This is a genomic window from Hoeflea marina, assembly GCF_003182275.1.
In the GTDB taxonomy this organism is placed as follows: Bacteria; Pseudomonadota; Alphaproteobacteria; order Rhizobiales; family Rhizobiaceae; genus Hoeflea; species Hoeflea marina.
Genome location: NZ_QGTR01000002.1, coordinates 836676 through 892551 on the forward strand (window position 1 = coordinate 836676; position 55876 = coordinate 892551).

General features: G+C 64.5%; 55 protein-coding genes (2 of these 55 only partly in view). 27 read left to right on the plus strand and 28 right to left on the minus strand.

Annotated elements, in window-relative coordinates:
- Positions 1 to 322: the start of a phosphoadenylyl-sulfate reductase gene (locus DFR52_RS10350; protein WP_110031836.1), read on the minus strand. It extends 458 nt beyond the left edge of the window; 322 of the gene's 780 nt are visible here — the first part of the coding sequence; its start codon is at positions 320 to 322; its stop codon lies beyond the left edge, outside the window.
- Positions 323 to 525: 203 nt separating this feature from the next.
- Here DFR52_RS10350 and cysQ point away from each other — a divergent pair, with 203 nt between their 5' ends.
- Positions 526 to 1350, plus strand: coding sequence for a 3'(2'),5'-bisphosphate nucleotidase CysQ (cysQ, locus tag DFR52_RS10355; protein ID WP_245415278.1), 825 nt, complete (start codon positions 526 to 528; stop codon positions 1348 to 1350).
- Positions 1351 to 1389: 39 nt separating this feature from the next.
- Here the strand turns inward: cysQ and betA are convergent, their stop codons facing one another.
- Positions 1390 to 3060, minus strand: coding sequence for a choline dehydrogenase (gene betA, locus DFR52_RS10360; protein WP_110032068.1), 1671 nt, complete (start codon positions 3058 to 3060; stop codon positions 1390 to 1392).
- A gap of 42 nt (positions 3061 to 3102) precedes the next feature.
- On the opposite strand from betA, the gene DFR52_RS10365 reads away from it, so the two are divergent.
- Positions 3103 to 3393 (plus strand): type II toxin-antitoxin system RelE family toxin, encoded by a 291-nt coding sequence (locus DFR52_RS10365; RefSeq protein ID WP_245415279.1) that lies wholly within the window; start codon positions 3103 to 3105, stop codon positions 3391 to 3393.
- 6 nt (positions 3394 to 3399) lie between these two features.
- On the plus strand, positions 3400 to 3750 hold the full coding sequence (locus tag DFR52_RS10370) for a helix-turn-helix domain-containing protein (protein WP_110031838.1): 351 nt from the start codon (positions 3400 to 3402) through the stop codon (positions 3748 to 3750).
- Positions 3751 to 3769: 19 nt separating this feature from the next.
- Here the strand turns inward: DFR52_RS10370 and betB are convergent, their stop codons facing one another.
- Genes betB through betI form a run of 4 tightly spaced genes read right to left on the minus strand, consistent with a single transcriptional unit; the run spans position 3770 to position 7998 of the window.
- Positions 3770 to 5233 (minus strand): betaine-aldehyde dehydrogenase, encoded by a 1464-nt coding sequence (gene betB, locus DFR52_RS10375; protein WP_110031839.1) that lies wholly within the window; start codon positions 5231 to 5233, stop codon positions 3770 to 3772.
- Positions 5230 to 5871 carry a glutathione S-transferase family protein gene (locus DFR52_RS10380; RefSeq protein WP_110031840.1) on the minus strand — a complete coding sequence of 214 codons (642 nt, stop codon included), beginning with the start codon at positions 5869 to 5871 and terminating at the stop codon, positions 5230 to 5232. The genes betB and DFR52_RS10380 overlap by 4 nt, the downstream gene beginning before the upstream one ends.
- A 1-nt stretch (position 5872) precedes the next feature.
- A complete protein-coding gene (betC, locus tag DFR52_RS10385; RefSeq protein ID WP_110031841.1) occupies positions 5873 to 7408 on the minus strand; it encodes a choline-sulfatase in 1536 nt (511 codons plus the stop codon).
- Positions 7405 to 7998, minus strand: a complete 594-nt coding sequence (gene betI, locus DFR52_RS10390) for a transcriptional regulator BetI (RefSeq protein WP_110031842.1) — start codon at positions 7996 to 7998, stop codon at positions 7405 to 7407. The genes betC and betI overlap by 4 nt, the downstream gene beginning before the upstream one ends.
- 371 nt (positions 7999 to 8369) lie before the next feature.
- Between betI and DFR52_RS10395 the strand changes: the two genes are divergently transcribed.
- The 3 genes from DFR52_RS10395 (at position 8370) to DFR52_RS10405 (ending at position 10199) form a co-directional block, all read left to right on the plus strand.
- Entirely contained in the window at positions 8370 to 8816 is a 447-nt protein-coding gene (locus DFR52_RS10395) for a hypothetical protein (RefSeq protein ID WP_146215584.1), read from the plus strand.
- Positions 8817 to 9014: 198 nt separating this feature from the next.
- Positions 9015 to 9431, plus strand: a complete 417-nt coding sequence (locus tag DFR52_RS10400) for a hypothetical protein (protein WP_146215585.1) — start codon at positions 9015 to 9017, stop codon at positions 9429 to 9431.
- A gap of 159 nt (positions 9432 to 9590) precedes the next feature.
- Positions 9591 to 10199, plus strand: a complete 609-nt coding sequence (locus DFR52_RS10405) for a glutathione S-transferase family protein (RefSeq protein ID WP_110031845.1) — start codon at positions 9591 to 9593, stop codon at positions 10197 to 10199.
- A gap of 81 nt (positions 10200 to 10280) precedes the next feature.
- Here the strand turns inward: DFR52_RS10405 and DFR52_RS10410 are convergent, their stop codons facing one another.
- Both DFR52_RS10410 and DFR52_RS10415 read right to left on the minus strand, forming a co-directional pair.
- The gene (locus DFR52_RS10410; protein WP_110031846.1) at positions 10281 to 10973 is read right to left on the minus strand and encodes a L,D-transpeptidase; all 693 of its coding nucleotides are present in this window, start codon (positions 10971 to 10973) and stop codon (positions 10281 to 10283) included.
- Between the two features lie 59 nt (positions 10974 to 11032).
- Positions 11033 to 11368 (minus strand): hypothetical protein, encoded by a 336-nt coding sequence (locus DFR52_RS10415; protein WP_110031847.1) that lies wholly within the window; start codon positions 11366 to 11368, stop codon positions 11033 to 11035.
- Positions 11369 to 11568: 200 nt separating this feature from the next.
- Here DFR52_RS10415 and DFR52_RS10420 point away from each other — a divergent pair, with 200 nt between their 5' ends.
- Complete coding sequence (locus tag DFR52_RS10420; RefSeq protein WP_110032069.1) at positions 11569 to 12735, plus strand: acetyl-CoA acetyltransferase; 1167 nt, start codon at positions 11569 to 11571, stop codon at positions 12733 to 12735.
- Positions 12732 to 13493: an SDR family NAD(P)-dependent oxidoreductase gene (locus DFR52_RS10425; protein WP_170132246.1), complete on the plus strand. Its 762-nt coding sequence runs from the start codon at positions 12732 to 12734 to the stop codon at positions 13491 to 13493. Before DFR52_RS10420 ends, DFR52_RS10425 begins: the two co-directional genes overlap by 4 nt.
- Before the next feature lie 138 nt (positions 13494 to 13631).
- On the opposite strand, the gene DFR52_RS10430 is transcribed toward DFR52_RS10425, so the two are convergent.
- On the minus strand, positions 13632 to 14474 hold the full coding sequence (locus DFR52_RS10430) for an EamA family transporter (RefSeq protein ID WP_110031848.1): 843 nt from the start codon (positions 14472 to 14474) through the stop codon (positions 13632 to 13634).
- Between the two features lie 536 nt (positions 14475 to 15010).
- Entirely contained in the window at positions 15011 to 15844 is an 834-nt protein-coding gene (locus DFR52_RS10435) for an N-acetylmuramoyl-L-alanine amidase (protein WP_158284928.1), read from the minus strand.
- A gap of 150 nt (positions 15845 to 15994) precedes the next feature.
- On the opposite strand from DFR52_RS10435, the gene DFR52_RS10440 reads away from it, so the two are divergent.
- From DFR52_RS10440 to DFR52_RS10450, 3 genes are all read left to right on the plus strand, one after another.
- Positions 15995 to 17002, plus strand: coding sequence for an asparaginase (locus DFR52_RS10440; RefSeq protein WP_110031849.1), 1008 nt, complete (start codon positions 15995 to 15997; stop codon positions 17000 to 17002).
- A 147-nt stretch (positions 17003 to 17149) separates the two neighbouring features.
- The gene (locus DFR52_RS10445) at positions 17150 to 17629 is read left to right on the plus strand and encodes a cupin domain-containing protein (protein ID WP_110031850.1); all 480 of its coding nucleotides are present in this window, start codon (positions 17150 to 17152) and stop codon (positions 17627 to 17629) included.
- A 298-nt stretch (positions 17630 to 17927) separates the two neighbouring features.
- Positions 17928 to 19022 (plus strand): acyltransferase family protein, encoded by a 1095-nt coding sequence (locus DFR52_RS10450; RefSeq protein WP_110031851.1) that lies wholly within the window; start codon positions 17928 to 17930, stop codon positions 19020 to 19022.
- A gap of 68 nt (positions 19023 to 19090) precedes the next feature.
- Here DFR52_RS10450 and DFR52_RS10455 read toward each other — a convergent pair whose 3' ends face one another.
- The 7 genes from DFR52_RS10455 to DFR52_RS10485 all read right to left on the minus strand — a co-directional run bounded on the left by DFR52_RS10455 (position 19091) and on the right by DFR52_RS10485 (position 25667).
- Complete coding sequence (locus DFR52_RS10455) at positions 19091 to 20122, minus strand: extracellular solute-binding protein (RefSeq protein ID WP_110031852.1); 1032 nt, start codon at positions 20120 to 20122, stop codon at positions 19091 to 19093.
- A gap of 31 nt (positions 20123 to 20153) precedes the next feature.
- On the minus strand, positions 20154 to 20975 hold the full coding sequence (locus tag DFR52_RS10460; RefSeq protein WP_110031853.1) for an ABC transporter permease: 822 nt from the start codon (positions 20973 to 20975) through the stop codon (positions 20154 to 20156).
- Entirely contained in the window at positions 20968 to 21918 is a 951-nt protein-coding gene (locus DFR52_RS10465; RefSeq protein ID WP_425351159.1) for an ABC transporter permease, read from the minus strand. The genes DFR52_RS10460 and DFR52_RS10465 overlap by 8 nt, the downstream gene beginning before the upstream one ends.
- Before the next feature lie 2 nt (positions 21919 to 21920).
- Positions 21921 to 23009: an ABC transporter ATP-binding protein gene (locus DFR52_RS10470; RefSeq protein WP_110031854.1), complete on the minus strand. Its 1089-nt coding sequence runs from the start codon at positions 23007 to 23009 to the stop codon at positions 21921 to 21923.
- Positions 23006 to 23239, minus strand: coding sequence for a hypothetical protein (locus DFR52_RS10475; protein ID WP_110031855.1), 234 nt, complete (start codon positions 23237 to 23239; stop codon positions 23006 to 23008). Before DFR52_RS10475 ends, DFR52_RS10470 begins: the two co-directional genes overlap by 4 nt.
- Before the next feature lie 309 nt (positions 23240 to 23548).
- Positions 23549 to 24874, minus strand: a complete 1326-nt coding sequence (locus tag DFR52_RS10480) for a serine hydroxymethyltransferase (RefSeq protein WP_110031856.1) — start codon at positions 24872 to 24874, stop codon at positions 23549 to 23551.
- Between the two features lie 109 nt (positions 24875 to 24983).
- Positions 24984 to 25667, minus strand: a complete 684-nt coding sequence (locus tag DFR52_RS10485; protein ID WP_110031857.1) for a cation efflux transmembrane domain-containing protein — start codon at positions 25665 to 25667, stop codon at positions 24984 to 24986.
- A 72-nt stretch (positions 25668 to 25739) separates the two neighbouring features.
- On the opposite strand from DFR52_RS10485, the gene DFR52_RS10490 reads away from it, so the two are divergent.
- The 3 genes from DFR52_RS10490 to DFR52_RS10500 all read left to right on the plus strand — a co-directional run bounded on the left by DFR52_RS10490 (position 25740) and on the right by DFR52_RS10500 (position 28260).
- Complete coding sequence (locus DFR52_RS10490) at positions 25740 to 26186, plus strand: MerR family transcriptional regulator (RefSeq protein ID WP_110031858.1); 447 nt, start codon at positions 25740 to 25742, stop codon at positions 26184 to 26186.
- 91 nt (positions 26187 to 26277) lie between these two features.
- Complete coding sequence (locus DFR52_RS10495) at positions 26278 to 26622, plus strand: nuclear transport factor 2 family protein (protein ID WP_110031859.1); 345 nt, start codon at positions 26278 to 26280, stop codon at positions 26620 to 26622.
- 249 nt (positions 26623 to 26871) lie between these two features.
- Complete coding sequence (locus DFR52_RS10500) at positions 26872 to 28260, plus strand: diguanylate cyclase (RefSeq protein ID WP_110031860.1); 1389 nt, start codon at positions 26872 to 26874, stop codon at positions 28258 to 28260.
- Between the two features lie 27 nt (positions 28261 to 28287).
- Here the strand turns inward: DFR52_RS10500 and DFR52_RS10505 are convergent, their stop codons facing one another.
- Positions 28288 to 29679 (minus strand): TIGR03808 family TAT-translocated repetitive protein, encoded by a 1392-nt coding sequence (locus tag DFR52_RS10505; protein ID WP_110031861.1) that lies wholly within the window; start codon positions 29677 to 29679, stop codon positions 28288 to 28290.
- Between the two features lie 259 nt (positions 29680 to 29938).
- Here DFR52_RS10505 and DFR52_RS25035 point away from each other — a divergent pair, with 259 nt between their 5' ends.
- Together DFR52_RS25035 and DFR52_RS10515 are read left to right on the plus strand one after the other, a co-directional pair.
- A complete protein-coding gene (locus DFR52_RS25035) occupies positions 29939 to 30133 on the plus strand; it encodes a hypothetical protein (RefSeq protein WP_245415280.1) in 195 nt (64 codons plus the stop codon).
- 199 nt (positions 30134 to 30332) lie between these two features.
- The gene (locus tag DFR52_RS10515) at positions 30333 to 31850 is read left to right on the plus strand and encodes a diguanylate cyclase domain-containing protein (protein ID WP_110031863.1); all 1518 of its coding nucleotides are present in this window, start codon (positions 30333 to 30335) and stop codon (positions 31848 to 31850) included.
- A 134-nt stretch (positions 31851 to 31984) separates the two neighbouring features.
- Here DFR52_RS10515 and DFR52_RS10520 read toward each other — a convergent pair whose 3' ends face one another.
- Complete coding sequence (locus DFR52_RS10520) at positions 31985 to 32356, minus strand: DUF2780 domain-containing protein (RefSeq protein ID WP_110031864.1); 372 nt, start codon at positions 32354 to 32356, stop codon at positions 31985 to 31987.
- 166 nt (positions 32357 to 32522) lie between these two features.
- On the opposite strand from DFR52_RS10520, the gene DFR52_RS24990 reads away from it, so the two are divergent.
- Genes DFR52_RS24990 through DFR52_RS10525 form a run of 3 tightly spaced genes read left to right on the plus strand, consistent with a single transcriptional unit; the run spans position 32523 to position 34544 of the window.
- Positions 32523 to 32654 carry a hypothetical protein gene (locus tag DFR52_RS24990; protein WP_280954187.1) on the plus strand — a complete coding sequence of 44 codons (132 nt, stop codon included), beginning with the start codon at positions 32523 to 32525 and terminating at the stop codon, positions 32652 to 32654.
- A 37-nt stretch (positions 32655 to 32691) separates the two neighbouring features.
- Positions 32692 to 32901 carry a hypothetical protein gene (locus tag DFR52_RS24255; RefSeq protein WP_146215587.1) on the plus strand — a complete coding sequence of 70 codons (210 nt, stop codon included), beginning with the start codon at positions 32692 to 32694 and terminating at the stop codon, positions 32899 to 32901.
- Between the two features lie 56 nt (positions 32902 to 32957).
- Positions 32958 to 34544 (plus strand): helicase HerA-like C-terminal domain-containing protein, encoded by a 1587-nt coding sequence (locus DFR52_RS10525; protein ID WP_110031865.1) that lies wholly within the window; start codon positions 32958 to 32960, stop codon positions 34542 to 34544.
- Between the two features lie 417 nt (positions 34545 to 34961).
- Here DFR52_RS10525 and DFR52_RS10530 read toward each other — a convergent pair whose 3' ends face one another.
- From DFR52_RS10530 to DFR52_RS10545, 4 genes are all read right to left on the minus strand, one after another.
- Complete coding sequence (locus DFR52_RS10530) at positions 34962 to 35519, minus strand: M23 family metallopeptidase (RefSeq protein WP_158284929.1); 558 nt, start codon at positions 35517 to 35519, stop codon at positions 34962 to 34964.
- Positions 35520 to 35765: 246 nt separating this feature from the next.
- A complete protein-coding gene (locus DFR52_RS10535) occupies positions 35766 to 38903 on the minus strand; it encodes a peptidoglycan-binding domain-containing protein (protein ID WP_146215588.1) in 3138 nt (1045 codons plus the stop codon).
- 186 nt (positions 38904 to 39089) lie between these two features.
- A complete protein-coding gene (locus DFR52_RS10540) occupies positions 39090 to 40622 on the minus strand; it encodes a DHA2 family efflux MFS transporter permease subunit (protein WP_245415305.1) in 1533 nt (510 codons plus the stop codon).
- Positions 40623 to 40716: 94 nt separating this feature from the next.
- On the minus strand, positions 40717 to 41967 hold the full coding sequence (locus DFR52_RS10545; protein WP_245415281.1) for an HlyD family secretion protein: 1251 nt from the start codon (positions 41965 to 41967) through the stop codon (positions 40717 to 40719).
- A 175-nt stretch (positions 41968 to 42142) separates the two neighbouring features.
- Here DFR52_RS10545 and DFR52_RS10550 point away from each other — a divergent pair, with 175 nt between their 5' ends.
- From DFR52_RS10550 to DFR52_RS10560, 3 genes are all read left to right on the plus strand, one after another.
- Positions 42143 to 42829 (plus strand): TetR/AcrR family transcriptional regulator, encoded by a 687-nt coding sequence (locus DFR52_RS10550; protein ID WP_158284930.1) that lies wholly within the window; start codon positions 42143 to 42145, stop codon positions 42827 to 42829.
- A gap of 137 nt (positions 42830 to 42966) precedes the next feature.
- Positions 42967 to 45273, plus strand: a complete 2307-nt coding sequence (locus DFR52_RS10555; RefSeq protein WP_110031870.1) for a sensor histidine kinase — start codon at positions 42967 to 42969, stop codon at positions 45271 to 45273.
- A gap of 2 nt (positions 45274 to 45275) precedes the next feature.
- On the plus strand, positions 45276 to 45659 hold the full coding sequence (locus DFR52_RS10560) for a response regulator (protein ID WP_110031871.1): 384 nt from the start codon (positions 45276 to 45278) through the stop codon (positions 45657 to 45659).
- Between the two features lie 3 nt (positions 45660 to 45662).
- Here DFR52_RS10560 and DFR52_RS10565 read toward each other — a convergent pair whose 3' ends face one another.
- The 4 genes from DFR52_RS10565 to DFR52_RS10580 all read right to left on the minus strand — a co-directional run bounded on the left by DFR52_RS10565 (position 45663) and on the right by DFR52_RS10580 (position 50331).
- The gene (locus DFR52_RS10565) at positions 45663 to 46424 is read right to left on the minus strand and encodes a L,D-transpeptidase family protein (protein ID WP_245415282.1); all 762 of its coding nucleotides are present in this window, start codon (positions 46422 to 46424) and stop codon (positions 45663 to 45665) included.
- A gap of 204 nt (positions 46425 to 46628) precedes the next feature.
- Positions 46629 to 48047, minus strand: coding sequence for an alpha,alpha-trehalose-phosphate synthase (UDP-forming) (locus tag DFR52_RS10570; RefSeq protein WP_245415283.1), 1419 nt, complete (start codon positions 48045 to 48047; stop codon positions 46629 to 46631).
- Positions 48044 to 48973, minus strand: a complete 930-nt coding sequence (otsB, locus tag DFR52_RS10575) for a trehalose-phosphatase (RefSeq protein ID WP_146215589.1) — start codon at positions 48971 to 48973, stop codon at positions 48044 to 48046. Before otsB ends, DFR52_RS10570 begins: the two co-directional genes overlap by 4 nt.
- A 704-nt stretch (positions 48974 to 49677) precedes the next feature.
- A complete protein-coding gene (locus tag DFR52_RS10580; RefSeq protein WP_110031873.1) occupies positions 49678 to 50331 on the minus strand; it encodes a haloacid dehalogenase type II in 654 nt (217 codons plus the stop codon).
- Positions 50332 to 50562: 231 nt separating this feature from the next.
- Here DFR52_RS10580 and DFR52_RS10585 point away from each other — a divergent pair, with 231 nt between their 5' ends.
- The 5 genes from DFR52_RS10585 to DFR52_RS10605 all read left to right on the plus strand — a co-directional run bounded on the left by DFR52_RS10585 (position 50563) and on the right by DFR52_RS10605 (position 54735).
- The gene (locus tag DFR52_RS10585) at positions 50563 to 51432 is read left to right on the plus strand and encodes a branched-chain amino acid aminotransferase (protein WP_110031874.1); all 870 of its coding nucleotides are present in this window, start codon (positions 50563 to 50565) and stop codon (positions 51430 to 51432) included.
- Between the two features lie 184 nt (positions 51433 to 51616).
- Positions 51617 to 52309, plus strand: coding sequence for a DUF4336 domain-containing protein (locus DFR52_RS10590; RefSeq protein ID WP_425351161.1), 693 nt, complete (start codon positions 51617 to 51619; stop codon positions 52307 to 52309).
- Positions 52310 to 52523: 214 nt separating this feature from the next.
- The gene (locus tag DFR52_RS10595; RefSeq protein WP_110031875.1) at positions 52524 to 53126 is read left to right on the plus strand and encodes a superoxide dismutase; all 603 of its coding nucleotides are present in this window, start codon (positions 52524 to 52526) and stop codon (positions 53124 to 53126) included.
- Positions 53127 to 53318: 192 nt separating this feature from the next.
- Complete coding sequence (locus DFR52_RS10600; protein ID WP_110031876.1) at positions 53319 to 53765, plus strand: c-type cytochrome; 447 nt, start codon at positions 53319 to 53321, stop codon at positions 53763 to 53765.
- A 37-nt stretch (positions 53766 to 53802) separates the two neighbouring features.
- Positions 53803 to 54735, plus strand: coding sequence for a cytochrome c (locus DFR52_RS10605; RefSeq protein WP_110031877.1), 933 nt, complete (start codon positions 53803 to 53805; stop codon positions 54733 to 54735).
- Positions 54736 to 54752: 17 nt separating this feature from the next.
- On the opposite strand, the gene DFR52_RS10610 is transcribed toward DFR52_RS10605, so the two are convergent.
- Positions 54753 to 55876, minus strand: the 3' portion of a protein-coding gene (locus DFR52_RS10610; protein WP_110031878.1) for a vWA domain-containing protein. 4 nt of this gene lie beyond the right edge of the window; only the last 1124 of its 1128 coding nucleotides appear in the window; its start codon lies off the right edge, out of view; it ends in the stop codon at positions 54753 to 54755.

Below are 55876 nucleotides of genomic sequence, written 5' to 3' on the forward strand. Positions count from 1 at the left end.
GCTTGAGCGCCTCGATGGCAATGCCGTAGCGGCCGCGCGTGGCTTCGAGCAGCTCCAGCGTCTCGGCGAACAGCCGCCCGGTTTCGAGTGTGACGACGCTGATATCCGCGCCGGTGTCGGCTATGACGGCGGTCAGCACCTGGTCCTCGAGACCCAGACTGGTGGTGAACACGGCCCGGCCGAGGCTGGCCGCCTTGAGCAGGCGGCCAGGCAGCGGCAGTCGCGCCAGCTCCGCGTTCAGTGCGGCAATCTCGTCCTGCACCGCCGAAGGCCGGGGAGCATAGTCGATGGGCTGTCTGTTGGCTGCGTGCAGAGGGGCCATGGGCGTCTTCCTTTTGTGGCCCGCATGATCCCCCGGAGGGTCGCGTCAAACAAGGAACCACAACCCTATTGCGCCGCGGCAAGCGGTCTCAATTTCTAGCATTCCCGTCACGGGCGGAAAAAACGCGCGGCCCGCCGCCGCCGCCTCGCATGCCGGCATTGACCGGGACGTGCGGCGGTGGCACTGCAGGGTTGGCGACCAACATGCTGGACGGGACCATGATCGACTCCGCCTTTCTGGATTTTCTCGAACGCACCGCGATTGCCGCCGGTGCGGAGATCCTGCTGGTTCGCCAGTCAGGGGCGGTGGTCAGCTACAAGTCCGACGCCACCCCGGTCACCGGCGCCGACGAGCGCGCCGAGGCGCTGATCCTGGCGGCGCTGGCCGAACGCTACCCCGACATTCCGGTGGTGGCCGAGGAGCAGACGAGCGCCGGCCATTGCCCCGATTGCGGCGCAGGACGCTTCTTTCTCGTGGATGCGCTGGATGGCACCAAGGATTTCATCCAGGGCCGCGACGAATTCACGGTCAACATCGCGCTCATTGATGGCGAGGTCCCGGTCGCCGGCGTGGTTCACGCTCCGGCGATGCGCCGGACCTGGCGCGGCGGGCCGGATGGCGCCGATACGGCAGAGATCGGGCCCGACGGCTCCATCATCGGCCGCGTGCGCATTCGCACCCGGCCGATGCCGGCGCGGCCGACGGCGGTCAAGAGCTTCAGCCACAGTGAAACCGACACCGAGACCTTTCTGGCAGGCATTCCGGAGCACGACACCGCCGTCATCGGCTCGTCGCTGAAGTTCTGCATTGTCGCCGAGGGCAAGGCCGACATCTATCCGCGCCTTGTCAACCTGATGCAGTGGGACACGGCGGCCGGCGACGCGGTGCTGCGGGCGGCCGGTGGCGTCACGCTCACACCCGAAGGCGGGCCCGTCCTCTACGGTCAGCGCGACGGCAGCTACGCCAATTCCCGCTTCGTCAGCCTCGGATGCTCCGAAGTGCCCGACTGGATGCCCTCTGGCCGCTGACCCGTCGCGCCTGCGAAGTCCGTCGCGACTGTAGCCCGATCAGGCCAGCCGGTCGGTGGTGGCCCAGGCCGGGTTCATCCACGGCTCCAGATTGGACGGCGCCAGCGGCGTCCTGCCGAGGATGTGGTCGGCAGCCTTCTCGCCGGTCATGATCGACGGGCCGTTGAGATTGCCGTTGGTCACGCGCGGGAAGATCGAGGAATCGGCCACCCGCAGGCCATCGACACCGATGACGCGGGTTTCCGGATCAACGACGGCGCTCAGATCATCGGCGCGGCCCATGCGGCATGTGCCGCAGGGATGGTAGGCGCTCTCGGCATGATCGCGGATGAAGGCGTCCATCTCGGCGTCCGACTGCACCTGCGCGCCCGGTGAGATTTCCGCACCGCGATAGGGATCGAAGGCCGCCTGCCCGAAGATCTCGCGCGTCAGCCTCACGGCATGGCGGAAGTCGCGCCAGTCCTCCTCGTGGCTCATATAGTTGAAGCGGATCTCGGGTGCCGCCTTGGCATCCGCCGAGCGCAGCTTGACGGTGCCGCGCGAGGGCGAGCGCATCGGCCCGACATGGGCCTGGAAGCCATGGCCCTTGGCCGCCGCCTTGCCGTCGTAGCGGATGGCGCCGGGCAGGAAATGGAACTGGATGTCCGGGTAGGGCACGCCCGCCGCCGAGCGCACGAAGGCGGCGGCCTCGAACTGGTTCGAGGTGCCGAGCCCCTTGCGCAGGAAAAGCCACTGCGCCCCGATCCAGGCCTTCCAGAACAGGTTGAGCTTGGAGTTGAGCGTGATCGGCTGGGTGCTCGCCTGCTGCACATAGACCTCGAGATGGTCCTGCAGGTTGGCGCCGACGCCCGGCCGGTCCGCAACCACGTCGATGCCGTGGGCTGCCAGATCGGCGCCAGGGCCGATGCCCGAGAGCAGCAGCAGCTTGGGGGAGTTGAAGGCCGAGGCGGCAATGACGACTTCACGCCGTGCTTGAACCACCTGAATCGATCCGTTGGCTTCGATCTCGACGCCGGTGGCGCGATGATTCTCGATGACAATCCTTCTCGCCAGGCCCTTGACCAGACTGAGATTCGGTCGCTTCAGCGCCGGCTTGAGATAGGCCTCGGCGGTCGACCAGCGCTGGCCGTTGTGGATGGTCTGCTCCATCAGGCCGAAGCCCTCCTGGCGCGAACCGTTGTAGTCGGGCGTCACCCCGAATCCGGCCTGCCGGCCCGCCTCGATGAAGGCGGAGAACAGCGGATTGGCGGCCTTTCCTCGCTGGACGTGCAGCGGCCCGTCGGTGCCGCGCCAGCCCGGCTCGCCGCCGATGTGGCCGTTCTGGTGCGAGGTTTCCATGCGCTTGAAATAGGGCAGCACGTCGGCGAACGACCAGCCCTGCGCGCCCTGTTCGGCCCAATGATTATAGTCCTCGGCATGGCCGCGGACATAGACCATGCCGTTGATCGACGACGAGCCGCCGATGACCTTGCCGCGGGGTGCCGCCAGCCGCCGGTTGCCGAGATGCGGCTCCGGTTCGCTGGTGTAGCCCCAGTCGTAGATGCCCATGTTCATCGGATAGGACAACGCCGCCGGCATCTTGATGAAGGGGCCGAAATCGCTGCCGCCATATTCGATGACGATCACCGAATGCCTGCCGTCCTCGCTCAGCCGCGAAGCGAGCGCCGAGCCGGCCGAACCGGATCCGATGATGACGAAGTCTGCTTGCATGGTCATGCTCTGATGCTCGTGCTGATGGGGATAGCGCTGTGAATGAAGTCAATTGACCAAAATATCGCTCAGGGCTATATTTTGGCTATGAGACCGGTCGTCTATTCGAAGGCCGCCGCCAAGGCTCTCGCGCGGATGCAGCCGAAGCGGCGGGATGCGATTATCGCCAGTGTGGATGCCTTCGCGCGGGGCGAACGGGTCGATATCCGAAAATTGACCGGGGCTCGTTATTACCGCATCCGGGTCGGCCAGGACCGCGTCATCATCGACGACGACGGTGTGGTCCTTCTGGTTCTGGACGCCGGGCCGCGCGGCGGCATCTACAAGGAGTAGGTCACGATGAGCGACATTCAGAGACTGACGATCGACGGCAAGGGTTACGTTCTCCTGAGAGAGGAGGACTACGAGGACCTGATCGATGGCCGCGAGGCCGATGCGGTCATGGCCCGCATCAGGGCAGGGGAGGAAACCTGGCCCGCCGAGCTCGTCCGTGACCTCATGCAAACGGACAGCCGTATCCGCACCTTCCGCAAGTATCGGGGTCTTGCGATGACCGAACTTGCCCGAGACGCAGGTATTTCCCAGCCTTACCTGTCCGATATCGAAAACGGAAAGAAGACCGGCTCGGTCGATGTGCTCAAGCGCATCGCCGTTTCCCTTGCTGTCGATCTCGACGATCTCGTGGTTTGACTGCGCCATCACCTGAGACTCAATAGGGGCTGTCGACGGGGCCGGTGGCGACGTAGACGCTCTTGAGCCTGGTGTAGTGCTCGATGGCGGCGCGCGAGTTCTCGCGGCCGATGCCGGAGCGCTTGACGCCGCCGAAGGGCGCCTCCACCGGGGTCAGATTGTAGGTGTTGATCCAGGTCGTGCCGGCCTCGAGCCTCGCCACCACGCGGTGGCCGCGGGTGAGATCGGCTGTGAAGACGCCCGCCGCCAGCCCGAATTCGGTCGAATTGGCCCGCTCGATGGCTTCGGACTCGTCGTCGAATTTCAGCACCGACATCACCGGGCCAAAAATCTCCTCGCGGGCGATGGTCATGTCGTCGGTGACGCCGGAAAACACGGTCGGCTGGATGAAGTTGCCGCCCTCGAAGCCTTGCAGCTGCACCGCGTCGCCGCCGGTGACAAGTGTCGCGCCTTCGTTCTTGCCGGTCTCGACATAGCCCATGACCTTGTCGCGCTGGGCGCGGCTGACCATCGGTCCCATCTGGGTCTCGGGGTCGAGCGGGTCGCCGATGCGGATGGTCTCGGTGCGGGCCTTGAGCCGCTCGAGGAAGCGGTCGTGCAGGCCGCTCTGCACGAAGACGCGGGTGCCGTTCGAGCAGATCTGGCCGGTCGAGTAGAAATTGCCGAGCATGGCGCCGCCAATGGCGCTTTCGAGGTCGGCGTCGTCGAACACCAGGATCGGCGACTTGCCGCCGAGTTCCATGGTCACCGGGCGGATCAGCGGGGCGGCCGCGGCCATCACCCTTGCGCCGGTCGGCACCGAGCCGGTCAGCGACACCTTGGCGATGCCGGGATGGCCGGCGAGCTGGCCGCCCACATCGCCGAAGCCCTGCACCACATTGTAGACGCCGTCGGGCAGGCCGGCCTCGGTCAGGATCTCGGCGAGCAGCAGCGCGGTCAGCGGCGTCATTTCCGACGGCTTGAAGACGAAGGCGTTGCCGCAGGCGAGCGCCGGGGCGGCCTTCCATGCGGCGATCTGCATCGGATAGTTCCAGGCGCCGATGCCGGCGCAGACGCCCAGCGCCTCGCGCCGCGTGTAGACGAAGTCGGAGCCCAGATCGATGTGCTCGCCGGTGATGGCGCCGGCGATGCCGCCGAAATATTCGAGCGCGTCGGCGGCCGACGAGGCGTCGGCAACCAGCGTTTCCTGGATTGCCTTGCCGGTGTCGAGCGTCTCGATGCGCGAGAGTTCGGCATTGCGGGCGCGGATGATGTCGGCCGCGCGGCGCAGCACGCGACCGCGTTCGACGCCCTTGAGCGCCGCCCAGGCCGGCTGCGCGGCCCGGGCTGCCGCGACCGCCTTGTCGACCAGCGCAGGGGTGGCCGCATGCAGCCGGGCGATCACCTCGCCGGTCGCCGGATAGTGGCTTTCGAAGGCCCTTCCATCGGTGTCCTCGGCGTAGCTGCCGCCGATATAGTGCGATCCGCGTGGCTGGGCTTTCATGGCTGTGTCCTCAGGCTTTCATAGGAGACCATCACGTGCTCGCGATAGCTGGGGCGCGCGCACAGGCGGGCGTAATAGGCGTCGAGCGCCGGGGTCCCGGCGCGGTCGAAATCCAATGTGTAGTAGCGGTAGAGCAGGGTGCCGATGACCATGTCGGCGAAGCTCAGGTGCTCGCCGCCAACATATGGTCCGGCGCCGATGCGCCTGTCGAGCATCGCTGCCAGCCGCTTGAGCGCCTCGAGGGAGGCGGAGAAGGCGGCCGCGTCTGTGTTGGCGGCCCTGCCCAGGAGCACCCAGAATACCTGCTTGCTGAACAGCGGCCCGAAGCTCGTCTTCATCCATTCGGCCCACATGTCGAGCTGCACCCGCACCACGGGGTCGCGCGGCCAGAAGCGGTCGTCGCCGTACCGGGCAGCCAGGTAGCGCACGATCGCCGCGCTCTCCCACATCGGCGCGCCGTCGCCGTCGCGCACGGTGGGCACCAGCCCGTTCGGGTTCATGGCCAGATAGTCCGGCGTGTCGTTGCCGCCATGGGCGTGGCCGATGTCGTGGCGCTCGAAGGCGAGCCCCAGTTCGCCGATGGTCCACATCGCCGTCTGCACATTCGATGAGGTTGCCCGTCCCCAGACCGTCAGCATGTCATTCTCCCCGCGGGTAGCGTTTGGATTCCTCAAGCACGTTGAGGTCCATGTGGTTGCGCATGTAGCGTTCGGACGCCTTCTGCAGCGGCTGGAAGTCCCAGGGGAAATAATTGCCGTTCCTCAGCGCCTCGTAGACCACCCAGCGCCGCGCCTGGCTCTCGCGGACCGAAGCGTCGAAACCGGCCATGTCCCAGCGTTCGAGGCGCTTGACGGTGAAATCGGCGAGCACGGCGGCGTGCGCCGGGTCGCTGGCTAGATTGGCGAGTTCCAGCGGGTCGGCCTCGAGGTCGAAGAGTTGGTCCGGGTCCAGCTCGCAATGGACATATTTCCACTTGCCCTCGCGGATGCCGACCAGCGGCGCGTAGGAGCCTTCCGCCGCATATTCCATGAGCACGGGTGCCGCACGCGGCTCGCCCTTCATCATGCCGGTGAGCGACATGCCGTCGGTCCAGGGCTCGATCTCCTCGATCGACACGCCGGCGAGATCGGCCAGCGTCGGGGTGACGTCGAGATTGGAGGTCGGCTGGGTCAAGAGGGCAGGGGCGATGCCGGGGCCGGCGATCATCAGCGGCACCCGCGACGAGCCCTCGAAGAAGCTCATCTTGAACCACAGGCCCCGCTCTCCCAGCATGTCGCCGTGGTCGGAGCAGAACAGGATATAGGTGTTGTCGAGCATGCGCGTGCGGGTGAGTGTATCGATGAGGTCGCCGACCTTCTCGTCGAGATAGGAGATATTGGCGAAATAGGCCTGGCGCGACCGCCGCACATCCTCCTCGGTGACATCGAACTTGTCGTAGTCGCAGGAGAAGATCAGCCGCCGGGAATGCGGGTCCTGTTCGTCGAGCGGGATGTCGCCGATCTCCGGCGCCAGATGCTCGCAGTCGTTGTAGAGATCCCAGAACTTGCGCCGCGCCACGTAGGGATCGTGCGGATGGGTGAAGGAAACGGTCAGACACCAGGGGCGTTTGCCCTGGTCGTCGTTCTCGCGGGAGAGCTGGTAGAGCTTCTGGTTGGCGAGGAACGCCACCTCGTCGTCATACTCCATCTGGTTGGAAGTCTCGGCGACGCCGGCGCCGGTGACGGAGCCGAGATTGTGATACCACCAGTCGATGCGCTCGCCCGGTTTGCGGTAGTCCGGCGTCCAGCCGAAATCGGCAGGATAGATGTCGGTGGTCAGCCGCTCCTCGAAGCCGTGCAACTGGTCCGGGCCGACGAAATGCATCTTGCCCGACAGCGCCGTGTAGTAGCCGGCGCGGCGCAGATGGTGGGCGTAGGTCGGGATCGAGGAGACGTATTCGGCGGCATTGTCGTACACCCGGGTACGGCTCGGCAACTGACCCGCCATGAACGAGGCACGCGCCGGCGCGCACAGCGGCGAGGAGGTGTAGTTGTTGCGGAATTTCGCCGACCGGGCCGCCAGCGCCTTGAGATGCGGCGCATGCAGAAAATCCGCCGGGCCGTCCGGGAACAGCTTGCCGTTGAGCTGGTCGACCATGATGATGAGAATGTTGGGCTTGGCGGCGGGCGACGTCATGGTCTCAGGCTCCTGACACTGGCAATCTGGGTCTCGATATGGTCCTCCACCAGCATCACGGGGTCGGCGAGCACGCCGCCGGTCCGGAGCGCCTTGCGGATGTAGAGTCCGTCGATCATGGCGGCGGCGCCCTCGGCGATGCGGGCGGCCTCGTAGCCCCCGACGAGCGGCGACAGGCCGCTGACGAGGTCCGAGTGCAGGCGGCGGCCGTAGATGGTCAAGAGCTTGCGGATCGGCGCCGAGTTGTGGGCATCGACATAGAAGGCGAGCCAGGCCGCCACGGTATCCTCGGAGAACTGCTTGGGCGAGAAGTTGACGGCGATGATGGCTGAGACACGGCCCCGCGGCGTCCGCGCCTTCTTCAGGGCGGCCACGGTGTCGATGCGCAGTTCGGCGAGCAGGGCGCGCACCGAGGCGACGATCAGCTCCTGCTTGGAGCCGAAATAGTGGTGCGCCAGCGCCGGCGAGACCCCGGCGCGGGTGGCGATGTCCGACATGGTGACATCCATCGAGCCGCGCGCGCCGATGGCCTCGATGGCCGCATCGGTCAGCGCCTTGCGGCGGATTGGCTCCATTCCGATCTTGGGCATGGAAATTCTCCTTTGCCGGCACGTTAGTTTTGATTGACTGCCCAATCAAGAAAAAACCGTGGCCCGGTCCTGCCATCAGCAAGGCAGGGACGCGGGGAGGAGTTGTGAGAAATGGAAACAATGGTGGTCTGCTGCGAGATATGATGCATGGAGAGCCATGTTTTTCGGACGTGAATATTATTCGTCTATCGTTGAAGTATGGAACCATTAGTCTTTTCAATCGTTCAAATGTAACGAAAAAGCCAGAACGACTTGTAAGTCCTAAATCTGCTCTCAGTTCTTCTCCGATGCCTGTGCCGGAGAGCCGAAGAGAACTTTGATCATTTTGCGTTTTCATGGCCAGGGGCCTTGAAGGATCGGAAGATCAGTCCATGGATCATCAACCTGCGACCATCGCCGCAAGCACTTATGTGAGCAGGCTCGCCTTCGAGCAGCAAAGCCGTGCCTGGATCAGGCGCAGCTGCGACGTGCTCGTCAACGTCAATGTCGTCTCGCATGGCGCGGAGGCCCCGATCCGCAGCCGCTTGCATGTGCACATGATTTCCGAATCCGGCATGGTTGCGTCCGCCTGCCGCGACGACATTCCCGACTGTTTCTGCATCTCGATTGGCGCGGAGCAGTACCATATCGCCTGTGCGTCCGTGCACCGTCAGGATGGCCGGTTGCACATACGCTTCATCAAGCAGCAGCCGGAGGCATTCGTCATGACGGTTGCCTCTCTCACCGACCGCCATGCACTCCTCGAAGCGATCGATCCCGATGTCTATGGCCTTGCCGAGACCGTCGACCCGAGTGCCGGCAGGGCAGCGCGGGCATGACCGGGAGCGATGATCGCGGCAGCTCGGGCAGGGTCCATGCCGTTACCGTTGCGCGCCGGCCTGTTGCCTTTCGGCACACCGGGGCACCGGACGGACTGCAGAATTAACGATCTGTTCATCTTGCCGGCAGGCTCGCCGCCCATCAGGGAACTTGTCTGCGCCTCACGCGTATAGATTTGAGAAATAAGGATTTTCCCCTTGCCATCTTCAGCCACTATTGCAGCGCCCGGTAATTATCTGACCAAACTGGCCTTCGAACAGGAGAGCCGCAAATGGCAGCGGCGCGAATGCGCGGTCTTGCTCAACATCGTGTTCCCGCGCAAGGGCCTGCGCAAGCTTGCGACAGGCCAACTGCGTGTTCTCAATATTTCCGAGGGCGGGTTGATGGCGACGTCGCGGCTCACCGAATTCCCGGACCATTTCTATGTCGTGATCGGCGAAGCCCAATATTACATAGGCTGCAGCCTGGTTCACCGCGAAAGCGACATCCTCCACATCCGCTTCATCGCCGAGCAGCCCACCGTCTTCATCAATGTCGTGGCCTCGCTTACCGATCCCTTTGCCCTCTTGGAAAAGATCCGACCGGCCTTGTATGGGCTCGAAGGTCTGGCCTGAGCTCAGGCGCTGTCCGGCAACGCCGCGACGAATGCATTCCGGCCGGATCCGCTGAACAGTCAGGCCTTGGTCATCAACCACCGGTGAAGATTACTGACAAAATCTGACAGGATCATCTGCCAGTGTGGGTCCACGCTCAAACCGATCCGGATGCCTGCCATGCTCACCCTCTATCACTCCCCCTATTCCCGCTCCTCACGCATCGTCCGCCTGCTCGACGAACTCGGCATTCTCGACCAGGTGGAGATCCGCATCGTCGGCATCTCCCGCATCGATGGCTCCGGAAGTGCCGATCCGGCCAATCCGCATCCCGAAGGCAAGGTGCCGCTTCTGGTCCATGACGGGGTGGAGATCTGGGAATCGAGCGCCATCATCTTGTATCTCACCGAGCTTTTTCCCGACGCCGGTCTCGGCCGGCCGATCGGGCATCGTGACCGCGGCGCTCTGCTGAGCTGGCTTGCCTGGTATGGTGACGTCATGGAGCCGGTCATGGTGGTCGAGCTTACCGGGCTTTCGCATCCGATCCTGACCTCCACCTTTCGCGGCGTGAAGGAGATGACGGCGCGGCTTGCCAACCAGCTGCAAGAGACCCCCTACATTCTCGGCGACGCGTATTCCGCCGCCGACCTGCTCCTGAGCTCGACCTTCGTATGGATGCCGAAGGCCACGCCGGACGTGCCCGCCATCCGCGACTGGGTCGCCCGCTGCCAGGCCCGGCCATCGGCGGCGCGGCTGCTCGAATACGACAGAAAGCTGCTCGAGGCCTGATGTTGCCGCAATTGCCGGCGCCGGCCAACGGCCCTTGCGGGCCATCGGTCGGCGTGCCGGTCCTATCGGGCTCTCGGGCCTCTAGCTCAACGCCGCCGGCATCCTGGATGGCCTGACGATCACCTTGCCGCCGCTGCGAGCCCGGTCGTGAAGGTCGATGATGTCCTGGTTGAGCAGCCGGATGCAGCCCGACGACACCGCCTTGCCGATCGAGTTCGCCTCCGGATTGCCGTGCAGCCGGTAAAGCGTGTCCTCGCCGTTGTGGAAAAGATAGAGCGCCCGGGCGCCAAGCGGGTTCATCAGCCCCGGCTCCATGCCGCCATTGGCGACCGAATAGGGCTCGAGCTTCGGATTGCGCGCCACCATGTCGTCGGGCGCCTTCCACGTCGGCCATTTGCGCTTGTACTGGATGACGGCGTCCCCCGACCAGGCGAAGCCCTGCTTGCCGACGCCCACGCCGTAGCGCATCGCCGTTCCGCCCTCCTCGACGAGATGCAGGTGGAACGCCGTCGGATCGACGATGATCGTGCCTGCCGCCTCCTGCGGGAAGGGGTTGGCAACGCGCCTGCGCCAGTAGCGCGGCGGGACCACGCCAGCCGGCACGGCGGGGATGAGAAAGCCGCCGTCCTCCACCGCGCCATAGAAGGCCGGCATGATGGAGGATTGCGCTTCGACGGCGACATCGGTGCCGGCTTGTCGGCTGCTGCCCGTCGTCGTGCAGCCCGAGAGCGCGGCCATCGAGGCTGCGCCGAGAAAAAGGCGTCGGGTAATCATGGGTCGAATTCCTGTGCTGAATGAAACTGGGCGCGCCCGGGGCACGCCCGCCTGTCGTTTCAGCTCAGGCGCGGCGGCCGGAAGAAGCGGCCCTCGCGCAGGCCGCGGCCGATTTCGGAGAGCGAGCGATTGTGGGCGGCGAAAGAGGAGACCAGCGCCAGCTGCCTGGCATCGGTCGGATAGCCGAGGTCGATGGCGCAGCTCGTCCATGCCATGGCGCCGCGCTGGCAGTGCTTGGAAGCGGCCACGCCGCCCGCCTGGATGGCGGGCGACCCTGCAATCGCGATGACGGCCGGCTGCGCCGCGTCGCGCGCGCTCAGTCCCCGCGCCAGCGGCCCGGTGAAGGCAAGCGCGGCGGCAATCAGACAGAGCAGAAGAAGGCGGTGGATCGGCATGGGCCTCTTTTACCTCGCACCGGCTTCAATGCCAGCGCCGACTGTCCGTTCGCCAATCAACAATCGGTGAGCTGCCGGTAGGATGACCGGTCTCCGAAACAAGCCGCGCACCTAATCGTTTCAGTGCTGTGGCCGTGCGCCATGTCTCTTTACAAATGCGCGCGCACGGCCAAAATGGCGCCATCAATCGGGAGAATTTCATGTCCGCATGCATTATCGGCTGGGCGCACACGGCGTTCGGCAAACTTGCCGACGAGACGGTCGAATCGCTCGTCACCCGCGTCGCCCGCGAGGCCATCGAACACGCCGGCCTCGAGGCCTCCGACATCGACGAGATCTATCTCGGCCATTTCAACGCCGGTTTCTCGGCCCAGGATTTCACTGCGAGCCTAGTGCTGCAGGCCGATGACGGCCTGCGCTTCAAGCCGACCACGCGGGTGGAAAACGCTTGCGCCACCGGTTCCGCCGCCGTCCACCAGGGCATCAAGGCGATCCGCGCGGGCGCCGCAAAGCGGGTCCTTGTGGTCGGCGTCGAGCAGATGACGACGACGCCCGGGCCACAGATCGGCGCCAATCTTCTCAAGGCATCCTATCTGCCGGAGGACGGCGACACACCCGCGGGCTTCGCCGGAGTCTTCGGCAATATCGCCGCCGCCTATTTCCAGCGCTACGGCGACCAGTCCGATGCCCTGGCGATGATTGCCGCCAAGAATCACAAGAACGGCGTCGACAATCCCTATGCCCAGATGCGCAAGGATTTTGGCTACGAGTTCTGCCGCACCGAGAGCGACAAGAACCCCTTCGTCGCCGGACCGCTCAAGCGCACCGACTGTTCGCTGGTCTCCGACGGCGCGGCGGCCATCGTGCTCGCCGATGTCGGCACCGCCATGCAGTCCAGGCGCGCCGTGCTGTTTCGCGCCGCCGAGCATGTGCAGGATTTCCTGCCGATGTCCAAGCGCGACATCCTCGCCTTCGAGGGCTGCGCGGTGGGCTGGAAGCAGGCCTTCGCCAGGTCCGGCACCTCGCTCGACGATCTGTCCTTCGTCGAGACCCATGACTGCTTCACCATTGCCGAATTGATCGAATACGAGGCCATGGGGCTCGCCAAGCCGGGGCAGGGGGCAGGCGTCGCCATGAGTGGCGAGACCGCGAAAGACGGCCGCCTGCCGGTCAATCCGTCGGGCGGGCTCAAGTCCAAGGGCCACCCGATCGGCGCCACCGGCGTTTCCATGCATGTGCTGTCCTCGATGCAGCTCACCGGCGAGGCCGGCGGCATCCAGGTGCCGGGCGCAACGCTCGGCGGCATCTTCAACATGGGCGGCGCGGCGGTCGCCAATTACGTCTCCATCCTCGAGCGGATCCGGTGAGTGACACCGGCTTCGTCAGCGGCCATGTGATCGTCACCGGCGGCGCATCGGGCATCGGCGAAGCCACGGTGCTGGCGCTCATCGATGACGGCGCCAGCGTCACCATACTCGACGTCGATGACGAGTCCGTCATTCGCGCCGAGGAGCGCCACCAGGGCGAGGATGTGCTGGTGCTTTCCTGCGACATCACCGACGAGGACGAGGTGACCGAGGCCATCGCCCGCGCCGTTGGCGTCTTCGGTCAGGTGACGGGGCTCGTCAATTGCGCCGGCATCGCCCGCGACATGCCCGCCGAAAAGACCTCGATCGAGGCGTTCCGCCAGATCATCGACGTCAATCTTACCGGCACCTTCATTGTCTGCAAGGCCGCCCTCGACGAGATGGGGGACAGCCTCGCCATCGTCAATCTCGCCTCGGTCTCGGGGCTCAGGGCCAATTCCGGCCGTGCCGCCTACGGCGCGTCAAAGGCCGGGGTGGTGATGCTGAGCCAGGTGCTGGCCAATGAATGGGGCGCGTCCGGCGTTCGCGTCAATGTGGTGGCTCCAGGTCCGATCGACAGCCCGCTGATCCAGAAGCTGCATTCGCCGGACGACCGCAAGACCTGGACCAACCGCACGCCGCTCGGCCGCTACGGCCGCTCCACCGAAGTCGCCCGCGCCATCCGCTTCCTGCTGTCGGACGAAGCCAGCTACATCAACGGCCATGTGCTCACCGTCGACGGCGGCTTCACCTCATCCGGGATCATCGCCGGGCGGTGAGGGGGACGCCGGGCACGGACATCCGCGCCTTCGGCCTCTGGCGAGCCCTCGCTATCGCGATCCCGGTGGGGGTCGCGGTGGTCCCGACTGCATCAGATTCGACGTTCCGCCTGCACCGGCCATGATGGTCCATGCGCACTACGCCCGCCGCCGCACGCTCACGCCCACCGCCGTGGCCCCGAGCACCAGCGCGATGCCGATCCACTGCCAGACCGAAAACACCTCTCCCAGCGCCACCGCGCCGATGATCGTTGCCACCACCGGGCTTGCCAGCGCCAGATAGGCCGCCGACGGGCCGAGCTTCGAGATGCCGCGGGTCCAGACGAAATAGGCGAGCGCCGTGCCGAGCAGGATCAGCCAGGCATAGCCCGCCACGGCGCGCAAATCGGGCGCGGGCGGCACGCCTTCAACGAGCAGCGCCACCGGCAAGAGCATCGCGCCGCCGAGGATGAGCTGCCAGGTGGTCATTTCCAGCGGGCTGCCGGCCCGGCCCCAGCGGTCGATCAGCACCGTGCCGATCGCCATCGAACAGGCGCCGAACAGCGCCGCCAGCACGCCCAGAGTGTCGGGCCGGTCGCCCGGCGACAGCACCAGCAGGCCGACGCCGGCAATACCGGCAAAGGCCGCCAGCAGCTGCAATGGCTTCGGCGCGGTGCGGATCAGCCAGCCCGACAGCAGGATCACGATCAGCGGCTGCACCGCCCCCAGCGTCGCCGCCAGACCGCCCGGCATGCGGGCGGCGGCGACAAACAGCATGGCGAAGAAGATGGTGATGTTGGTCGCCCCCACGGCGGCGTGCCGGGCGAGCGCCGCGCGCGTGGGAAGGCGCGGATTGAGGGAGAGGAGAATCAGGCCTGCCGGCAGCGCCCGCATGGCGCCGACGAACAGCGGGTGCCCGACCGGCAGCGTCTGGGTGAAGACGATATAGGTCGTGCCCCAGAGCACCGGGCCGATCAGGGTGACGAGAATGGTGCGCAGCATGGCGGAAAATCCGTTGCAGATCAGTTCCCCAGCAATAGCGCGGATCGGGCCGGCCGCAAGCCGGATCGTTGGAAGGGCGGGGAATTTTGCCTTGGGAGCTGCGGTGGTCCACCCTTGCCCTTCGAGCGCTGGAGTGGGCCGCAGTCGCATGGTTGCGGAGCGACATGACGGCGGCTCCCCTCCGTCATGCCGGCCCGGGTCGGTATCCAGCAGGCGAGCGTCCGCGAGCCGGATGACACTTCGGACCATCCGGAAGACGAGCGTCTCGCACCGAGGGGACGCGCGGGTCTCCGGATCCCGGCTCAAGGGCAGGAGTGACGGCGTGGAGAGCGCAGTGTGCGAAGATGTCGTGGAGGCAACCAGAACAGTCGCTGTCCCAGAACTCCCCGCATCGCCGATCCCCATTGTGAAGTGCGCGCCACTCCGGTTCCCTTCTTGGTGAGGTGCCCGGCGGCGGGCCACCGGGCCTCGAACCACGAGGGGCAAGGTCGAATTGTCACTTCCTTGCTCTCTGGCGCCCCGTATCCGTATCCTCGTCACCCCGCCTGCAGCCAGTGCGAATGAACATAGCCGGAAGCGTCGGCGCGGCCGTCGACGATCTCGCTCACCAGCCACCATTGCCCCTGCCGCTCGATAACCTGCACCCTGGCGCCGTCGGCCAGCAGCTTGCGTGCGGGATGATAGAGGCCGGGGCCGGAGCGGAGGTTGAGGCCCGAGGGCGAGCGTACGGTGAAGATCTCCGGTTCCTCGGCCCCGTCGCCGCCGCGGCCCGTCACCTCTGCGCGAAAACGATCGAGCGCGAAGCCCGGGCCGGGATCGATCTTGCGGCCGGGGGCGATGTCGTCATGGCCGAGGATGCCGGCCTCCCCGATGCCGTAGACGGCCACAATCGCCTGCGCCGCGGCAACCGCCGCCTGCCATTGCGGCGCCGGAAAGATCTCCCAGGCCTGCTGCCGTTCCGGCGTGTGGCGGTGAGCGGCGAAGATCACCCGCTCCGGCTCGACGGCGGCGCCGGTCCAGGAGCAATGGCCCTTCGGTCCGCTCGACAGCAGCCCCCAATTGGCAAGCTCGATTCCGATGGAGCAGGAATTGAGGCCGGTCACGCCGGCCCACCGGCTCTTGCCGGCATGCCAGGCGGCGCGATCGAAGGCCACCTGCTGGATGATCTCGCCGTCGCGGCCGATCACGAGATGCGCCGAGGCTCGGGCGGCGGAGCCGGCGAAATAGCGGGCGGTCGCCTCCGCCGACCCGCCGGCCGTATAGTGCATGATGAGAAACCGCGGGCGGATCGTTCCTCCCTGGTGAGTGGCCTGCAGGAAGCGGACGGGCGCGCCGCCCTCGGCGAACAGGCGATGGCTGTGGATCAACATGGCAACCTCCTTGGCTCGGTTCAGGAATATTATCCCAATATCGCCGCTGTTGGACGAAACCGGCGGCCCCTGAGCCACGGCACCCTTGCCCGCCGCGGTTTTGCCGCGTAGCAATCGCGGCCACATCCAACGTTTGAACTGGAATCCGCCATGCAGAACCCCGTCCTTGTCGAAGTCACCCGCGGCGCCGTCGTCGAAAGCCTGCATCGCGGCATGGTCGCCGTGGTCGACGGCGACGGCGGTCTGGTCATGGGTCTCGGCGACATCGACCGGCCGGTGTTTCCGCGCTCGGCCACCAAGTCGATGCAGGCGCTGGCGCTGGTCGAGACGGGTGCGGCGGACGCCTACGGCTTTGGCGAGCGGGAATTGGCGCTCGCCTGCTCGTCGCATTCCGGCGAGCCCGGTCACATGGCGCTCGCCGGCGACATGGCGGCCCGCGCGGGACTGGGCGAGGCCGATTTCGAATGCGGCCGGCACTGGTCGTCGGAGCAGTCGGTGCTCATCGAGCAGGCGCGCGCCGGCGACAAGCCGAACCAGCTCGGCAACAACTGCTCGGGCAAGCATGCCGGCTTCCTCTGCCTCTCCTGCCATGCCGGCGTCGACCACCACGGCTATGTGGGCTACGACCACTTCGTCCAGTCGACCATCCGCGACACGGTCTCGAGCCTCACCGGCGACCCGATGGGCGTCGACAATTGCGGCACCGACGGCTGCTCGATCCCCACCTATGCGAGCCCGCTCAGGGGCATCGCCCACGGCTTCGCCCGCATGGCCACCGGTACCGGGCTCGGCCCGGTTCGCGCCAAAGCCGCCAAACGGCTGATGTCGGCCTGCATGGCCGAGCCCTGGTATGTCGCCGGCACCGGCCGGGCCTGCACGGAGCTCATGCAGATCGCGCCCGGCCGCATCTTCGCCAAGACCGGCGCCGAGGGCGTCTTCTGCGCCGCGGTCCCCGAAAAGGGCGTCGGCATCGCGCTCAAATGCGAGGACGGCGCCGGCCGCGGCGCCGAGACGATGGTCGCCGCCGTGCTGGCGAAACTCTTCGCCGACGACGGAGAGATTTGCGGCAAGCTCGGCGCCATGGCGTCGCGCACCATGCGGAACTGGAACGGCATCGAGGTGGGCACTGTGCGCCCGGCCGGCGAACTGGCCGGCTGACGCGGCGTCCGGCCGTCGCCGCTGCGGATTGACAGCCGCCTGGCGGCGAAGCAGGTTGTCGCCTGGCGAGGAACGCAGTCCCTATCTGCATCTAGGGTCACGCCGCGCCCGGCGGTCGCGCGCCGCTTCCTCCTTCGGAGCATTGACATGAGCCAAGACCTGCCGCCGCTCGCCATCGTCGCCGCAGAAGCGGCTCCCCGAACCAGGCGATCCAATTATCCCGAGCCCTTCTTCAGCCGCATGGCGGGCCGCGAGAAGCGGCCGCTGGGCGATCTCTTCGGGCTCGGCAATTTCGGCGTCAATCTCACCCGGCTCTCTCCGGGCGGCGAGACCGCGCTCCTGCACCGGCATTCGCGTCAGGACGAGTTCGTCTACATTCTCCAGGGCGAGGCGGTGCTGGTCACCGACCGCGGCGAGGCGGTGCTGACGCCGGGCATGTGCGCGGGCTTTCCCGCCGGCGGCGTCGCCCATCAGCTGCTCAACCGCTCGGAGGCCGATGTGGTCTATCTCGAGATCGGCGACCGCACGCCCGGCGACGAGGTGAGCTATCCGGAGGATGATATCCAGGCCGTGTTTGGGGAGGGCGGCAAATGGGACTTCACCCGCAAGGACGGCACGCCGTATTGAGGGACGAGGGAATGAAGCACTGAAAATGCACTCCCCACTGCGGCCCACTGGAGCGGCTGCTGATATCCAATCGCTAGACGGAAAGCGAATCCGTCGGGGCGGTTACTGGCCTGTCGGTAAATGCAGTTCTGTGTTGCTTCTCCGCATTGAGTGAACGTGCCTCTACCATCGAGTCCTATCCCAAGCGTTCCGCCTGGATTTCGTGCTCAATTACCTCCGGTCATTTCTGTGGCCATATAGACAGTATTGATCCTAAAAACGCGAATTGGATCGCAAATATAAGGGAAATATAAATATCGTGATTGAGAAAAAAATACCGTCAGTCAAACTAATTTATCTTGAGGCGATGCGAGGTATAGCGTCGATAATCGTAGTATTTCATCATATATGTATAGCTTTCTTGCCAAACATAAAGGAAAATTTCCCGCGTGGCTTGGGTAAAACTCCGCTTTACTTTTTGATAAATGGTTCTGCTGCAGTGAATTTTTTCTTCGCCCTGTCGGGATTTGTATTGACTTATCGTTTCTTCCAAAGTCCTAGTTTAAATTACCTTATAGTCTCATCCTTGAAACGACTCCCCCGCCTGATGCTACCTGCGTCGATCACCATAGCTGTTGGTTATCTTATATTGGATTTCGGAAGTACAAACTATTTGGATGCAGCAGAAATCACCGGATCGAAGTGGTTGGCCACATTTGGGAATGCCAACTTCCCCAACGGGTTCACAGCCACAAGCGCCGATGCATTGTCACAGGTTTGGCGCGTTTTTCTGATTCCCCGGAACAATTACTACAATAGTAATTTATGGACCATGCGGCCCGAATTCCTTGGATCTTTGATTGTTTTCGCCACTGCAACAGTGGCATTTCTTGAGCACCGTTGGGCAGGGTTCGTGATGCTGACCCTTTTGGGCTGCGCTACACGGTTTGCCTATCCGATAGCTTTCCCATTTTTGGCTGGATCGCTACTTGCCTTCGTCCTCGCAAATTGGCCGACGCTAATCATAGGTGTGAAGCCACGACCTCTCGTCCTGCTGGGAATCCTGGTAATCGGAATGAGTAGGACCAAGGCGGACTATCAAGTGCTGGCGTCCGTCTTGCTGATTGCTGGATTGATAGCCATGCCAACGGTTTCAAGGGTACTTTCAGGCAGCGCCAGCATCGTTCTGGGGAAGATCTCTTTCCCACTCTATCTGGTCCACACGCTCGTTATTCTGAGTGTCTCAAGCTACGCTTACGTTGAGGCTGGTGTATTTGCTGCGGTGGTGACCACTTTTGTTGTGTCGGGAATAGCTCTCGTTCCAATTGTAATGCTTGAAGAATGGTGGGTTCCATTTTTGAAGCGCGTTGCCAGGGCAAGGCTTGGTGGCGATGAAAAAGCGCCAAATATATAATTTGGACACACCACCCACAAAAAAGGACGGCCCGCGAGAGCCGCCCCCTTCAACTGCGCAACCCGGACCTACTTCTGCAGTTCGGTCCAGATCGCGGTGTAGATGTCGCGTGCCGATTTCGGGCAGACCGGAAGGAACTGGCCGGCGGCCTGCAGGTCTTCCGGTGTCTCGAGCTCGGGCGCTCCCTTCATCTTCTCGGGCATGAACTCGGCCGAGCCGGAAATCCCGTTGGCGTAGCCGGCGAACGAGGAGATCATCGCCGCGTTCTCGGGCTCCATGAGGAAGTTCTGGAACAGCTTCGCATTCTCGACGTTCTTGGCGTCCTTGAGCACGGCGACCGCGTCCATCCACAGCGGATAGCCTTCCTTCGGATAGCCGTAGGCCACGTCCGGGTTTTCCTGGCGTGCCTTGAAGGTCGAGCCGTTCCAGTTCACGGTCGCCTGGTATTCGCCGTTCTTGAGCTTGTCCGTGGTGCCGTAATCCATCGACTGCCACTTCGGCTTGGCGGCGACGAGCAGATCGCGCACCTTCCTGAGCACTTCCTTGTCTTCCGTGCAGGCCTCGCCGCCGACATAGAAGATGGCGAGGTTCATCACGTCGCTCATTTCCGGAACCACATTGACCTTGCCGACCAGTTCGGCCGGCGGATCAAGGAAGATGGCCGAGGTGTTGATGTCGCCCGAATAGCTCTTCTTGTTCACCGCGATGCCGGTCGTGCCCCACTGCCACGGCACGGTGTAGTGACGGCCCATGTCCCACGGCACGTCGACCCAGCGCGGCGCCACGTTCTTGAAGTTTTCCATTTCGTCGGGGCGGGTTTCGAGCAGCAGGCCCTTCTCGACATAGATCGGCACATAGTTGCCCGTCGGCACGACGATGTCGAAGCCGTGGCCGCCGGCCTCGATCTTGGTCAGCGCCGTGGTGTTGGAATCGTAGTCCGTGAGCGTCACCTTGACGTCGAACTTCTCCTCGAATTTCTTGATCAGGTCGGGGTTGGTGTAGTTGCCCCAGTTGTAGATGTTGAGCTCGCCGGCGGCGAACGACAGCGTCGTCGTGGCCAGCAGCGCGGCTGCGGTCATGGTCAGTGTTGAAAGGCGCATGGGTTGTCTCCTTGGGTGGGCGAAAATGTCTTCAGCTTCTTGCCGTGTTCCTCCCCGACAGGATGAAGAAGACGGTGAGAAGCAGCACGGTCAGCGCCAGCAGCGCCGTGGAGATCGCGTTGACCTCGGGCGTCACCGCGCGGCGCAACTGGCCGAGCATGTAGGTGGGCAGCGTGTCCTGGCCGGCGGACTTGACGAATTCGGTGATGATGACGTCATCGAGCGAGACGACGAAGGCGAGCATGGCGCCGGCGGCGATGCCCGGCGCCATCAGCGGCAGGGTGATGCGGCGGAAGGTTTGCCACGGCGTGGCGTAGAGATCGGCGGCAGCCGACTCCAGCGCCAGATCCATGCCTTCCATGCGTGCCCGGATCGGCAGATAGGCGAAGGGAATGCAGAAGGCGGAATGCGCCAGGATGAGGTAGCCCAGCCCCGAATAGCCGGTGGCGATCTTGATCGAGGAGAAGAAGATCAGCAGAGCCACCGCGGTGACGATCTCCGGCACCATCAGCGGCTGGTTGATCAGCATGTAGATGAGCGTCCGGCCGCGGTAGTTGCGGGCCCGCGTGGTGCCGAGCGCGGCCATCGTCGCGAGCACTGTGGAAATGCCCGAGGCCCACAGCGCGATCACCAGCGAGCGCAGCGTGGCCTCCTGGACGATCTGGTTGCCGGCGGCGACCGTGTACCACTTGGTCGAGAATCCGCGCCAAAGCGCCACTGAGTCGCCGGCATTGAAGGAGTAGATGACGATGGTGACGATCGGCGCGTAGAGCAGCACGAAACAGGTGATGGCGATGGCTGTGAAGCCGGGCAGGCGGCGAACCGAGAACGGCCGGGGGCTTGTCCTAGTCATGGCTCGACCCCCGCGTCGACGCCCGCACATAGTAGAGCAGCGCCACCATGACGATCAGCAGCAGGAAGATCGACAGCGATGCCCCCAGCGGCCAGTTGCGGCCCTGGCCGAACTGCAGCTCGATGAAGTTGCCGATCATCATGTTCTTGCCGCCGCCGAGCACCCGAGGCGTCACATAGGCGCCGAGCGAGGGCACGAAGACGAGGATCGAGCCCGCCACGATGCCCGGCTTGACGATCGGCAGGATCACCCGGCGGAGCACCTGCAGGCGGTTGGCGTAGAGATCGTAGCCCGCCTCCACCAGCCGGAAGTCGAAGCGCTCGATGGCGGCATAGAGCGGTAGCACCATGAGCGGCAGGTAGACATAGGCCATGCCGATGAGCACGGCGGTGTCGGTGTACATGATTTGCAGCGGGCTCGCGATCACGCCGAGCTTGATCAGCCAGGTGTTGAGCAGTCCCTCGTTGCGGATCATCTCGAGGATGGCGAAGGTGCGCACCAGGAGATTGGTCCAGAACGGAATGGTGATCAGGAACAGCCAGAAGGTCCGCGCCCGCCCGGGGCGCGTGGCGATGAACCAGGCCGTGGGCAGGCCGAAGACGATGGTGATGGCTGTGGTCAGCAGCGACAGCCGCACCGAGCGCCAGAAGATCGACAGATGCGCGTCGGCGAGCCCCAGGGTGTCGTCGAAGATGTCGCGGGTGAAGAAGATCTGCACCCATGCGTCGAAGGTCGGGGTCCACTCGACGCCGCTGAAATCCCCCGGCGTCATGAAGGAATAGACCAGCACGATGATGAGCGGCCCGGATGCGCCGATCACCAGCAGCGCCAGCGCGGGCGCCGACAACAGCCAGTTGCGGCGTGTCCGCTCGCGCTCTGCCCGGCGCTCCATGACGCCGCTGTCGGAGCGGTGGGCCGTCGCGGCGGGCTTGGCGCTGGCCATGGTCAGGCTCCCACGATGCGCAGGGCGCCAGGGGCGAAGGAGACGCCGGCGATGGCGCCGGTCTCCAGCCCTTCCTTGCCCGACAGGCCGGAAGGGATGCGGGCCACCAGCTCTTCGCCGCTGTCGAGCGTGAGGTGGCAATGCATGTCCGTGCCGAAATAGATCAGGTTGGTGATCCTGCCGCTGAGCGAGCCGGGTGCGTCGAAGGCCCCGAGCAGCACATATTCGGGGCGCACGGCCAGTGTCACCGGCTGGCCGGCAGCGGGGCTGTCGGCAGTGTCGATTGAGAGTTCCTGTCCACCGCCGAGCGCGATCCGCGCCGGTGGTCCGGCGGCAAGCACCGTGCCGTCGAGAAAGTTGGATTCCCCGATGAAGCCGGCGACGAAACGGTTGGCCGGGCGCTCGTAGATGTCGCGCGGACTGCCGATCTGCAGGATATGACCCGCATCCATCACCGCGATCCGGTCCGACATGGTCAGCGCCTCCTCCTGGTCGTGGGTGACGAAAACAAAGGTGATGCCGGTGTCCTGCTGCATGCGCTTGAGCTCGATCTGCATCTGCTTGCGCAGCTTGAGGTCGAGCGCCGACAGCGGCTCGTCGAGCAGCAGCACCGAGGGCCGCGGCGCGAGCGCGCGGGCCAGCGCGACCCGCTGCTGCTGGCCCCCGGAGAGCTGCGCCGGCAGCCGCGCAGCCATCGCCTCCATCCGCACCAGCGCCAGCATCTCAGCCGTCGTCGCCTTGATCTCGTCCTTGCCGCGGCCGAGCATCTCGAGCCCGAAGGCGATGTTCTGCGCCACGGTGAGATGGGGAAACAGCGCGTAGCTCTGGAACACCGTGTTGACCGGTCGGCGGAAGGGCGGTTCGGCAGTGATGTCGGTTCCGTCGAGTTCGATGGCGCCGTTGGTTGGAGTCTCGAAGCCGGCGATCATCCGCAGCAGCGTGGTCTTGCCACAGCCCGATGGGCCGAGCAGCGTGAAGAATTCGTTGCGGCGGATGTCCACGGAGACGTTGTCGAGCGCCTTGAGGCCGGTTTCGACGGGGCCGAAGATCTTGGAGACGCCGCGGATGGCGATGGCTGTTTCATGCGTCATCGTGCGAGCCCCTGCAGTGGCGCGGTGGTCGGAAGATCGATAACCTTCAGGATGACCGGGTGGGATTGCAGGCCCGCCCTGGCGGCGGTGTCGGAAGTGCCGCCGGCCCGGCGGGGGACAAAGGAACAGAAGGGCGCATTCACCCGTACGGCGTGCGCGTCAAGCCCGGTCTGCAATCGGTATTCTCCCGGAAACCTGCCGGTCGCGTCCCCTGCGACCACTGCCAGCATGTTTCTCTCTTTGAGAGCCTCTTGCCCGCGCCGGTGTTGAAATCACCGGCTGCGGGGTCGAATGAAGTCGTGGCGGGCATGTCATGCCCTCGGTTCGCTTCGCTCCGCGTTCCTTCTCAAAAACCGCAGCCGGCGTGCCGGTCGCGATCTCGTTGACGTTTCGCCGGGATGGTCGGATTTAAAACCTTCTGCGTCAAGCAATCATTGCTGCGGGTTGAGCTTCGACAGCCCGGCACCCGGAGGATGCATCGTGCCGGTGGAAGCCGTACGCTGCGGGCCTGTAACGGCCCGCCATTGCCACTCGACGCGTCAGTGCGAGCGCACGAAATGCACGCCCGAAAACTGTCCGCGCCGCCAGGCCACTTCGGTGGCCAGCGCCGCCGGGTCGTTGGAGCGGATGGCCCGCGCGATGAGGTCGGCCAGCATGTCGGCGTCTTCCACCGTCACGCCGCGCCGGACCAGTTCCGGCGTGCCGATTCTCAGCCCGTTCATGTCGCCGGGCACCTCCGCGACCGGCAGGCCGATGCCCGAAGCCAGAAAGCCCGCCTGCGCGAGCTTCCTGGCCAGGGTCTGGCCGCCGCCGAATTCGGCCGCCTCGATGGCGAACTGGTGCGAGCGGGTGAAACCGTGGGCGTCGCCATGCACAGGAATGCCGCGCGCGGCAAGACCGATGGCCAGCGCCTGCGCCACCGAGATCATCATCTCGGCATAGCCGGCGCCGAATTCGCGCCAGTCGATGAGCGTCAGTGCCAGCGCGGCGGTTTTGCCGGCGTCGAAATTGGCAGTCATGCCGGGAAAGGCGATGGCGTCAAGCCGTTCGGCGAGGTCCATGTCGCTGCCGACGATCAGCCCCCCGGCCGGTCCGCCCAGGCTCTTGTAGGTGCTCATGGTCATGAAATGCGCTCCCTCGGAGAGCGGATTGGGCCACGCCCCGCCGGCAATGATGCCGCACTGGTGGGCCGCGTCGAACATCACCTTGGCGCCGACCGAATCGGCGATGGCGCGCACCTTGGCCACCGGATGCGGATAGAGATTGAGGCTGCCGCCGAGCGTGATCAGCTTCGGCCGCACCCGATGGGCCAGCTCGGCGAGCGCATTGAGATCGACGGTGAAGCCGTCCGCATTGACCGGTGCGTGATGGATCTCGAGCCCGTATAGCCCGGCGCAGCCTGCCTGGTGGTGGGTGACGTGGCCGCCGATGCTGGAGGGCGGCGCGATAATCGCGTCACCCGGCTTGCAGGTGGCCATGAAGCCGTAGAGATTGGCCATCGCGCCCGAAGCCACCCGGATCTCGGCAAATCTGGCATCGAAGATCTCGGCGGCAAGCTCCGCGCAGATGACTTCGATTTCCTCGATTGCCTGCAGCCCCATCTCGTACTTGTCGCCGGGATAGCCGAGCGACGGCCGCGAGCCCAGGCCTGATGCCAGCATAGCTTCGGCGCGCGGGTTCATCACATTGGCAGCGGGATTGAGGTTGAAGCAGTCGCGGTCGTGAATCTGCCTGTTGACATCGATCAGCCGGTCGAGCCGGGCGGTGATCTCGACCGCGCCGGCCTCGGCGGTGCGGCCTGCGATCTCCATCACCCGGGCCTCGCAGGCCGCCGGGACCCAGGCCCGCTTCTCAAGATGTGCCATGCCATTCCCCTGTATGATTCAGGCTGTTGCGCCGGATCAAAGCCGGAATCGGCAAGCTTCGCAATGGGCAATGACGCTGCGGGGATCGAGCGGAGTGGCTGTGGGGCGATCAATGAGAATGCTGCGCCGCCGGTTTCGCTTTGGCATGGTCATGGTGGTCATCGTGCTCATCCCCGTCATGCGCCTTGCCGTGCATTTCCGCCCAAGCCTGGCGGATGATCTGGAAGGAGGAGGTGAGAAAGAGGCCGGACATGATTCCGGCGACGATGAGGTCGGGCCAGCCGGTGGCCGATCCCCAGACGCCGAGCGCGGCGATCATGACGGCGACATTGCCGATGGCGTCGTTGCGCGAGCACAGCCAGACCGAGCGCACATTGGCATCGCCATCCTTGTAGGCCATCAGGATGAGCACGCTTGCGACGTTGGCGGCCAGCGCCATGAAACCGATGGTGCCCATCACCTCCGCAGAGGGCAGGCCGACATGAAACAGGTTCCAGATGGTGGTGCCCGCCACCCAGGCTCCCATCAGCAACAGGCTCACCCCCTTGAACATGGCCACCCGGCTGCGCACCGCGATTGCCGAGCCCAGCACCGCCAGAGACAGGCCGTAGGTCATGGCATCACCGAAGAAATCCAGCGAATCGGCCAGCAGCGCCTGGGACCCGGCGATGCGGCCGGCCGTGATCTCGACCAGGAACATGCCGGCATTGATGGCAATGACCAGCCACAGCCGGATCTTGTAGTCCTTCGTCATGCCGTCGAATGCGACATCGTGGGAATGGCCCGCGCCCATGAAAGCTCTCCTTGAAATTGGCTCGCACAGTCATAACTTCTCTAGTGACTAGAGCTACAAGGGAAAAATTCCATGATGTCGATCGGCGAACTGTCGCGGCGCACCGGCGTGAAGGTGCCGACCATCCGCTACTACGAGCAGACCGGCTTGATCGCGCCGGCGGAACGGTCCGCCGGCAACCAGCGGCGCTACGGCAAGGATCATCTGGCGCGACTCTCCTTCATCCGCCATTCACGCCAGCTCGGCCTGTCGATCGAGGCCATCCGCGAACTGGTCGAATTTTCCGCCACCCCCAACATGCCCTGTGAACGCGCGCACCGCATTGCCCGCGCCCATCTCGACGTTGTCAGCGCCCGCATAGTCCAGTTGCAGCGGCTGCAAGCGGAACTCGTGCGCATCGCAGCCGTCTCCGACAACGGCGATATCGGCCAATGCCAGGTCATCGAAGCGCTGTCGGGACATCATTTATGCGACGGCGAGCATGTCGCCGCGCGGCCTGTCGATACCGCGGCCTGGTGAATCGCCGCGCGTATTCGGGAACGGGCGCGCGGCTTGGTCGTTAACCAAGAGCACGGACAATCGCGTCCGTGCCCTGACAGGAGTATGCGCCATGACCCAGATCAATGTTCAGGATCTTGAGCGGCGGCTCTGGCTGGAAGGATCGCCTGCCTACGAGGAAATCCTTGCGCCCGATTGCATCATGGCCTTCGCGGCCCCGGTCGGCATTCTGCGCGGCGCGGCAATTCACCAGAGTCTCAAGGCGCTGCCGCGCTGGGACGATGTCGAGATCAGCGAGACGGATCTCGCACAGCCGGACGATTCGACCCTGGTGCATGCCTACCGCGCCGTCGGCCACCGCGAAGGCGACGCGCCCTATCGCGCCTACTGCACCTCCACCTACCGCCGGACTGGCGAGGGCTGGTGCTTGATCCAGCACCAGCAGACACCCGACTGAGGTCCTGCAGTGAAGCGATCGGCCCGGCCAGTAGCTGGAATGCCAATTCCACAACTCCTGCAACGGCTTCGAAGCCGTCCGCCGGGCAGAGATGGTTTCCACGAAGAATTCCCTCAAATCTGGGGGTAATCGCGTTCAGTTTCGATTAATCCACCGCACGGATAGTGCTTGATGAAACAGGCCTCGTTGGTTTCATGGTGATGTCGGTTCATCATGGATGAGCGAGATGCGGCTGCCGCGAGGACGTGAATGCCAGACAATCCAAGGCCAGCCAACGAGCATGAACGGCTCAAGCGACTGCACGACTACGGCGTCCTCGACACCCTGGCGGAAGAGTCGTTCGACCGGATCACCCGGCTTGCCGCGCAATTGCTCGAAGCCCCGATCTCCCTGATCTCGTTCATTGCCGAGGACCGCCAGTGGTTCAAGTCGCGCGTCGGCGTCGACCTGTCGGAGACGCCGCGCGAGCATTCCTTCTGCGCCCATGCCATCTGCCAGGATGGCGTCATGGTCATCGAGGACATGCGTCTCGATGAGCGGTTCCGCGAGAACCCTTTTGTGACCGATAGCCCGCATCTGCGGTTTTATGCCGGCGTGCCGCTGCGCAGCCCCGACGGCCACAATGTCGGCACCCTGTGTGCCATCGACACCAAGCCGCGGAGCCTCGACGGCCCGAAGCGCGCCCTTCTGGCCGATCTCGCTGCGATCGTTCTCGACCAGTTGGAAATGTGCAAACTGGCCGATCGCGCGCAACGGGCCGAGGACCGGCTGACCGACGCCATGGAATCGTTGCCCGACGGTTTCGTGCTCTACGGCGCGGACGACAGGCTGCTGATATGCAACCGGCGATATCGCGAGATCTACGCCGACAGTGCCGACCTGATGACCCCCGGCACGGCGTTCGCCGACATCATCCGCATCGGCGTGGAGCGCGGCCAGTATCCGGACGCGGTCGGCAACGAGGAGAAATGGCTGCGTCAGCGCATCTTCGAGCACCTCAATCCGGGCGAGCCCATCGAACAGCAATTGCCCGGCGACCGCTGGCTGAGGATCCAGGAGGGCCGCACCCGCGAAGGCGGGCTGGTCGGCTTCCGCTTCGACATCACCGAACTCAAGCGCCAGCGCCGCGAACTGACGCGCCTGGCCTGGACGGATTCATTGACCGGGGCGCTCAATCGGCACCGGTTCATGGAACTGGCGGAAACGGAAGTCGGCAGAGCGAGTCGGTCCGGCAAGAACCTCGCGATGCTGCTCATCGATGCCGATCATTTCAAGCAGATCAATGACCGCTTCGGCCATGCCGCCGGCGACTGCGTCCTGCAGGAGCTCGTGCGGCGCTGGCAGCGTGTGCTGCGGGCGGAAGATGTGCTCGGCCGCATAGGAGGCGAGGAATTCTGCGTGCTGCTGCCAGAGGTCTCAGTCAGCAATGCGATGGCCATCGCCGAGCGGCTGCGCCGGGTTGCGGCCGACCTGCCGGTCGCCATCGAGGGCCAGTTGCTCAATGTCAGCGTCAGCATCGGCCTCACCGGATTCCTCGGCAAGCAGGACAGCTTGAGCGTGATGCTGGCGCGCTCCGACAAGGGCCTCTACACGGCCAAGGACGGCGGGCGCAACCGCCTTTCGCTGCAGGCTGCCTGAAGTCGATCCTGCGTCGGCGCGGCTCGGTCACCCGACCGCGTTGTCCGCGATTGTCAGATGGCTGAAGCGCTCGGCGCCCGGCCGTGTCAGGTCGCCGGTGACCACCTCGTTCCAGCGGCAGCCGACAACGGCGCCGTCTGGTGTGTCCTGGAATACGTTGTCCGATATCAGCGCGCTGCCGGAGTCCTCGACCACTGAGACGGCGACGCCCGCGCCCGACCGGCGGACCACGTTGCCGGAGATGTTGACGGCCCTCAGATAAGGTCCCCAGCCGGCGAGGATGCCCCATTTCGGCGCCCCATCCACGGTGTTGCCGGTGACACTGCAATCGGCCTCGATGCCGATGCCGATCCCGAAGCCGGCGTTTTCAGCCGGGTAGGGGCCTTGCGTGACGAGGTTGCGCACGATGTTGCCCGACACCACGGCCAGCCGGCCGCCCTCGTTGAAGTTGGCCACCGAGATGCCGAGCGTGGCGCCGTCGACGACATTGTTGGCAATCAGCGCGCCCTGGAACTCGAATTCGGCATAGAGGCCGGTTTCGCCCGAACGGATCGCCTGGTTGCCGACGATCTGGATGTTGTCGGCGGAATTGGCACGGATGGCCGAGAACGCGCAGTCGCTGACATGGTTGCCCGTCACCATGACATTGCCGGCGCGGAAGATGTTGATGCCATTGCCGTTCTGCCCGGTGCCGCCGGCGCGCGCGGCGATCCGCATCACCCGGTTGCCCGAAACGATGGTTCCGTCCTCATCGGGACTCCAGCGATGCACCAGGATGCCGCCATTGCCGCAGTCGCTCACCACATTGTCGCGAATCGCCAGTCCTGTGGAGCCGACGGCGTAGAGCCCGACCTGCGCCGCGCCGGAGAAGTGGCAGCCCGAGACATGGCCGCCGCAGCCCTCGAGAGTCAGCGCATGGCCCGACGAGCCAGTGATGTCGACATCCTCGATGACCGCTTCGCTCACACCGCGCAGATGCACGAGGCCGGTGACATGCTCGCCCAGCCTCTGGTTGGCACCGTCGATGACGAGGCCGGAGAGTTCGATGCGGCCGCCGCCTTCCGCGACGAAGCAGTGACCCCTGCCGCCATAGATCAGCCGCGTGGCGCCCGCGACGCCGGCGATGCGCGCGCCATCGGGCAGGTCGATGTTGGAGACCACGTAGGATCCCGCCGGCAGCCACAGGATCTTGCCGTCGCGCGCTGCACCGTTGATCGCCTGCTGCAGCATCCGGCTCTGGTCGTCGGCCACATCGGGCAGGAGGCCGTTGAGGTCGGCGTCGAGCGCGCCGCGCAGGCCGATGCGGGAAAACAGCTCCTGCGCCCGCGCCGGCCGGGCGAGGCATGCCGCAAGGGCGGTGGAGCCGATCAGGCCGCCGACAAAGCCGCGGCGGTTAAATGTGGGACGATGCTCTCTCATGCGGGCAACAATGCACAAGCCGTGCCAGGATGATCCTGTGCCGGAACGGCACAGCCGGTGCGGCACAGCCGGTGCGGCACCGCCGATCGCCACACCCCCGACGGTGCGCCGAAAATCAGAAACTGCTTGAGCTATGTCAAGGCGCAGCCGCTGCATTGCGCTAGTCTTCTGCAACCCGCGGCGCAACGCGTCGCCGCGCCGGCGGATCCGTCCGGTTCATGGGGGACAGGTCGTCGGAGCCGACGCAACGGAGAGAGCCATGCTGAAGTTGAGTGCCGTCGTCTACCTGCCCGTCGCCAGCATGGCGGCCGGCAGCCTCGTCATCGCCGCCCTTTCGATGGGCCGGGTCGATGCGGTGAGCATTGCCGTGGCGGCCATCGCCGGAGCCGTCATCGGCCTGCCTGCATCCTGGCTGATCGCCGGCCGCATCAACACCGTCATACGGCCCCGCTGACGGCCGCCCTTCGGGGCAGGCGAGGAGGCGCGGCGCCGGCCGGGATCGGTTCGGGGGAGCCGGTCCCGGTATCCTTGCGGTGATTGGCACGTCAATGATCCGCGATGGCACGGCGGTTCTTAAGGCATTGGGAACCAAGCCACTTAGCCCGATATTCAGCACTTCCGCATAGGCTGGCGTTCGAAACAGGAACCTCGCCATGCCAAGCTCCCCACGAACCGGTCCGACCAGCAGCATCGCCTTCGGTGTCTATGCGCTCTGCGTCGCCGTCGTCATCGTCTTCGCGGCCTCCAATCTCCAGGTCCTGTCCTTTGCCGGCGGCATCGCCGACGATGTCCGCGCGGAAGTCGAGCACAACCTCGTTCAGGCGGAAATCCGGCGGCAGATGGAGATTCTCGCCCGCGACCAGTCGCAGATCTCGCAGTGGGACGACACGGTGCGCGCCCTTGGGCCGACCATCGACACCGATTTCGTCGAGGCGGAAATCGCCGACTGGATGTGGGAGGATTTCGGCATCGAGTCCTCGGTCGTGCTCGGCGCCGACGACAGGCCGGAACTGACCGTCTTCAAGTCCTCCATGCTGGATCCGGAAGCGGGTGCTGCCTATGTGGCGCACAGCCGCGACCTGGTCAGGACCGCCCAGGAGAAATACCTGGCCCAGCGCACCGCCAAGGGCGCGGGCTTCGTGGTCGCCGGGCATCGGGTCCGGTCATTGCTGCCGCTCTACGTCGCCGACATCCGGCTCGTCGAGGGCGAGTTCGGCGTCGTCGTCGCCCAGGCCATCGTGCCGGACGATGTGGCGGTTCTGCCCGACGGATTGCCGAAGGTGCTGCTCACCTTCAAGCCGCTTGACGGGAAGGCGTTCGCCGAAATCGGCCGCGATCTCGGCCTTGAGGACTTCCGCATCGAGGCGGCCGACGCGCCCGCCGCCGGTCGCGGCTCGATGATCGTCAGCCAGGTCGCCGGCCAGCCCTTGCTGAAGGCGAGCTGGAAGGTGGACCTGCCCTCGGACATCATCTGGAGCCGCTCCATAGGCGCGCTCGCCGTCTCCTTCGTCATGGTGGTGCTGTCGCTGGCGCTGGTCGCCTATCGTTACGGCCGCGCATTGAAGGCGCTGCAGTCGAGCGATGCCGAGAACCGCCACCGCGCCCTGCACGACAGTCTTACCGGCCTGCCCAACCGGCTGCAGTTCGATCAGGCATTGGACGACGTCATCGACGAGCGCCGCCAGGACCGCTGCGCGATCCTCTGCCTCGACCTCGACCGGTTCAAGGCTGTCAACGACACCTTTGGCCACCAGGCGGGAGACGTGGTGATCAGGACCGCGGCGCGGCGGATCGCCGATGCGGTCGGACCGGCCGGCATGGCGGCGCGCGTGGGCGGCGACGAATTCATGATCCTGCTTCGCGACGGCCTCGACCACGACAGCGTGCTCGCCCGCTGCGAGGGAATTATCGCCAGCCTCTGCGAGGACATCGCCGTAGACGGCGGCATCGCCCGCATCGGTGCCAGCATCGGGGCCGCCTGGTGGCCCGACGATGCCCTGACGGCGAAGGCCGTCATCCGCGAGGCCGACCAGGCGCTCTACCGCGCCAAGGACAACGGCCGCGGCCACGCCTGGTTTGCCGGCGGCAGCGGCAAGGACGCTCCGGTCGCAGCCGAACGGCGCAAGGCGACCGGGAAGTCCGCGCCGGGCAGGGGGCCGCTCGCCGCCTGAAACTTGTGCGCAGGAGGTTCGCCGGGGCGGCCGCGATCGGATATCCCTCGTCTATTCCATACGCGTCCGAACCCCGAAACGAAACACCCGGCGCTTGCGCGCCGGGAGTTGCTGCATCCGGATGTGCCGGTCGTTCAGACGAACTGGCTCAGCCCCGGGATCGAGGCCACGACGTCGTCGACCGCATCGCCCTGGCCGTTCTCGCGCGCATAGGCCATGGTTTCCTTGGCGACGCCCGAAATCTCGCCCATGCCGAGGCCAAGGCTCATCAGCTTGGACCCAAGTCCCATGATGCCGTTGCCCATCAGGTTGCCGAGCATGCCGCCGCCCGTGTCGCCCTGGGCGGAGACCATGGCGTCGGAACCCGGAATCGCCTTCATCATCTCGTGCACCTTGTCCTTCGGGCCTTCCTGCAGCAGGAAGGCGAGGATCATGCCGACCGCCTTGGTTGCGGTGGCGGGGTCGATGCCGACATTGGTGGAAATGCGCTGGATCAGGTCGTCCATGGGAGGCTCCTCGAAGAAAGAATGACGTTAACGTAAGGGTAAATGGCGGTGCAGCCGTTTGCAAGCATGCGGAGGGACATTCAAGGCGAACGGATGATTTTGCAATCGCCATCCACGCCCGCACCACTCATCCCCCGGCAATCTGATCACGGGCTGCCGGGGCGGCTTGGCCACCGTCACCCTGTTCACGCTGCTGCTGGCCGCCTCCTCGTGGTCCTGGCGCCCGATCACCGGTCCGCGGATCACGCGTCCGATCGAGGAGGCGCTGATCGACGCGCCGCTGGCACAGTTCGCATAAGCCCCAAGCCCTGGTGCTCCGTTTCGAGGACAGCGGAATGGCGACCACCTCGCCGCAGTCGACCCGGGATTTGGAGCTGACCTCGGGCGCGGATGAAAACCTGCTGCTTGCCATCGTGGCCTGCCCTGACCGGGTCGGCCCGACGCAATCCGCACGTCCCGCCGCGGCCGCTTCCGCATCTGTGAGGCCGCTTGCCTCCGCAGCCGCTTTCCGCATTGTTTGCCCAACCTCACTTCCCTATAAGTGAAACCCGGCGCGCCGGCCGATGACGACTGCGGTGCGGATCAAAGGGGAAGGGATATCATGCTCGAGGACGGCAAGATCTATATCGGCACCAGCCGCAAGGCCGACGATTCCATCAACAAGGGCGAATATCTCGACCTCAAATATGGCAACCGGCACGGGCTGGTCACCGGCGCCACCGGCACCGGCAAGACGGTCACCCTGCAGATCCTCGCCGAAGGTTTTTCCAATGCCGGCGTGCCGGTGTTCTGCGCCGATGTGAAGGGCGACCTCTCGGGCATCGCGGCGCTTGGCGAGCACAAGGATTTTCTCGACAAGCGCGCCGCCCAGATCGGCCTCGACCCCTACGACGTGCAGGAATTTCCGGCCATCTTCTGGGACCTGTTCGGCGAGAAAGGCCACCGCATCCGCACCACGGTGACCGAGATGGGGCCGCTGCTTCTCTCGCGGATGATGGACCTGTCGGAAGCCCAGGAGGGCGTCATCAACATCGCCTTCAAGCTCGCCGACGAGAACGGCCTGCCGCTGCTCGATCTGAAGGACCTGCAGTCGATGCTCGCCTATATGGCGGGCGAATCCGAAAAGCTCTCGGCCCAGTTCGGCAATGTCTCCAAATCCTCCGTCGGCGCCATCCAGCGCAGCCTGCTGGTGCTCGAGCAGCAGGGCGCCGCGAATTTCTTCGGCGAGCCCGCCTTGCGCATTCCCGACATCATGCGCACCACCAATGACGGACGCGGCGCCATCTCCGTGCTCGCCGCCGACAAGCTGATGATGAACCCCAGGCTTTACGCCACCTTCCTGCTCTGGCTCTTGTCGGAGCTGTTTGAGGAACTGCCCGAGATCGGGGATCCGGACAAGCCGCGGCTGGTGTTCTTCTTCGACGAGGCGCATCTGCTCTTCGACAATGCGCCGAAGATCCTCATCGACCGGGTCGAGCAGGTCGTCCGGCTGATCCGCTCGAAGGGCGTCGGCGTCTATTTCGTCACCCAGAACCCGCTCGACGTGCCCGAGACGGTGCTCTCGCAGCTCGGCAACCGCATCCAGCACGCGCTGCGCGCCTATACGCCGCGCGAACAGAAGGCGGTCAAGGTGGCGGCCGAGACCTTCCGCCCCAATCCGGATTTCGACTGTTTCGAGGCGATCACCCAGCTGGGCGTCGGCGAGGCGCTGGTCTCCATGCTCGGGCCGAAGGGCGTGCCCTCGATGGTCGAGCGCACGCTGGTGCGGCCGCCGGCGTCAAGGCTGGGTCCGATCACCGATGTCGAGCGGCAGAAGGTGATGGCGGTCAGCCCGGTCGCCGGCCAGTACGACACCGATGTCGACCGCGAGAGCGCCTATGAAATCCTCGCCAAGCGCGCCGAACAGGCAGCCGTTGCGGAGGAAAAGGTGCGCCAGCAGGAAGTGGAAGTGACCACCGAAGTGAAGGAAAGCCGTCGCTGGACGCTGCCGGGCTTCGGCGGCGAGGACGACGACGAGCGCCAGTCCGACGGCCGCCGCGCGCCCGACCGCAAGCGCACCACCCGTGTCGGCTACCAGCGCCAGACGGTCACCGAGACGGTGATCAAGTCAGTCGCCCGCACGGTGGCAAGCTCGCTCGGCCGGGCGCTGGTGCGCGGCATTCTCGGAAGCCTGAAGAAGGGGCTCTAGGGCAGGGCTGCCCGGCCGCTGGCACCAACCTCCCCCTTGAGGGGAGGTCGCGCCAAAGGCGCGGGTGGGGGTAAGCCAACGATCCGCGAATGCGGAATTTACGGGTGGTCCCTACCCCCACCCTCAATCCCTCCCCTCAAGGGGGAGGGAGGAGAGCCGCAGGCGCCAGACATTCCGGACCCGTGGAAGGAAGCCGCGACCCATCGCATTCCGCCGGCGCCTTTTCCTCCCCCGCATTCGGGGGAGGTGCCGGCGCAGCCGGCGGAGGGGGGAGGAGCGGTCCGCAGAGCGGAGCAATCGTTGCCGTGAATCGATTGCAGCTACAAACGCCCTGAACTCAAGCAAAGGGCCGAGAACACGACCCTACCCGTCACTTCGGGCCACCCTCCCCTGAAGGGCAGGGAAACCCGCGCGCCCCTACCGGCATCCCACCGGATAGGTCAAGCGAAACCCTGTCGTCTCCGCCGGCGCCGCCGGATCGAAGCACGTCACCCGGCCCGGGCCGTTGGCCCAGGAGCGCTGCGGATCGACGGGGTGGCGCCGCTTGCCGGTGCCGCGCCAGACCTCGAAATGCAGATGCGGGATGCCGCCGCCAAGCGCCCCGGTAACGCCGAGCGTGGCAATCTGCTGGCCGCGTTCGACCTGCTCGCCGGGCTGGACCAGCCGCTTCTCGAGATGCTTGTAGACGGTGTAGGTGCTCACGCCACCCGTGACGGGGCCGTGGTCGATGACCACCCGGTTGCCATAGGCCGGTTCGTAGAACGAGGCGTCGACCTGGCCGGCCGCGACCGCAATCACCGGCGTGCCGACCTTGTCGATGACGTCAATGCCGAGATGGCCGGCTGTTACACTGCTCTCGAAGAACTCCTGGGCGATGGACGGCGCCTCCGCCGGCATGACAACGGCGATCTTGGGGTCCTGCGCCTCCTTGTAGCTCGCCGCCCAGCCATGGTCGTGCGGCACGCAACCGGCCAAGCCTAACAATCCCGCAAGACATGCGATCGAGCCGGACACTCGGCAAAGTCGTCCCATGCATCAGTCCCCCGAACTGAATAGCACCAAACTGAGTCGCGAAGCATATTAGCAATACGCGGCGGCCCCAGCCAGCCGGAACCCCGTCCTGCCGAAAGGGAGGTTCCGGCGGCCCACCCGATTCAGTCAGAGGTAAGGGTCCCTGGCGGGCGAGGGTGAATCACCTTAGCTGCCGGACAAATGCATGGTCTATTCGGCACTCCAGCGACTTTCGAATTTCCGGCTTTCCTGCCACGCCGTGATCGCTGCGCTGCTATCGCAACTGTCGATGAAAGAATCGCGCATCTGTCCGAATTCCGAGTCGATCAGGTATCCGGCTGTAAAGCAGTCATTGGAGTATTCGCCGCGAACGCTGTTGCTGGCGTCGATCGTCATGTCGACCAGCACCACTTCGGTCCGGCGCCCCTTCCAGTCGCCAGTTCCGTAGTCGCGCAATTCGCCGGAATATTTGGTGAACAGCCAGCCGTTGCTGAGTTTGTCGCTGGCCCAGGAATTGGCCGCCGGAAAAAGACGCGGGAACTCTGACTGGACGCGGTCCTGGAAAAACGCCACGCCGAGATCGTTGAGGCCGTTGTAGGCAGCCTTGGCTTCCGAACCAAACTGCGCACGAAGTTCCGCAGTCTTGCGGGCACGCACTGCAGCCGCGGTGTTGTCGTCAATCGCCTGTTGCGCTGCACGAGCCTGTTTTTCCTGATCCAACGCTGCCCTTTGCCGCTCTTGTTCTGCGCGCCGTGCGGCTAGTGTACGGACCGTCTGATCCCTTGCCGCGGCGATCGCGGTCTTGGCTCCGGCAACGCGTTCGTCATTGAACCAGAACGGCAGCATTCTCACACTCAGGCCAGCGCGTTCGGCACCTGTCAGTACCATTTTGAGGTTGGTCGCGTCGGTATAAATGGCGGCGCAGTTGTTACGCTGGGCGGTGATGAAGGCCCGCTCCAGATCCATTACTTCCGTTGTGAGCGCACCTTGGAACTCAAGGTCAAGCGTCGCATTTTCCGATGCCAGCAGATCAAGATGCGCGCTCTCGTCGGCTCCGGGAATGGCGAGGCAGATCTGCAGTGCTTGGTTGGCGAAGCGAACCACGCCGTAACCGCTGCGTACGCCGCCGAGGATCTCGGACTGCACCAGTTCGGCGGTCTCCCTGGCCTGAACGGATTTTGCGCCGACATCTGCCCAGAGTACCGAGGCGATTTCTCGAATGTCGCGCTGCTCGTACCCGGCAATGAAGGTCTTCACGTTCAAAATGTCGTCGGCGAGCAGCTTGCCGCGCTCCAGCAGCACAACATCGATACGGTCGAGCCCGGCTGTCGGGCAGCGGCCCGCATCTTCGAACCTGTTCACGCCCATCGCTTCCAGTTCGCGGACGGCCAGTTTTACCGGCACAGTGAGGTCGGAGACGCCGCTCTGCCAGCAGAAGCGGGCAGTCGCGGCGGTAAAGGTGACGTCGCCGATAAGATTTATGGCCAGATGCGGCGCCGCCGGTGTGAAATTGCCCAGTATCAGGATGTCGCGGCTTTCGCCGGTCAAAAGTTCCTTGTTGAGCCCCGTCACGGCCAAGCCGTTATCGGCCTGCTCGATATTCGCGGCCTTTGCGGCGGTGTCGACTAACACGAAATCAGCCAACGCGCTGGTAAGCTTGAGCTCGCCGAGTCTGGCCAGACCCTTGGTGCCGGCGATGAGGATCCTGTCGGAATTCCCGGATTCTCGAGCCTCGGAAAGATCTGACTGCACCGCAAGCAGGTCGGCCACCTCCGGCGCAACGATATTGCGGGTGACATAATCCTCGATGAAGGCTTCCATGCGTTGCAGTTCGGCTTCTGCTGCGGCATTGGCGTTGACTGCGGCAATCTCGGTAGCGCGCTTGGTCTGGTCGATGAAGGTCTGGAAACCGGTTTCGGAGGCGACGAGTTCTTCCAGCGCCAGGGCAGCCTGTTCGATCCCTTTGAAGTCTTCGGTTTCGGTCTGCTTGCGGAGTTCCACGGTTGCGCGTGCGATCGGCAGCGGATTGGCAAAGCGACCGCCGCTTGAGGCATAGTCGCCAAGCGAAGTCTGCAAGGCGGTCGCGCGTTCAAGCGCCGTGGAAAGCGCGATGCGTGTCCGTTCGGCTTCGGCCGCAGCCCGCTTGCGCTCCGCCTCTGCCGACGCCTGTTGCGCCTCTTCCAGTTGGTTGGACTTGGCGATCGCGGCCAATTGCGCCACGCCCGGATTGGCCTCGTTGTCCGCCGTTGCACAGGTGCTTGCAGTTGTGGCCCACTGGGCGCTCAGATAAGCGTTGCCGCATTCATAGACCTTCAGTGCCGCATCGACCGAAGCCAGCTCGACCAGAAACGCTCCCGCGTCCGGTGAGGATTCCGGCCGGGCTGCATCGGTTGTCGAAGCAGATCCGGCACTGGAGGCCAATTCCTTGGGTGCTGTGGTGAGTTCGAACAATGTTGCCCGCCGTTCGGCGAGATAGGCACCGATCTCGGCAAAACGGCGCTGCAGGGCAGGGTCATTTGATGCTGCCAGACCCAGCGCCACGACGCAGGGTTGAAGCGCGTTTGCCACTGGTGCGTCGATGCATTCCGCGATGTTGGACTGCGCCAGTTCTTTCTGCCGGGTGATGACCTGAAATTCCTGCTTGTCGGCTGCACCTGATTGCACGAAGGCGCTGTATTCGTCCTTCCTGTCAAATCCCTTTGCAGCCGCCTGCTTGTAGTCAGCCGGGCTTTCGAATCCGCCACGCTTTGCGGCCATGAAATCCGAGACCTCGGTAAAGCCGGAGCGTTTGAAGCCCGAATAATCGTCGTAACTCCCGATGCCCATCGCTTTGGCGTCGCGGAATTCCGCTGCATTGGAAAAGCCGCTGCGCTCCGCCGAAACCAGCTCATCTCGGGTATAGAATCCGCCGGCATCTGCCTTTTCGGCTTCCATCTGGTTGCGGAAGCCGGCCGAAGCATAGCGTTCAACCATCCTGACGTCGTTCTCGCTGAGCGAAAGCTGTGGCAGCCCGAATGCCATGGAAAAGCGCCGTTCCGCCGCCAGTGTGCCTGGTCCACGATCTCCGTCGATCTTGGAGGTGTAGAAGCCAAGCGCCTGCAGCCCGGTCTGAAGCCGCTTTGCCAGCTCGATTTCCGCGCGTCTTTGCTCGTCGTATTGTCTTTTCTGCTCATTCTTGCGGGCTTGGAATTCGAGCTCCCGTTGCCGGTCCTGACGCTTGGTTTGGATATCGTTTTCGATCACCTTGCCCATCAGATTAATGAAGCCGTTGATGTTCTGCGCGAACCCGCTTGCGGGTCTGCCGAACACGGCAAAAAAGGCCAACATGACTATAGCAAGTTTCTTCATCTGATCCCCCACCCGATGCGGAGAGCCTACAGAAAAGTATCAACGATACAACTCAAAATTCCCAATCCATAAGCCACCAACCCAAAGATGATTAAGAATATCTGCCGATGCGAACATATGTCGTCCGATAGACACTGCAGACTAGAATTCAAGGAGCGGCGGGCACCTCCGCTGGAGGGCTCGGGGTCAGTGCCCGCCGCCGCCTCCGGCCGCCGCGGCCGGCGGCCTGCGCATCAGCATGGCAAACATCGCCAGCGATGCGAACAGCAATGAGAGGAGGTAGAAGACGTCGATGAAGCTCATCACCGTCGCCTGCTGGTGCACCCGGCCCATCATCTGCGTGAGCGCGCCCGTGCCGCCGTCGATGCCGTGCGCGCTCAGGTTCTGCGCCATCATCTTCATCTGCCGCATCGCTTCCGGGTTCGACCAGGTGATGCTTTCCGACAGCCGCGCATAGTGCAGCTCCTCGCGATTGACGAGCACCGTGTTGATGAGCGCCAGCCCCACGGCGCCGCCGAGATTTCGCGTCAGGTTGAACAGGCCGGAGGCGTTCTTCAGCCGCTCGGGCGGCAGCGTGCCGAGCGCCAAGTTGTTGATCGGCACCATGCACAGCATCAGCGAGATGCCGCGCAGGATCTGCGGCACCAGCAATTCGCCAAACGCCCAGTCGGCGGTGAGCGAAGTGAGCATCCAGGTCGAGGCGCCGAAACCGAGGAAGCCGGTCATGATCATCACCCGCGGGTCGAGCTTGCTCGACAGGATGCCGGCGACGGGCGCGGTCAGGAACATGGCAAGCCCGCTCACGAACACGGTCTCGCCGATCATCAGCGAATCATAGCCGCGGATGCGCCCGAGATAGAGCGGATAGAGATAGGTCAGCCCGTAGAGGCCGACGCCGAGCACGAAGGAGAACGCCGAGCCGAAGGCGAAGTTGATGTCGAGAAAGGCCTTCAGATCGACCACCGGCACCGCCGAGCGCAGGCTGCGCCAGAAGAACACGATCCCGCCGACGCTCATGACGATGGCAAACACCAGCACGGCCCGGTCGTTGAGCCAGTCATTGGTCGGACCTTCCTCGAGCACATATTCGAGCGAGCCCAGAAACGCCGCCATGGCGGCGAGCCCGGTCCAGTCGAAGCGCTTGAGCAGCGAGGGTTCGCCCTCGTCGAAATCGATCAGCTTCCAGGCGGCGACCGCCACCAGGATGCCGGGGCCGACATTGACCAGGAACAGCCAGTGCCAGGACAGCGCGTGGCTGAGATAGCCGCCAACCGTCGGTCCTATCGTCGGGGCCAGTGTCGCCACCAGCCCGATCATCGGCGAGACGATGGCGCGCTTGGAAGGCGGGAAGATGGTGAAGGCGGCGGCGAACACCGACGGGATCATGCCGCCGCCGATAAAGCCCTGGATCGCGCGGTAGACGATCATCTGGTCCATGTTGGTGGCCGTGGCGCAGAGCAGGCTGGCGGCGGTGAAGCCGGCAGCGGCGCTGGTAAACAGAACCCGCGTCGACAGAAGCCGGCCCAGGAACCCCGACAGCGGGATCATGATTACCTCGGCGATCAGGTAGGATGTCTGCACCCAGGAGATCTCGTCGGCAGAGGCGTTGAGCCCGGCCTGGATTTCGGCCAGCGAGGCGGAGACCACCTGGATGTCGAGAATCGCCATGAACATGCCGAACACCATCGCCAGGAAGGCGAAGACGCGGCGCGGGTCCATGGTTTCCGACACCGCCGGACGTGGCCGTGCGGGCGGAGCCGGCGGGAAGGGGGCTGTGGTCGCGGTGGCCATCGGGGTGCTCCGTCGCCGCCGCTCAGTTGGCGGCGGGCGCGGTGCGGCTGTCGATATCGACAACCACGCTCATGCCGGCGCGCAGCTTGCCCGTCGCCAGCACGTCCGCCGGCAGGTCGATGCGCACCGGCACGCGCTGCACCACCTTGGTGAAGTTGCCGGTGGCGTTTTCCGGCGGCAGCAGCGAGAACACAGCGCCCGAGGCCGGCGCAACCGAGGCCACCGTGCCGTGGAATTCGCGGTCGGGCAGCGCATCGACATGGATGCGGACATCCTCGCCGGCGACGATCTCGCCCAGTTGCGTCTCCTTGAAATTGGCCATCACGTAGAGCCGGCTCAGCGGCACCACGGCGGCAAGCTGCTGGCCGGGGCTCACGAGGTCGCCATGGTGCACGGCGACATTGCCGACCACGCCGTCGAGCGGCGCCTTCAGCAGCGTGAAGGAGAGATTGCGCTCGGCCTGGCTCAGCGCCAGTTCGAGGCTCCTGACCTGGCTTTCGGCTTCGGCATATTCCGCCTTCAGCACCGCGACATTGGCCTCGGCGCTGGCAATCTGCGCATCGGCGCCGGCAAGCCCGGCCTGCGCCTGGTCGAGTGCCGCCTGGGCATCATCGACCTTGGACTGCGCCACCACATTGGTCTTGAGCAGGTCCCTGGCGCGTCCGTAGCCGAGTTCGGCATTGCGCAGCGCCGCCGCCGCTGCCTTGCGGTTGGCCTCGGCCTGGCCCACCGCGGTCGCGGCCGCGTCGGTCTGGGCGCTGATGCGGTTGAGCGTCTGCTTCTGGGCCTCGATCTTGGCGCGCGCATTGTCGATGGCAATCGTGTAGTCGCCGTCATCAAGCCGGAACAGCAGGTCGCCCGCCTTCACCTGCTGGTTTTCGCTGACAAGGATCTCCTCGACATAGCCCTGCACCTTCGGCGAGACATCGCTGATGTCGGTCTGCAGATAGGCATCATCGGTGTTGATCATGAAGCGGCCGTCGGTCCAGTAATCGTAGCCGTACCAGCCGGCGCCCGACAGGACCGCCAGGCCGATGATCGGCAGGATCGCCGAGCGGATGCCGCGCTTTTGCTTTGCCGGTGCCGCAGCCGCCGGCTTTTCTGCCGTGACGTCCGGCACGGTCCGGCTGAAATCGACGGGCGGATGCGCGCCGTCGACATCGCCGGAAGGCGCGGCGGCGGGCATCTTGGCCTCGCGTCCGGGGAAGCTTGTGATCTTGCCGCCGGCATCAAGCGGGGCGTCTGCGGCAGCGATGCGATCTTCCGACTTCATTGCTCTCATCCTGTAATCAAACCGAACCGTTCGGTTCGAACTTGACATAGACCAGCATTGGCATCATATCAAGTGCAAATCGAACCGCATGGTTCGAAAAAGATTCGCCCACCCGTCCGCCGCGGCGTGGACCGGGGAGTTGGCCAGCACGTGGCCGGGAATTTGGATGGAGCCCATGAACGACAAGACCGATCTGCCAGGCTGCCCCGGAGAACTGCTCCGGCAGGGCCGCCGTGTCGCCGGCCAGGATCCGGTCAAGCGCGACCAGATTCTGGACGGCGCCCACCGGGTGTTCACGCGGCTGGGCTTTGACGCGTCCTCGATGAACGACATCACCCGCGAGGCCAATGTCTCCAAGGGCACCATCTATGTCTATTTCGCCAACAAGGAAGAGCTGTTCGAAACGCTGATGGAGCGCGAGCGCCAGCGGATTTTCTCGGATTCGGAGATGGCGCTGACGGGGCAGGGCACGATCGCCGAACGGCTGATGCGCTACGGCACGTTGATCGTCAGGCTGGTCTGCTCGGATGTCGTCATCCGCGCCCACCGGGTTATCCTCGGGGTCGGCGAGCGCATGCCGGAAATGGCCGCGCGCTTCTACGAGCGCGGACCGCAAAAGGGCAAGCAGGCCCTGGCGCTGTTCATGAAGGCGGAAGTCGAGGCCGGCAATCTTGTCATCGATGATGTCGAGTTTGCCGCCCATCAGTTCAGCGATCTCTGCATGGCGGCCATCTTCCGCCCCCGCCTGTTCGGGTACATGGCAAACGAGCCGACCACCGCCGAGATTGAACGCTCCGTGGGCGGCGCTGTCGCGATGTTCATGGCGTACTACGCGCCCCGGCCCGGCGCCGGCGCAGCCTGAACCACCACTGCACGACCCCAGCATGCAAACGCAAGCCGTGATTGCGCTTGGCCTGCGCCTCTTTTGCTGCGATTATCCCTAGAAAGCTGGGGATTTGGAGCGTGCGGCCTTCGGGCGCCAGGCTGGAGGAGCGAGAGATGCGGCGCATATTGCGGGCCAGTCCGGTTGATCTGCTCATTGGCGTGGTGCCGTTCGTGACCGGTGCGTTCGTCAGCAGCGTCTGGCTGCTTCAGCTCGATGCCGTCGCCCGGCACATGCCGGTCATCCTTGCCATGCAGTTCAACACCGCGCTCTGCTTCATGCTGTGCGGCGTCGGCTTCGTCCTTTCGAACCACTGGAACCACCGGATCTCGCAGGCGCTGGCCGTGGTCGTCGCCATTGTCGCGGGCCTCACCCTGGTGCAGTATTTCGGCGCGGTCGATCTCGGAATAGATACCCTGCTGATCGAGCCGTTCGCCAGTGTCGGAGCCAGCAGCCCGGGAAGGATGGCGCCCAACACCGCTTGCGCCTTCCTGCTTATCGCCGCCGCGATCGGCCTGCGGGCGGCCGACCGGGCTCCGACCTTTCAGCAGTTCCTGGGTTTCCTGACCGCCGTCATAGCCACCATCGCCATCAACGGCTATCTCATCAATCTCGATCGCGCCCATGACTGGGTCAATCTTGCCCGGATGTCGCCGCACACGGCACTGTGTTTCCTCAGTCTCGGGCTCGGCCTGCTGGCCCGGCCGCCGCATGCCAGCCACAAGAATCTCAGCCTGATCACCGCCGCATTGGCCTTCGTCACCTATCTCGCGCTTCTGACGCTGACCTATATGGAGCTGCGCGACCAGGAGGATCAGCTCAATCTGAATCTGGTGCTGTCGGGCGACCATGTCCGCCACACGGTCTCGTCGCTGATCCTGATTTCCGGCGTCATTTATGCGGGGCTGATCCTCTATGCCTACTGGTATTCACGGCAATTCCGCATCAGTGCCGCGGCGCTCACCGCAAGCGAGGCCCGCCTGGCTGCCGTCATCGACAATGCCGTGGAGGGCATCGTCACCATAGACCGCAAGGGCATCATCCAGTCGGTCAACCGGGCCTGCGAGCGGATGTTCGGATACCGGTCCCGGGAAATGATCGGACAGAATGTCAAGATGCTCATGCCGCAGCACTACAGCGGGCAGCACGACACCTATCTGAAGAACTACTCCCGCACCGGCCAGGCGCGGATCATCGGCATCGGCCGCAGCGTCGAGGGTTTGCGCAAGGATGGAAGCGTGTTTCCGCTGGACCTGTCGGTGGCGCGAATCGAGCTGGCCGATGGCGTGATCTACAGCGGCATCCTTCGCGACATCTCCGAACGGCAAAACCTGATCCGCGAGGTGGCCGAAAGCAGCGAACGGCTAGCGGCGGTCATCGACAATGCGGCTGACGGAATCCTCACCGTCAGCGCCACGGGCATCATCCTCAGCGCCAACGCGGCTTGCGAACGGATCTTCGGCTATGCGGCACAGGAACTGATCGGTCAGGAGGCGAGGCTTCTCCGCTCCCTGGCCTATGACGCCGAGCGCACCCGGCAGAACCGCCCAAATCCCGACGGCCTGGATCTGCAGAAGGACGCCGCCGGACGCGTGGTCGAGGCCCGCCGCAAGGACGGCACAGTCTTTCCGCTGGACGTGGCCATAGCCCGCATCGATCTGCCGTCCGGACCGATCTACAGCAGCATCGTTCGCGATGTGTCCGAACGGAAGCACTTCGAAGACCAGTTGCTGGCTGCCAATGCGGAGCTCGAGGAGTTCGCCTATCGCACCTCGCATGACCTGCGCTCGCCGATCGCATCGTCCATCGGCCTGCTGCGGATCGCAAAGGACATGCGCGCCTCGGCCGATACCGCAGCGCTTGGCGACATGCTGGATCGGCTCGACAACAACCTGCAGCGACTCGACAAGCTGGTGCAGAACATCATGGTCCTGACCCGCAACCGGCTGATGCCGGAGCAGGACGAGGAGATCGCCGTGCGCGCCATGGTCGAGGACGCACTTCAATCGGTCGCCCATCTCGAGGGTTTCGCCGACATCAGGATCGACAACCGCATCGACCCCGGAGCAACGCTTGTCACCAAGCCATTGAAATTTCAGATTATCGTTGCCAACCTGATCTCCAATGCGGTGAAATACAGCGATTTCAGTCAGGCCCAGAAGCCCGAGATCGTCATCACCGCTGCAAAGCAGGGCGACCGCTTCATCTTCGCCGTGGAGGACAACGGAATCGGCGTGCCGGCGAAAAGCCGGCCGATGCTTTTCAAGATGTTCAAGCGCCTGCATCCCGAGCGTGCCTTCGGCAGCGGGCTTGGGCTTTACATCCTGTTGAAGAGCGCCGAAGCTCTGGGCGGCACGGCGTCCTACGAACCGAAAATCAAGGGCAGCCGCTTTGCGGTCGAATTGCCTGCAGGGAGAAAGTGACAATGGCCATAGGCAAGATCCTGATCGTCGACGACGACGAGAACGACCAGTTCATCTGCGAATACACGATCCGCAAGTTCGACCCTTCGATCGTGATCCACAAGGCCTATGACGGCACCGAGGCGCTCGCCCTGCTCAGGGTGTCGATGCCCAACGCCATCATTCTCGACATCAACATGCCGGTGATGAACGGCTTCGAATTCCTCGACCATTACGCCACCGAGTTCATCAATCATGCCCCGGTGGTCGCAATGCTGACCAGTTCCCATCTCGACAAGGACCGCGAGAGGGCGTTGCGCTACGACTTCGTGAAATCCTATTTCGAAAAGCCGCTGACGCTCGACCACCTGCAGGTCATGAAGGATCTGCTTGACGATGTGAGGTAGGCCTCAGATCACCACGATGTTGGTCTTGGACGGCACCCGGTCGTAGAGATCGCAGATGTCCTGGTTGATCAGCCTGACGCAGCCCGAGGACACGGCCTTGCCGATGGACTTGTATTCGGGGCTTCCGTGCAGCCGGTACAGCGTGTCTTCGCCGTTCTGGAAGATGTAGAGCGCGCGGGCGCCGAGCGGATTGTCGAGGCCGGGCGGCATGCCGCCGTTGGCGGCCGAATACATCGCCAGTTCCGGCTGGCGCGCGATCATTTCCTCGGGCGGTGTCCAGGTCGGCCATTTCTTCTTCCACTGCACGATGGCGCGGCCCGACCAGGAAAAGCCGTCGCGACCGATGCCGACGCCGTAGCGCAGCGCGCGTCCGTTCTCGCGCACATGGTAGAGAAAGCGTTGGCCGGTATCGACCACGATGGTGCCGGGGCGTTCGCCCGTGGGGTCGGCGACTTCCTGGCGCAGGAACTGCGGCTCGATCTCGGTATAGGGGATGGCCGGCAGCGGATAGGGCTCGTCATATTTCGGACCGTACATCTCGTCGTAGAGCGGGGACCGTCCGGTCAGGCCGTAGGACGGATTGGTCTGGGATCGAAATTCCGGTGCGGTCTGCATGGTGAAGCGCTCGGTGCTGATCGGACCCGCGCAGCCGGCGAGCATGGCGGTCGCGGTGCCGGCACCGAGTTGCAGGAAGCGGCGTCGGCTGCTGCTGGCGAGAGCGCCGGCCATGGCCGGGCGGAAGTCGGGCTTGCTGGGATATTTCATCAGGTGGAACGGGTCCTTACGCGTCTTCGAACTTGCGGCTTCGGGCGGGCGGCTGCACCAACGCAGCCTGCCAGCGTGTCTCCGACCGATCCACGCCAATTGTGACCATTGCGCGGCTGGCTTGTGGCTAACTGGCTACACAAGGCGCCAGCCCGGCCTTGGTTCCATCGGCTGCGGTCAATTGACCGTGATGATGCGGATTTGTCACCCGATCGCGTTGAGCCTGAGATTGAGGTCGGGAAACCGCGCCACCCGGTCCAGGCCGAGGTCATCGACCTTTTTCAGGCGCTTGAGGAAGGCGGCGCTCCAGTGCGCCACGTCGTGGACCTTGAGATGGGCGTAGAGCGCCTGGTGACGCTCGATCCGCTCCGCTGCCGGCATGTCGAGCGCAGTTCGGATCGCCTCGGCGATGTCGTGGGGATCATGCGGATTGACGATCAGGGCTTCCGGCATCTCTTCCGCGGCGCCGGCAAATTGCGACAGGACCAGCACGCCCGGATCGGCGAAGTCCTGGGCGGCGACATATTCCTTCGCCACCAGATTCATGCCGTCGAACAGCGGCGTCACCAGGCCGACGCGGGAATAATGAAACAGCACCGCCAGTTCGTCGCGCGGCAGCGCCCTGTGGATATACTGCACCGGAGTCCATTCCACGGTTCCGAAACGCCCGTTGATCCGCCCCGAGAGATGTTCGAGCTCGGCCCGGATCGATCGGTAGGCCTGCACCTTGTCCCGGGTCGGCGGCGCAATCTGCAGCAGCGTCACCTTGGAGCGATACTCCGGATGATTGGCCAGGAACGTCTCGTATCCGGAAAGCCGCTGCGGCAGTCCCTTCGAATAGTCGAGCCTGTCGACGCCGATCAGCCGCGGCAACGGCGCCGGGTCGGTGGATTGCGCTCCGTTCATGGCGAGTTGCCGGAAACCCTCGACATCAATGGAGATGGGGAAACATCCGATGGCCACCTCCCGGCCGTTGATGCCGATATGGCCGTTGGCGCGTAACTCTCCGCGCAGCGCGTGCCGGAATATGTTGATCATGTTGGCGAGGTCCCGGCGGGTCTGGAACCCGACCAGATCATACTGCCCGAACCAGGCTGCCACATCCTGCCAGTCAGGTATGGCCATGAACGTGTGCAGGTCGGGCAGGGGAATGTGCAGGAAGAAACCGATGCGGTTCTTCACCCCCAGCGACTTGAGTTCGCTCGCCAGAGGGATGAGCTGATAGTCGTGCACCCAGATCTGGTCGTCGGGGCGCAACGCCGGCGCCACCATCCGGGCGAGCCGCTTGTTGACCTCCCTGTATGCCGACGCATAGCGGCTCTGCACGTCGATGAGGTCGACGCGGCCGTGAAACGCGGGCCACAGCACCGAATTGGAGTAGCCGAGATAATAGTCGCTGTAGATCTGCGGATCTGTCTCGAACAGCGCCACGTCGAAATCTGGCCTTTCGTGAAACCGCAGGGTCTGCGCGGGCTCTTCGACCTGGTCGGCCGCGCCGCCGATCCACAGCCCGCCATTCTTGCTCAGGGCATCCTTCAGCGCCACCACCAACCCGCCGGAATCGGCACTCCCGTCCACCGAGGGAGCCCGGTTCGATATGATCACCAGACGGCCCACGCTCATGCCCCCTTGCTTGCGGACTTCAGCTGCTCGCGCAGCCACTTCTTGAAGCTCGCAGGGTTCCTTGTGCGATAGCGCGCCAATGTCAGGCCATCGCCGATCTTGATGGTAATGCCGCCCTGTTCGTTGACCCATGAGAAGGCGATCTCGTCGGTGTCGTCGTCACCCGCAAACAGGATCGTGCGGCGGCGGAACTCCTTGAACTTCATGATCCGTTCGATCGCCATCGCCTTGGATATGCCCTTCGGCTTGATTTCCAGTGCCATCTTGGCCTGCTGGATTTCGAAATCCGCGTCGCCGCCCACCAGGCTCCTGACGAAATCGCGCACCTTGCCTTCGAGCTCCGGGTGCTGGCGGAAATGCAGCACGATGCCGAAGCTCTTGTCCTCGGCGAGAATACGCGGATCGACGGCGGCAAACTCGCGCACGGCGCACTTGATGTGCTCAAGCCGCTCGAGATCGCACTTGATTGTTGGCAACGCCTTGGCCTCGCGGCGCATCTCTGCGCCGTGGCCGCCCGAAACCGTGCCCTGGAAGTCACTGAGATAGCTGTCGATCTCGTGCAGGTTGCGCCCCGATATGACCGAGACGGCGCCGCTGGTGCGCTTGCTCAACTGATCGAGCAGCGTCTTGTCGCGGTCGGTCACCCTGATTGCGTCTGGTGTGGGGGCGATATCGACGAATGTACCATCGAAATCGAGGAACAACGCCGTCCTTTCCGGTTCGATCCTCAGGCGCGCAAGCTCGTCCGGCGAAGTCGAGCCGGATTTGAAACCGACCAGACTGTAATAATCCAAGCGTTGTTCCATGATTTGCTCTCCGGCTGTTGGAAAGCAAACCATTCTGGCGTGAAAATCGTTCCGAAAAATGGCAAAAAAAAGAATCGGTTTGGCAAACACCCGCCGCTTGAAGCCGGGCTGATCCGGCAACCACCACGCGGCGCGACACCAGGCAGCAGGCCACCGGGACCTCCGGGACGCCGAAATTGCCGGTTGCACATTCACGGATGCTCAGATAGCTTGCGCCAAGGTTCAATTCTGACCGCAACCCGTCGAGGCGACCCATGATCAAGCGCGTTTATGTCAAGCCGGCTCTTACCAAGGCCACAATGACCCTCCAGGCCGTCGTCTCCGCGATGTCCGGCCTCATCGAATTATAGAATAGTCTGATCGGCCTCTGCGCTTCGCTGCGATCTGCTGGGAAGACGCAGGCGGGCGAGGCCTCAAGGACCTGCAACCGGATGCAAGGGGCCGGAAATGCCACCCTTCACGACGCGTCGGCCTTATTGATTGGCAGCCGCGACGGATATAGCGTGCGTTCCACGCGACACGCTGGATGAGTCCGGATCAAGGGGAGAAGAGCATGATCAGGCGCCTCTACACCAAGCCTTCGCTGTCGAAGTCCGCGGTGACACTCCAGGCGATCGTCGCCGACATGTCAGGCGTCCCGGCCTGAGCAGCCGCGAGCCCGACGTCGAGGCTTCGCCTGCATGCGCGGCGGGGCCTTGGCCAGTGCGCCGTCGACTGCACGTTTGCCTGCCTTCTCGGTCTTTGCCCGCTTCCGCCCGGCTGCGACCGCCCCGGCCGTTCGCATGTCGCCGTTCTGATCTCTTTCCGATTGCCTTTCTGCCCCCTCAGGCCACCCCGTTGAGGTCGGGCAGAATCAGCGACGGCGACAGGTCGAGATATTCGTCGGGCATCTGCGCCCGGTTGATCCAGACCGTTCGGAAGCCGAACTTCGTCGCCCCCGCCACGTCCCAGCGGTTGGACGACTGGAAGCTCATGGCCGAAGGATACATGCGATAGCTGGTGGTCACCATGTCGTAGACCTGCGGCGCCGTCTTGAAGGTCCTCAGGCTGTCGACCGAAAAGACATCGTCGATCACCTGGCCGAGCGCCGCATTCGATACCGCCGACTCGAGCATCGCCGGCGAGCCGTTCGACAGGATGGCGACCCTGGCGCCGCCTGCCTTGAGCGACTTGAGCACGGCGGGCACTTCCGGATAGCAGTCGAGCGACCAGTAGGCTTCCAGCAGTTCCCCGCGCAGCGAGCGATCCGCCGACGGCACGCGCGCGAAGGCATGGTCGAGGGCTTCCTCGGTCAGCGCCCAGAAATCCTTGTAGGCGCCCATCAGCGCCCGGGTCCATGAGTATTCGAGCTGCTTGGCGCGCCAGATCTCCGACAGCAGCTGACCGTCGGGGCCGATCCGCTGGGAATGCCGCCGCACAGCCGCATGCACGTCGAACAACGTGCCATAGGCATCAAACACATAGGCAGCATGCGGCATCGGTCGCTCCTCCATTCCGGTTGGGGTCACGATGCCCGTGTTGCATTGCAACAGTCAAGGGCAACAGACAGGCGCTGGCTGCCGAGCGGCGGCGGGACGCAAAATGGCGTCAAACGCTTTTGCCGCGCAATCATCCTGCAAAGCATCGATGCCGCGGCGATTTGCGCACGGTCAGCCTTGACGCAAGTCGGATTTGCCTGACTTCTGGCTGTCTGCAGTGGGAGAAGCATCATGGCCGTCAATACGAGCGCACGCACACCGACCTGGACCTATGTCGACGGCGAATGGCTGTCGGGCAATCCGCCGCTGATCGGCCCGGTCAGCCACGCCATGTGGCTCGGCTCGACGGTGTTCGACGGTTCGCGCTGGTTTGACGGCGTCACCCCCGATCTCGACCTGCACTGCCGGCGGGTCAACCGCTCGGCCTCGGCCCTCGGCATGAATCCGACGATGCAGGCGGAAGCCATCGAGGCGCTGGCGCGCGAGGGCCTGAAGAAGTTCGACGGCAGGACCGCCGTCTACATCAAGCCGATGTACTGGGCCGAGCATGGCGGCTACATGGGCGTGCCGGCCGATCCGGACTCCACCCGGTTCGCGCTGTGTCTCTATGAATCGCCGATGATCGCCTCGTCGGGTTTTTCGGTCAGTGTGTCGCCGTTCCGCCGTCCGACCTACGAGACCGCGCCGACCAACGCCAAGGCCGGCTGTCTGTATCCCAACAACGGCCGCGCCATCATGGAGGCCAAGGCGCGCGGCTTCGACAATGCGCTCGTGCTCGACATGCTCGGCAACGTTGCCGAGACCGGCACCTCCAACATCTTCATGGTCAAGGATGGCGTGGTCTTCACGCCGGCCGCCAACGGCACCTTCCTGTCGGGCATCACGCGGGCGCGCACGCTCGGCCTGCTCCGGGAGGCGGGCGTCGAGGCAGTGGAAAAGTCTCTCTCGGTTGCCGATTTCCTCGACGCCGACGAGATCTTCTCCACCGGCAACCACTCCAAGGTGGTGCCGGTCATCCGCATCGAGCAGCGCGAACTCCAGGCCGGGCCCATCGGCCGCAAGGCGCGTGAACTCTACATGGACTGGGCGCACGCGGGCTGAACCGCCGCGCCCCCTCGGCGCTGGAGGCGAGGGGAGCCCGTGCGGGCGGATGGGTGGCTTCATCCTCGCCCTTCGCGGCTCGCTCGCGCCGTTACCCCTCCGAAATGTGTGAATCGCGTGCGGGATGGATTTTATCCACGCGAACTGGTAGCATTGCCAATAACTTGACAGTCCCGGCAACACTGTGCTGACCGCATTCGCATCCGAAATCTGGCTCGCTGACGGACCCGCGGTGACGGTGCCGGGGGGATTTCGCTATCCGACGCGGATGGCTGTCATCAGGCTGCGCGGCGGGGACCTCGTGCTCTGGTCGCCGGTGGCGATCTCCGACGAGCTTCACGCCGCCGTCGACGCGCTCGGACGGGTGCGTTATCTCGCGCCGCCCAACTCGCTGCACCACGTCTTCCTGGGCGACTGGCAGCGGGCCTATCCGGATGCCGTGGTCCTTGCGCCTCCAGGCCTGAGGCGCAAGCGCCCGGACATCCGCTTTGACAGCGATTTCGCCGATGGCCAGGTCCAGGCCTGGGCGGGCGAGATCGAGCATGTCGTGGTGGGCGGAAACTGGATCACCACCGAAGTGGTGTTCTTTCACTGGCCGAGCCGCACCGCCATCTTCACCGATCTGTTGCAGCAGTTTCCGCCGGGCTGGTTTGGCGGCTGGCGGCGACTGGTCGCCCGGTTCGACCTGATGCTGTGCGACGAACCGTCGGTTCCGCGGAAATTCCGCCTTGCCTTCCGGGATCGCGCCGCGGCGCGGAGGGCGCTGGCGCGCAGTCTCGCCTGGCCGGCGGAAAGAGTCCTTATGGCGCACGGCGAACCGGTGACGTCGGACGGGCAGGCCTATCTGCGCCGCGCCTTCAGCTGGTTGCGTCCCTGATGCATGTCGCTCCTGTGGGCGCGGGCGTTTCGGGATCACGCCAGGCATGGCTGAGAACAGCCTGGCCGTTGCATGACCGGGCGTTCACGCGATGTGCCTCAACCCGCCCGACGGAACATTTCTCGCCGATGCCCGTTGTCACCTTGAAGCCGCGACACTATGCTCGCCGCACCGGTGCATTCGCGCCAAAATCAACCCTGAACTGGAGAGACCCATGGCCCTCGAACTGCCCGCATTGCCTTATGACTACGATGCGCTCGCGCCCTATATGTCGCGCGAAACGCTCGAGTTTCATCATGACAAGCACCACCAGGCCTATGTCACCAACGGCAACAAGGCCCTTGAAGGCTCGCCGCTGGAAGGCAAGTCTCTCGAGGAGATCTGCAAGGTCGCCTATGCCGAGAAGAACGCTCCGCTGATCAACAATGTCGGCCAGCACTACAACCACCTGCATTTCTGGAACTGGATGAAGAAGGGCGGCGGCGGCAAGAGCCTTCCCGGCGCTCTGGCCAAGGCGGTCGACAGCGACCTGGGCGGCTATGACAAGTTCCGCGATGATTTCATCAATGCCGGCACCACGCAGTTCGGCTCCGGCTGGGCCTGGCTCGCGGTCAAGGACGGCAAGCTGGCGGTGATGAAGACCGCCAATGGCGAGAACCCGCTGATGCACGGCGCCTCGCCGATCCTCGGCTGCGATGTCTGGGAGCATTCCTATTACATCGACTACCGCAATGCGCGTCCGAAGTATCTCGAGGCCTTCGTCGACAACATGATCAATTGGGATTATGTCGCCGAAATGTACGAAGCCGCCCGCTGAGATCGATCGGTCCCCTGAGCTTTCGACGCCTCGCCGCTTGCGCGGCGGGGCGTCTTGCCGTTTCGGCGCCCGGCGCCACCGTGTGAACGCCGGTAACGCAGTGTTCACGTTTTATTGACTTCTCAGGCGTGACCTTCGTGCAATCATGCCTGTGAGGGCAATGGGCTCACATAGTTCAAACAGGAGGCGTGCATGAAATTCAGGATCGTTATGACGGCCACTTTGCTCGGGCTTGCCGCGGCGACATTCGCCCACGCCGCGGATGAACCGCAGGTGGTGCGCCAGGAAATGATGAAGAAGATCGGCGGCGCCACCGGCGCGATGGCCAAGATGGTCAAGGGTGAAACTCCCTATGATCAGGCTGCCGCGATCGCTGCCCTTCAGACCATTGCCGACACCATCACGTTGTTCCCGGAGCAGTTTCCCGAGGGCAGCGAAACCGGCATGGAGAGCGAGGCGGCGCCGGCGATCTGGACGAACAAGGCGGATTTCGAGGCCAAGGCCATGAAGTTGCACGCCGACGCTGAGGCGGCCATCGCCGCCAATCCGGCGGATGTCGACGCGCTCAAGGCCGTCTTTGGACCGCTGACCCAGAACTGCGGCAGCTGCCACGAAACCTACCGTCTCAAGAAGGGCTGATGGGCGACGCGGCTCACCTCATTGAGGCAAGCGGCCGGTGAGGGCGCTTCTCAAGATCCTAGTCGCGCTGGCGGTGATCGCCGGCGCGGCTTTCTGGTTTCTCACCGAGCCGCAGCCGGTCGAATTCTCGCGGGTGCAGCAACTCATCACCATGCGCAGCGATGCGGCGCGCGGCGAACAGGTGTTCTGGGCGGGTGGCTGCGCCTCCTGCCACGCCGCCGCCGGCGCGGAGGGCGATGCCCGGCTCGTGCTGTCGGGCGGCGTGCGGCTGAAGAGTGACTTCGGCACGTTCGTGGCTCCAAATATCTCCCCCGACCCGGTCGCCGGCATCGGCAACTGGACGATAGCGGAATTTGCCAATGCGATGCTCGCCGGCGTCGCGCCCGATGGCGGCCACTACTATCCGTCCTTCCCCTATGGCTCCTACAGCCGGATGAGCGATGCCGATATCGCCGACCTGTATGCCTTCCTGAACACCCTTCCGCCCAGTGGCGTTGCGTCGGCGCCGCACGAACTTGCCTTTCCGTTCTCGGTCCGGCGCCTGGTCGGCGGCTGGAAGCTGCTCTATTTCAACGCCGCGCCGCGCGTCACGCTCGCCAGTGCCGATGCCGTGCTGGCCCGCGGCCAGTATCTGGTCGAGGGTCCCGGCCATTGCGGCGAGTGCCACACACCGCGCGACCTCATCGGCGGCTTCCGCTCCGGCGAGTGGCTGGCGGGCGCGCCCAATCCCGAGGGCGAGGGGATCATCCCGAACATCACGCCGGGCGGCAGCGACATTTCGGGCTGGAGCGCCGGCGACATCGCCACCTATCTCGAGACCGGCTTCACGCCGGACTTCGACACCGTCGGCGGATCGATGGTCGAGGTGGTCAGGAACCTGGCGCATCTGCCGGCCTCCGACCGCGAGGCGATCGCCGCCTATCTCAAGGCCATCCCGGCCCGCCCCAACGGCTACTCGGCCGCCAACTGAGCGGCGGCCGGTTGCGGCTATTCGACCAGCAGCGCAATCATCTTCGAAGCCCTGAGGCCGATATTCCTGAAGGCGCGCGCCAGGTCGGCGCTGTTGCGGGCATCGAAGTAATGCTGGGTCGAGGTGGCGCAGTAGGACAGCAGGTCCCGGCCGCGGCTGGGCGCGTCGAAGGCCACGGTGTAGATTTCCACCTTCGCCACCTTGGCCGCTTCGCACAGCCGTCGCGTCGAGGAATCGGCCGAACTGTAGGTGTTCTCGCCATCGGTCATGAACACGAGCATGCGGTCGGGAATGAGCTCGTTCCGGATCTTGTGCGCCTCGGTCTCGCTGTCGTCGAGGACTGCGGCAAGCGCCCATTTGAAGGCATCGGTCGAATCGGTCCGGCCTTCGGGCTGCAGTCCCTCCACGAACGCCCGCGCTCCCGTCGTGCCCCAGTCCAGCGGCTGCGTGGCGGACAGCGCGCTGTCATAGGAATCGGCGCCGGTGCGGACGAATTTCGACTCGGGGTCGGCTTCGTCGAGCTGGGCCATCAGATCGCCGACGGACGCCTTGAGCAGGTCGATCTTGCGCCGGCCGTCGACGTCGCTCTTCATCGAACCGGACTTGTCGAGCACCAGCACCATCGACAAGGCGCTCTTCGAAGAGGCGGCACTCACCGAGGCGCCGTGAACCCGGATGTTCATCATGCCGCTGCCGACGAAATTCGACATCGGCGACAGCGACTGGCTGCCGGTGACATCGACCGCCACCCGCCACAGCACCCGGCCGTCGTCATCGGTGTGGCCGATGCTGATTTCCGGCACCGCGCTCATATTGCTGAATGCCTGGTAGTCCGCGAAGATCTGGCCCTGGAAGAACTGCGTCGCGAAGGCCGCGGCGTCAGCCTCGAGGATTTCCGACATTGCAAGCCGCGTCGACGTGGCCAGCGCGGCGCTGTCGGCGGCATTTTGCAGCCGCACCTTGAGCGAGGTGACATTGGCGGTGTCGATGGCCAGGCTCGCCGCCATCATGAACAGCGGAATGCTGATGGCGCTGAACACCGCAAAGTTGCCGCCGCGTCTGGATTTCCAGGCCCGCAGCCTCGCCATGCCGGCTTTGAGGGAGCGGGTGAGATGATGGACGGGGCCGGTTGAAAATATCT

Bases quoted from the DNA above. Each gene is read 5' to 3' on its own strand.
- cysQ (WP_245415278.1), top strand. From the start codon at position 526: ATGCTGGACGGGACCATGATCGACTCCGCCTTTCTGGATTTTCTCGAA.
- betA (WP_110032068.1), bottom strand. From the start codon at position 3,060: ATGCAAGCAGACTTCGTCATCATCGGATCCGGTTCGGCCGGCTCGGCG.
- DFR52_RS10365 (WP_245415279.1), top strand. From the start codon at position 3,103: ATGAAGTCAATTGACCAAAATATCGCTCAGGGCTATATTTTGGCTATG.
- DFR52_RS10370 (WP_110031838.1), top strand. From the start codon at position 3,400: ATGAGCGACATTCAGAGACTGACGATCGACGGCAAGGGTTACGTTCTC.
- betB (WP_110031839.1), bottom strand. From the start codon at position 5,233: ATGAAAGCCCAGCCACGCGGATCGCACTATATCGGCGGCAGCTACGCC.
- DFR52_RS10380 (WP_110031840.1), bottom strand. From the start codon at position 5,871: ATGCTGACGGTCTGGGGACGGGCAACCTCATCGAATGTGCAGACGGCG.
- betC (WP_110031841.1), bottom strand. From the start codon at position 7,408: ATGACGTCGCCCGCCGCCAAGCCCAACATTCTCATCATCATGGTCGAC.
- betI (WP_110031842.1), bottom strand. From the start codon at position 7,998: ATGCCCAAGATCGGAATGGAGCCAATCCGCCGCAAGGCGCTGACCGAT.
- DFR52_RS10395 (WP_146215584.1), top strand. From the start codon at position 8,370: ATGGATCATCAACCTGCGACCATCGCCGCAAGCACTTATGTGAGCAGG.
- DFR52_RS10405 (WP_110031845.1), top strand. From the start codon at position 9,591: ATGCTCACCCTCTATCACTCCCCCTATTCCCGCTCCTCACGCATCGTC.
- DFR52_RS10410 (WP_110031846.1), bottom strand. From the start codon at position 10,973: ATGATTACCCGACGCCTTTTTCTCGGCGCAGCCTCGATGGCCGCGCTC.
- DFR52_RS10415 (WP_110031847.1), bottom strand. From the start codon at position 11,368: ATGCCGATCCACCGCCTTCTTCTGCTCTGTCTGATTGCCGCCGCGCTT.
- DFR52_RS10420 (WP_110032069.1), top strand. From the start codon at position 11,569: ATGTCCGCATGCATTATCGGCTGGGCGCACACGGCGTTCGGCAAACTT.
- DFR52_RS10430 (WP_110031848.1), bottom strand. From the start codon at position 14,474: ATGCTGCGCACCATTCTCGTCACCCTGATCGGCCCGGTGCTCTGGGGC.
- DFR52_RS10435 (WP_158284928.1), bottom strand. From the start codon at position 15,844: ATGTTGATCCACAGCCATCGCCTGTTCGCCGAGGGCGGCGCGCCCGTC.
- DFR52_RS10440 (WP_110031849.1), top strand. From the start codon at position 15,995: ATGCAGAACCCCGTCCTTGTCGAAGTCACCCGCGGCGCCGTCGTCGAA.
- DFR52_RS10445 (WP_110031850.1), top strand. From the start codon at position 17,150: ATGAGCCAAGACCTGCCGCCGCTCGCCATCGTCGCCGCAGAAGCGGCT.
- DFR52_RS10455 (WP_110031852.1), bottom strand. From the start codon at position 20,122: ATGCGCCTTTCAACACTGACCATGACCGCAGCCGCGCTGCTGGCCACG.
- DFR52_RS10460 (WP_110031853.1), bottom strand. From the start codon at position 20,975: ATGACTAGGACAAGCCCCCGGCCGTTCTCGGTTCGCCGCCTGCCCGGC.
- DFR52_RS10465 (WP_425351159.1), bottom strand. From the start codon at position 21,918: ATGGCCAGCGCCAAGCCCGCCGCGACGGCCCACCGCTCCGACAGCGGC.
- DFR52_RS10470 (WP_110031854.1), bottom strand. From the start codon at position 23,009: ATGACGCATGAAACAGCCATCGCCATCCGCGGCGTCTCCAAGATCTTC.
- DFR52_RS10475 (WP_110031855.1), bottom strand. From the start codon at position 23,239: ATGCTGGCAGTGGTCGCAGGGGACGCGACCGGCAGGTTTCCGGGAGAA.
- DFR52_RS10480 (WP_110031856.1), bottom strand. From the start codon at position 24,874: ATGGCACATCTTGAGAAGCGGGCCTGGGTCCCGGCGGCCTGCGAGGCC.
- DFR52_RS10485 (WP_110031857.1), bottom strand. From the start codon at position 25,667: ATGGGCGCGGGCCATTCCCACGATGTCGCATTCGACGGCATGACGAAG.
- DFR52_RS10490 (WP_110031858.1), top strand. From the start codon at position 25,740: ATGATGTCGATCGGCGAACTGTCGCGGCGCACCGGCGTGAAGGTGCCG.
- DFR52_RS10495 (WP_110031859.1), top strand. From the start codon at position 26,278: ATGACCCAGATCAATGTTCAGGATCTTGAGCGGCGGCTCTGGCTGGAA.
- DFR52_RS10500 (WP_110031860.1), top strand. From the start codon at position 26,872: ATGCCAGACAATCCAAGGCCAGCCAACGAGCATGAACGGCTCAAGCGA.
- DFR52_RS10505 (WP_110031861.1), bottom strand. From the start codon at position 29,679: ATGAGAGAGCATCGTCCCACATTTAACCGCCGCGGCTTTGTCGGCGGC.
- DFR52_RS25035 (WP_245415280.1), top strand. From the start codon at position 29,939: ATGCTGAAGTTGAGTGCCGTCGTCTACCTGCCCGTCGCCAGCATGGCG.
- DFR52_RS10515 (WP_110031863.1), top strand. From the start codon at position 30,333: ATGCCAAGCTCCCCACGAACCGGTCCGACCAGCAGCATCGCCTTCGGT.
- DFR52_RS10520 (WP_110031864.1), bottom strand. From the start codon at position 32,356: ATGGACGACCTGATCCAGCGCATTTCCACCAATGTCGGCATCGACCCC.
- DFR52_RS24255 (WP_146215587.1), top strand. From the start codon at position 32,692: ATGGCGACCACCTCGCCGCAGTCGACCCGGGATTTGGAGCTGACCTCG.
- DFR52_RS10525 (WP_110031865.1), top strand. From the start codon at position 32,958: ATGCTCGAGGACGGCAAGATCTATATCGGCACCAGCCGCAAGGCCGAC.
- DFR52_RS10535 (WP_146215588.1), bottom strand. From the start codon at position 38,903: ATGAAGAAACTTGCTATAGTCATGTTGGCCTTTTTTGCCGTGTTCGGC.
- DFR52_RS10540 (WP_245415305.1), bottom strand. From the start codon at position 40,622: ATGGACCCGCGCCGCGTCTTCGCCTTCCTGGCGATGGTGTTCGGCATG.
- DFR52_RS10545 (WP_245415281.1), bottom strand. From the start codon at position 41,967: ATGAAGTCGGAAGATCGCATCGCTGCCGCAGACGCCCCGCTTGATGCC.
- DFR52_RS10550 (WP_158284930.1), top strand. From the start codon at position 42,143: ATGAACGACAAGACCGATCTGCCAGGCTGCCCCGGAGAACTGCTCCGG.
- DFR52_RS10555 (WP_110031870.1), top strand. From the start codon at position 42,967: ATGCGGCGCATATTGCGGGCCAGTCCGGTTGATCTGCTCATTGGCGTG.
- DFR52_RS10560 (WP_110031871.1), top strand. From the start codon at position 45,276: ATGGCCATAGGCAAGATCCTGATCGTCGACGACGACGAGAACGACCAG.
- DFR52_RS10565 (WP_245415282.1), bottom strand. From the start codon at position 46,424: ATGAAATATCCCAGCAAGCCCGACTTCCGCCCGGCCATGGCCGGCGCT.
- DFR52_RS10570 (WP_245415283.1), bottom strand. From the start codon at position 48,047: ATGAGCGTGGGCCGTCTGGTGATCATATCGAACCGGGCTCCCTCGGTG.
- DFR52_RS10580 (WP_110031873.1), bottom strand. From the start codon at position 50,331: ATGCCGCATGCTGCCTATGTGTTTGATGCCTATGGCACGTTGTTCGAC.
- DFR52_RS10585 (WP_110031874.1), top strand. From the start codon at position 50,563: ATGGCCGTCAATACGAGCGCACGCACACCGACCTGGACCTATGTCGAC.
- DFR52_RS10595 (WP_110031875.1), top strand. From the start codon at position 52,524: ATGGCCCTCGAACTGCCCGCATTGCCTTATGACTACGATGCGCTCGCG.
- DFR52_RS10600 (WP_110031876.1), top strand. From the start codon at position 53,319: ATGAAATTCAGGATCGTTATGACGGCCACTTTGCTCGGGCTTGCCGCG.